Origin of the sequence: uncultured Alcanivorax sp. (assembly GCF_947258575.1) — a bacterium.
Lineage (GTDB): Bacteria > Pseudomonadota > Gammaproteobacteria > Pseudomonadales > Alcanivoracaceae > Alcanivorax.
On record NZ_CAMYIV010000012.1, the window covers coordinates 284891 to 340813 of the forward strand.

General features: G+C 58.2%; 55 protein-coding genes and 1 tRNA gene (1 of these 56 running past the window's edge). 30 read left to right on the forward strand and 26 right to left on the reverse strand.

Annotated features, from left to right (window positions below; all coding sequences use genetic code 11):
* The first annotated feature begins 11 nt into the window (after positions 1 to 11).
* The 4 genes from Q0Y02_RS14750 to Q0Y02_RS14765 all read left to right on the forward strand — a co-directional run bounded on the left by Q0Y02_RS14750 (position 12) and on the right by Q0Y02_RS14765 (position 5894).
* Entirely contained in the window at positions 12 to 1808 is a 1797-nt protein-coding gene (locus Q0Y02_RS14750) for an acyl-CoA dehydrogenase C-terminal domain-containing protein (protein WP_297770068.1), read from the forward strand.
* Between the two features lie 142 nt (positions 1809 to 1950).
* Positions 1951 to 3447, forward strand: coding sequence for a DUF945 family protein (locus Q0Y02_RS14755; protein WP_297770072.1), 1497 nt, complete (start codon positions 1951 to 1953; stop codon positions 3445 to 3447).
* A gap of 102 nt (positions 3448 to 3549) precedes the next feature.
* On the forward strand, positions 3550 to 3921 hold the full coding sequence (locus Q0Y02_RS14760; RefSeq protein ID WP_290510974.1) for a YbaN family protein: 372 nt from the start codon (positions 3550 to 3552) through the stop codon (positions 3919 to 3921).
* Between the two features lie 197 nt (positions 3922 to 4118).
* Positions 4119 to 5894, forward strand: a complete 1776-nt coding sequence (locus Q0Y02_RS14765; RefSeq protein WP_297770076.1) for an acyl-CoA dehydrogenase C-terminal domain-containing protein — start codon at positions 4119 to 4121, stop codon at positions 5892 to 5894.
* Between the two features lie 137 nt (positions 5895 to 6031).
* Here the strand turns inward: Q0Y02_RS14765 and Q0Y02_RS14770 are convergent, their stop codons facing one another.
* Together Q0Y02_RS14770 and Q0Y02_RS14775 are read right to left on the reverse strand one after the other, a co-directional pair.
* Positions 6032 to 6667, reverse strand: a complete 636-nt coding sequence (locus Q0Y02_RS14770) for an endonuclease (RefSeq protein WP_297770079.1) — start codon at positions 6665 to 6667, stop codon at positions 6032 to 6034.
* A 106-nt stretch (positions 6668 to 6773) separates the two neighbouring features.
* On the reverse strand, positions 6774 to 7385 hold the full coding sequence (locus tag Q0Y02_RS14775) for a TetR/AcrR family transcriptional regulator (protein ID WP_297770082.1): 612 nt from the start codon (positions 7383 to 7385) through the stop codon (positions 6774 to 6776).
* A 563-nt stretch (positions 7386 to 7948) separates the two neighbouring features.
* Between Q0Y02_RS14775 and Q0Y02_RS14780 the strand changes: the two genes are divergently transcribed.
* The 13 genes from Q0Y02_RS14780 (at position 7949) to Q0Y02_RS14840 (ending at position 19032) form a co-directional block, all read left to right on the forward strand.
* Positions 7949 to 8128 carry a Flp family type IVb pilin gene (locus Q0Y02_RS14780; protein ID WP_297770085.1) on the forward strand — a complete coding sequence of 60 codons (180 nt, stop codon included), beginning with the start codon at positions 7949 to 7951 and terminating at the stop codon, positions 8126 to 8128.
* A 61-nt stretch (positions 8129 to 8189) separates the two neighbouring features.
* Positions 8190 to 8690, forward strand: coding sequence for a prepilin peptidase (locus tag Q0Y02_RS14785; RefSeq protein ID WP_297770088.1), 501 nt, complete (start codon positions 8190 to 8192; stop codon positions 8688 to 8690).
* 43 nt (positions 8691 to 8733) lie between these two features.
* Positions 8734 to 9606: a Flp pilus assembly protein CpaB gene (gene cpaB, locus Q0Y02_RS14790; protein ID WP_297770091.1), complete on the forward strand. Its 873-nt coding sequence runs from the start codon at positions 8734 to 8736 to the stop codon at positions 9604 to 9606.
* A 26-nt stretch (positions 9607 to 9632) separates the two neighbouring features.
* Positions 9633 to 11090: a type II and III secretion system protein family protein gene (locus Q0Y02_RS14795; protein ID WP_297770094.1), complete on the forward strand. Its 1458-nt coding sequence runs from the start codon at positions 9633 to 9635 to the stop codon at positions 11088 to 11090.
* Positions 11083 to 11337 (forward strand): hypothetical protein, encoded by a 255-nt coding sequence (locus Q0Y02_RS14800; RefSeq protein WP_297770097.1) that lies wholly within the window; start codon positions 11083 to 11085, stop codon positions 11335 to 11337. Before Q0Y02_RS14795 ends, Q0Y02_RS14800 begins: the two co-directional genes overlap by 8 nt.
* Positions 11338 to 11382: 45 nt before the next feature.
* Positions 11383 to 12711, forward strand: coding sequence for a Tad domain-containing protein (locus Q0Y02_RS14805; RefSeq protein WP_297770100.1), 1329 nt, complete (start codon positions 11383 to 11385; stop codon positions 12709 to 12711).
* Positions 12704 to 13183: a TadE family protein gene (locus tag Q0Y02_RS14810; protein ID WP_297770102.1), complete on the forward strand. Its 480-nt coding sequence runs from the start codon at positions 12704 to 12706 to the stop codon at positions 13181 to 13183. The genes Q0Y02_RS14805 and Q0Y02_RS14810 overlap by 8 nt, the downstream gene beginning before the upstream one ends.
* Entirely contained in the window at positions 13173 to 13673 is a 501-nt protein-coding gene (locus Q0Y02_RS14815; protein ID WP_297770105.1) for a TadE family protein, read from the forward strand. Before Q0Y02_RS14810 ends, Q0Y02_RS14815 begins: the two co-directional genes overlap by 11 nt.
* A 21-nt stretch (positions 13674 to 13694) precedes the next feature.
* Positions 13695 to 14882, forward strand: a complete 1188-nt coding sequence (locus tag Q0Y02_RS14820; RefSeq protein WP_297770108.1) for an AAA family ATPase — start codon at positions 13695 to 13697, stop codon at positions 14880 to 14882.
* A gap of 14 nt (positions 14883 to 14896) precedes the next feature.
* Positions 14897 to 16198 carry a CpaF family protein gene (locus Q0Y02_RS14825; RefSeq protein WP_297770111.1) on the forward strand — a complete coding sequence of 434 codons (1302 nt, stop codon included), beginning with the start codon at positions 14897 to 14899 and terminating at the stop codon, positions 16196 to 16198.
* A 9-nt stretch (positions 16199 to 16207) separates the two neighbouring features.
* The gene (locus Q0Y02_RS14830; protein WP_290510988.1) at positions 16208 to 17197 is read left to right on the forward strand and encodes a type II secretion system F family protein; all 990 of its coding nucleotides are present in this window, start codon (positions 16208 to 16210) and stop codon (positions 17195 to 17197) included.
* 15 nt (positions 17198 to 17212) lie between these two features.
* On the forward strand, positions 17213 to 18166 hold the full coding sequence (locus Q0Y02_RS14835; protein WP_297770113.1) for a type II secretion system F family protein: 954 nt from the start codon (positions 17213 to 17215) through the stop codon (positions 18164 to 18166).
* Positions 18167 to 18177: 11 nt separating this feature from the next.
* Complete coding sequence (locus Q0Y02_RS14840; RefSeq protein ID WP_297770116.1) at positions 18178 to 19032, forward strand: tetratricopeptide repeat protein; 855 nt, start codon at positions 18178 to 18180, stop codon at positions 19030 to 19032.
* A 108-nt stretch (positions 19033 to 19140) separates the two neighbouring features.
* Here the strand turns inward: Q0Y02_RS14840 and Q0Y02_RS14845 are convergent, their stop codons facing one another.
* The gene (locus Q0Y02_RS14845) at positions 19141 to 19833 is read right to left on the reverse strand and encodes a 4'-phosphopantetheinyl transferase superfamily protein (RefSeq protein ID WP_297770119.1); all 693 of its coding nucleotides are present in this window, start codon (positions 19831 to 19833) and stop codon (positions 19141 to 19143) included.
* Between the two features lie 148 nt (positions 19834 to 19981).
* Between Q0Y02_RS14845 and Q0Y02_RS14850 the strand changes: the two genes are divergently transcribed.
* Entirely contained in the window at positions 19982 to 20917 is a 936-nt protein-coding gene (locus Q0Y02_RS14850; protein WP_297770121.1) for a DUF808 domain-containing protein, read from the forward strand.
* A gap of 51 nt (positions 20918 to 20968) precedes the next feature.
* On the opposite strand, the gene Q0Y02_RS14855 is transcribed toward Q0Y02_RS14850, so the two are convergent.
* The 6 genes from Q0Y02_RS14855 to rpsU form a co-directional block, all read right to left on the reverse strand.
* Positions 20969 to 21136 (reverse strand): hypothetical protein, encoded by a 168-nt coding sequence (locus Q0Y02_RS14855; protein ID WP_297770124.1) that lies wholly within the window; start codon positions 21134 to 21136, stop codon positions 20969 to 20971.
* A gap of 130 nt (positions 21137 to 21266) precedes the next feature.
* Positions 21267 to 21343, reverse strand: a tRNA-Ile gene (locus tag Q0Y02_RS14860).
* A 66-nt stretch (positions 21344 to 21409) separates the two neighbouring features.
* Complete coding sequence (gene rpoD, locus Q0Y02_RS14865; RefSeq protein ID WP_297770128.1) at positions 21410 to 23314, reverse strand: RNA polymerase sigma factor RpoD; 1905 nt, start codon at positions 23312 to 23314, stop codon at positions 21410 to 21412.
* A 184-nt stretch (positions 23315 to 23498) separates the two neighbouring features.
* Entirely contained in the window at positions 23499 to 25400 is a 1902-nt protein-coding gene (gene dnaG, locus Q0Y02_RS14870; RefSeq protein WP_297770131.1) for a DNA primase, read from the reverse strand.
* A 137-nt stretch (positions 25401 to 25537) separates the two neighbouring features.
* Entirely contained in the window at positions 25538 to 25984 is a 447-nt protein-coding gene (locus Q0Y02_RS14875; protein ID WP_297770133.1) for a GatB/YqeY domain-containing protein, read from the reverse strand.
* 13 nt (positions 25985 to 25997) lie between these two features.
* Positions 25998 to 26213 (reverse strand): 30S ribosomal protein S21, encoded by a 216-nt coding sequence (rpsU, locus tag Q0Y02_RS14880; protein WP_035244904.1) that lies wholly within the window; start codon positions 26211 to 26213, stop codon positions 25998 to 26000.
* Positions 26214 to 26373: 160 nt separating this feature from the next.
* On the opposite strand from rpsU, the gene tsaD reads away from it, so the two are divergent.
* A complete protein-coding gene (tsaD, locus tag Q0Y02_RS14885; protein WP_297770833.1) occupies positions 26374 to 27432 on the forward strand; it encodes a tRNA (adenosine(37)-N6)-threonylcarbamoyltransferase complex transferase subunit TsaD in 1059 nt (352 codons plus the stop codon).
* Between the two features lie 113 nt (positions 27433 to 27545).
* Here tsaD and plsY read toward each other — a convergent pair whose 3' ends face one another.
* The gene (gene plsY, locus Q0Y02_RS14890; RefSeq protein ID WP_297770136.1) at positions 27546 to 28160 is read right to left on the reverse strand and encodes a glycerol-3-phosphate 1-O-acyltransferase PlsY; all 615 of its coding nucleotides are present in this window, start codon (positions 28158 to 28160) and stop codon (positions 27546 to 27548) included.
* 176 nt (positions 28161 to 28336) lie between these two features.
* Here plsY and folB point away from each other — a divergent pair, with 176 nt between their 5' ends.
* Both folB and folK read left to right on the forward strand, forming a co-directional pair.
* Positions 28337 to 28699, forward strand: coding sequence for a dihydroneopterin aldolase (folB, locus tag Q0Y02_RS14895; protein WP_035244902.1), 363 nt, complete (start codon positions 28337 to 28339; stop codon positions 28697 to 28699).
* Positions 28692 to 29198: a 2-amino-4-hydroxy-6-hydroxymethyldihydropteridine diphosphokinase gene (folK, locus tag Q0Y02_RS14900; RefSeq protein ID WP_297770142.1), complete on the forward strand. Its 507-nt coding sequence runs from the start codon at positions 28692 to 28694 to the stop codon at positions 29196 to 29198. Before folB ends, folK begins: the two co-directional genes overlap by 8 nt.
* 193 nt (positions 29199 to 29391) lie before the next feature.
* Here folK and Q0Y02_RS14905 read toward each other — a convergent pair whose 3' ends face one another.
* From Q0Y02_RS14905 to Q0Y02_RS14920, 4 genes are read right to left on the reverse strand one after another with little or no spacing between them, the layout of a single operon-like run.
* Positions 29392 to 30336 (reverse strand): DUF4124 domain-containing protein, encoded by a 945-nt coding sequence (locus Q0Y02_RS14905; protein ID WP_297770145.1) that lies wholly within the window; start codon positions 30334 to 30336, stop codon positions 29392 to 29394.
* Positions 30309 to 30734 (reverse strand): DUF4124 domain-containing protein, encoded by a 426-nt coding sequence (locus Q0Y02_RS14910; RefSeq protein ID WP_297770148.1) that lies wholly within the window; start codon positions 30732 to 30734, stop codon positions 30309 to 30311. Before Q0Y02_RS14910 ends, Q0Y02_RS14905 begins: the two co-directional genes overlap by 28 nt.
* A 19-nt stretch (positions 30735 to 30753) precedes the next feature.
* Positions 30754 to 31491 carry a pteridine reductase gene (locus Q0Y02_RS14915; RefSeq protein WP_297770151.1) on the reverse strand — a complete coding sequence of 246 codons (738 nt, stop codon included), beginning with the start codon at positions 31489 to 31491 and terminating at the stop codon, positions 30754 to 30756.
* A complete protein-coding gene (locus Q0Y02_RS14920) occupies positions 31470 to 32708 on the reverse strand; it encodes a multifunctional CCA addition/repair protein (protein WP_297770154.1) in 1239 nt (412 codons plus the stop codon). Before Q0Y02_RS14920 ends, Q0Y02_RS14915 begins: the two co-directional genes overlap by 22 nt.
* A 416-nt stretch (positions 32709 to 33124) precedes the next feature.
* On the opposite strand from Q0Y02_RS14920, the gene Q0Y02_RS14925 reads away from it, so the two are divergent.
* Positions 33125 to 34042, forward strand: a complete 918-nt coding sequence (locus Q0Y02_RS14925; protein ID WP_297770160.1) for a DMT family transporter — start codon at positions 33125 to 33127, stop codon at positions 34040 to 34042.
* Between the two features lie 203 nt (positions 34043 to 34245).
* Here Q0Y02_RS14925 and Q0Y02_RS14930 read toward each other — a convergent pair whose 3' ends face one another.
* The 9 genes from Q0Y02_RS14930 to lptD all read right to left on the reverse strand — a co-directional run bounded on the left by Q0Y02_RS14930 (position 34246) and on the right by lptD (position 46170).
* Positions 34246 to 35763, reverse strand: a complete 1518-nt coding sequence (locus Q0Y02_RS14930) for a SpoVR family protein (protein ID WP_297770163.1) — start codon at positions 35761 to 35763, stop codon at positions 34246 to 34248.
* Positions 35760 to 37043, reverse strand: a complete 1284-nt coding sequence (locus Q0Y02_RS14935) for a YeaH/YhbH family protein (protein ID WP_297770165.1) — start codon at positions 37041 to 37043, stop codon at positions 35760 to 35762. The genes Q0Y02_RS14930 and Q0Y02_RS14935 overlap by 4 nt, the downstream gene beginning before the upstream one ends.
* A gap of 108 nt (positions 37044 to 37151) precedes the next feature.
* A complete protein-coding gene (locus tag Q0Y02_RS14940) occupies positions 37152 to 39074 on the reverse strand; it encodes a PrkA family serine protein kinase (protein WP_297770168.1) in 1923 nt (640 codons plus the stop codon).
* 386 nt (positions 39075 to 39460) lie between these two features.
* The gene (locus tag Q0Y02_RS14945; RefSeq protein ID WP_297770171.1) at positions 39461 to 40267 is read right to left on the reverse strand and encodes a symmetrical bis(5'-nucleosyl)-tetraphosphatase; all 807 of its coding nucleotides are present in this window, start codon (positions 40265 to 40267) and stop codon (positions 39461 to 39463) included.
* A 54-nt stretch (positions 40268 to 40321) separates the two neighbouring features.
* The gene (gene apaG / locus Q0Y02_RS14950) at positions 40322 to 40699 is read right to left on the reverse strand and encodes a Co2+/Mg2+ efflux protein ApaG (protein ID WP_297770174.1); all 378 of its coding nucleotides are present in this window, start codon (positions 40697 to 40699) and stop codon (positions 40322 to 40324) included.
* Positions 40700 to 40774: 75 nt separating this feature from the next.
* Positions 40775 to 41569: a 16S rRNA (adenine(1518)-N(6)/adenine(1519)-N(6))-dimethyltransferase RsmA gene (gene rsmA, locus Q0Y02_RS14955; RefSeq protein ID WP_297770176.1), complete on the reverse strand. Its 795-nt coding sequence runs from the start codon at positions 41567 to 41569 to the stop codon at positions 40775 to 40777.
* Positions 41566 to 42570, reverse strand: coding sequence for a 4-hydroxythreonine-4-phosphate dehydrogenase PdxA (gene pdxA, locus Q0Y02_RS14960; protein WP_366516928.1), 1005 nt, complete (start codon positions 42568 to 42570; stop codon positions 41566 to 41568). The genes rsmA and pdxA overlap by 4 nt, the downstream gene beginning before the upstream one ends.
* A complete protein-coding gene (locus Q0Y02_RS14965; RefSeq protein WP_297770179.1) occupies positions 42567 to 43895 on the reverse strand; it encodes a peptidylprolyl isomerase in 1329 nt (442 codons plus the stop codon). The genes pdxA and Q0Y02_RS14965 overlap by 4 nt, the downstream gene beginning before the upstream one ends.
* Positions 43888 to 46170: an LPS assembly protein LptD gene (lptD, locus tag Q0Y02_RS14970; protein WP_273008902.1), complete on the reverse strand. Its 2283-nt coding sequence runs from the start codon at positions 46168 to 46170 to the stop codon at positions 43888 to 43890. The genes Q0Y02_RS14965 and lptD overlap by 8 nt, the downstream gene beginning before the upstream one ends.
* A gap of 90 nt (positions 46171 to 46260) precedes the next feature.
* On the opposite strand from lptD, the gene Q0Y02_RS14975 reads away from it, so the two are divergent.
* The 6 genes from Q0Y02_RS14975 (at position 46261) to Q0Y02_RS15000 (ending at position 51429) form a co-directional block, all read left to right on the forward strand.
* Entirely contained in the window at positions 46261 to 47265 is a 1005-nt protein-coding gene (locus Q0Y02_RS14975) for a phosphotransferase (protein WP_297770185.1), read from the forward strand.
* The gene (murU, locus tag Q0Y02_RS14980; RefSeq protein WP_297770188.1) at positions 47262 to 47927 is read left to right on the forward strand and encodes an N-acetylmuramate alpha-1-phosphate uridylyltransferase MurU; all 666 of its coding nucleotides are present in this window, start codon (positions 47262 to 47264) and stop codon (positions 47925 to 47927) included. The genes Q0Y02_RS14975 and murU overlap by 4 nt, the downstream gene beginning before the upstream one ends.
* 117 nt (positions 47928 to 48044) lie before the next feature.
* Complete coding sequence (gene rpe, locus Q0Y02_RS14985) at positions 48045 to 48719, forward strand: ribulose-phosphate 3-epimerase (protein ID WP_297770191.1); 675 nt, start codon at positions 48045 to 48047, stop codon at positions 48717 to 48719.
* A 28-nt stretch (positions 48720 to 48747) separates the two neighbouring features.
* Positions 48748 to 49344 (forward strand): NlpC/P60 family protein, encoded by a 597-nt coding sequence (locus Q0Y02_RS14990; RefSeq protein WP_297770194.1) that lies wholly within the window; start codon positions 48748 to 48750, stop codon positions 49342 to 49344.
* 1332 nt (positions 49345 to 50676) lie between these two features.
* Positions 50677 to 50979, forward strand: coding sequence for a hypothetical protein (locus Q0Y02_RS14995; protein ID WP_297770197.1), 303 nt, complete (start codon positions 50677 to 50679; stop codon positions 50977 to 50979).
* A gap of 153 nt (positions 50980 to 51132) precedes the next feature.
* Complete coding sequence (locus Q0Y02_RS15000; protein ID WP_297770200.1) at positions 51133 to 51429, forward strand: hypothetical protein; 297 nt, start codon at positions 51133 to 51135, stop codon at positions 51427 to 51429.
* A 229-nt stretch (positions 51430 to 51658) separates the two neighbouring features.
* Here the strand turns inward: Q0Y02_RS15000 and Q0Y02_RS15005 are convergent, their stop codons facing one another.
* Both Q0Y02_RS15005 and Q0Y02_RS15010 read right to left on the reverse strand, forming a co-directional pair.
* On the reverse strand, positions 51659 to 52285 hold the full coding sequence (locus Q0Y02_RS15005; RefSeq protein WP_297770202.1) for an N-methyl-D-aspartate receptor NMDAR2C subunit: 627 nt from the start codon (positions 52283 to 52285) through the stop codon (positions 51659 to 51661).
* Positions 52282 to 52743, reverse strand: coding sequence for a helix-turn-helix domain-containing protein (locus Q0Y02_RS15010; protein WP_297770205.1), 462 nt, complete (start codon positions 52741 to 52743; stop codon positions 52282 to 52284). The genes Q0Y02_RS15005 and Q0Y02_RS15010 overlap by 4 nt, the downstream gene beginning before the upstream one ends.
* 158 nt (positions 52744 to 52901) lie before the next feature.
* Here Q0Y02_RS15010 and Q0Y02_RS15015 point away from each other — a divergent pair, with 158 nt between their 5' ends.
* The gene (locus tag Q0Y02_RS15015) at positions 52902 to 54011 is read left to right on the forward strand and encodes an NADH:flavin oxidoreductase (protein ID WP_297770207.1); all 1110 of its coding nucleotides are present in this window, start codon (positions 52902 to 52904) and stop codon (positions 54009 to 54011) included.
* A gap of 295 nt (positions 54012 to 54306) precedes the next feature.
* Here Q0Y02_RS15015 and Q0Y02_RS15020 read toward each other — a convergent pair whose 3' ends face one another.
* Positions 54307 to 55605, reverse strand: a complete 1299-nt coding sequence (locus tag Q0Y02_RS15020; protein ID WP_297770211.1) for an MFS transporter — start codon at positions 55603 to 55605, stop codon at positions 54307 to 54309.
* A gap of 284 nt (positions 55606 to 55889) precedes the next feature.
* Between Q0Y02_RS15020 and cyoA the strand changes: the two genes are divergently transcribed.
* Positions 55890 to 55923, forward strand: partial view of a ubiquinol oxidase subunit II gene (gene cyoA / locus Q0Y02_RS15025; RefSeq protein ID WP_297770215.1) — the 5' end (the start) only. It continues 953 nt past the right edge of the window; the window shows 34 of its 987 coding nt (coding positions 1–34); its start codon is at positions 55890 to 55892; its stop codon lies beyond the right edge, outside the window.

The window sequence follows — 55923 nt, forward strand, 5'->3', positions numbered from 1 at the left end:
GGAGATTTGAGATGCCGGATTACAAGGCTCCCCTGCGCGATATGCGCTTTGTACTGAATGAAGTCCTGGACATGGACGGCCACTACCAGGGGCTGGGTCTGGAAGAGATCAACAGCGAACTGCTGAATGCCTTCCTGGAAGAAGGCGCCAAGTTCTCCGAAAACGAGCTGGCTCCCCTGAACCGTTCCGGTGATGAGGAAGGCTGTGGTTTCGACAACGGTGTGGTAACCACGCCGAAAGGTTTCAAGGAAGCCTACGCCAAGTATGTGGAAGGCGGCTGGCCGGCCATGGGCGGCGACCCGGAATTCGGCGGTCAGGGCCTGCCCGGCTCCGCTGGCATCGCTATCTCTGAAATGACCGGTACCGCCAACTGGTCCTGGAGCATGTACCCGGGCCTGTCCCACGGTGCGGTGGCGACCATTGAAGAGCACGGTACCGACGAGCAGAAAAATGGCTACCTGCCAAAGCTGACCAGCGGTGAGTGGACCGGCACCATGTGCCTGACCGAACCTCACTGTGGTTCTGACCTGGGTATTCTGAAATCCAAGGCCGAGCCTAACGCGGACGGTTCCTACAGCATCACCGGCACCAAGATCTTCATCTCTGCTGGTGAGCATGACATGGCCGAGAACATCGTCCATATCGTACTGGCTCGCCTGCCTGATGCGCCCAAGGGCACCAAGGGTATTTCCCTGTTCATCGTTCCCAAGTTTCTCACCGACGGCAACGGCGCTGTGGGCGAGCGCAATGCGGTGACCTGTGGTTCCATCGAACACAAGATGGGCATCAAGGCATCCGCCACCTGCGTAATGAACTTCGACGGCGCTACCGGTTACCTGATCGGTCCGGAGAACAAAGGCCTGAACTGCATGTTCACCTTTATGAACTTTGCCCGTCTGGGTACCGCCATTCAGGGCGTTGCCCATGCCGAGCTGGGTTTCCAGGGTGGCCTGACCTACGCCAAGGATCGTCTGGCCATGCGCAGCCTGTCCGGCCCGAAAAACCCGGAAGGTCCCGCCGACCCGATCATCGTTCACCCGGACGTGCGTCGCATGCTGCTGACCTCCAAGGCATTCGCCGAGGGTGGTCGCGCACTGGTGTACCTGTGTGCCCAGCTGGGTGACAAGGTGAAGCTGGAGAAAGACGAGGCTGCTCGCAAGGAAGCCGACGATCTGATGGCCCTGCTGACGCCGATCGCCAAGGCGTTCGTCACCGAAGCCGGCCTGGAAGCGGCCAACCACGGTGTGCAGATCTACGGTGGCCACGGCTTTATCCGTGAATGGGGCATGGAACAGAACGTGCGTGATGCGCGTATCTCCACCCTGTACGAGGGCACCACCGGTATTCAGGCGCTGGATCTGCTGGGTCGTAAAGTCATGATGACCCAGGGGCAGGCCCTGCGTAACTTCACCAAGGTCGTGCACAAGTTCGGCGAAACCAACGCGGACAATGCCGACCTGAAGGAACTGCTGGAGCCGCTGGCTGCTTACAACAAGGAATGGGGTGAGCTGACCCAGGCCATCGGCATGCAGGCCATGCAGAATCCGGATTATGTGGGTGCCGCTTCCGTGGATTACCTGATGTACTCCGGCTACGTGACCCTGGCCTACCTGTGGGCCCGCATGGCAGCTGTGGCACACGCTGCGCTGGAATCCGGTGCCGGTGATGAGGACTTCTACAAGGCCAAGATCAGCACGGCCAAGTTCTACTTCAAGCGCATCCTGCCGCGTGCGGCCGGTCACAAGGGCGCCATTGAAGGTGGCCTGGACTGCCTGATGGAGCTGGACGCAGAACACTTCGCGTTCTGATCCGGCGTCAGTGTCAGAAAAAAGCCCGCCCTTGTACGGCGGGCTTTTTTTTGCCTGAAAACCGCGCAGGCTACGTAAATGTTGGTTTTTCGTTATAGTGTCGACACAAAAAAGACGTAACAGGGATGAGGGGGATATATCCATGAAGAAGGTTATTGCACTGATTGTGGTGCTGGTTGTGGCGTGGCTGGGGGCTACGTTTTATGTGGGCATGCGCGCCGAGACGCTGGTTCGCGAAGAAGTGGCCGGTCTGGAAGTGCTTCCGGGGCAGAGCGATATTGTTTTTGACGTGCTTCGTTATGATCGCGGGCTGTTCCGTTCCGAGGCGGTGACCTGCCTGATCGCTCAGGGCGAGCTGGCATCCAATCCGAACCTGGCGATGTTGTCCGGGCAAATCTGCTCCCTGAGCACCATTCACCACGGTCCTTTCGCCTGGACCGATGATGGCTTGTTCGTGGGTATTGCTGCCAGTGAGGAAGTGCTGGATCTGCGTGAGCTACCTCCGGAAATGGCGGCCATGGTGAATGAAATCTTCCAGGGCAAGCCGCCGGTGACCGGTTACAGTCGCTATGGCTTTAATGGTGGGCTGACCATGAAGGTGGCGGTGTCGCCAGTGAATCTGGAGGCCCCCATGGGCAAGGTGGTGCTCGAGGAGTTGCAGCTGGACGTGTTGCGTCCGACCGCTGACACCTACCCGGTCAACACCTACCTGTCCCTGCGGGGGCTGGATGTGTCCTCCCCGAAAATGGGTTTCGCGGTTGACTCACTCACGGGTTCCGTGGATATCGTTGCCATGTTGGGCGGTGAATTGCCGCTGGCAGATATCAACCTTGCCGGCAAGGAGTTGCGCTGGTCCCAGGGGGAGCAGCCGATGCTGGCGTTTGACCTGACCCTGCAGGGCAACAGCAAGGACCACGGTGATACGCTTAGCGGCGACAGCCGCTTATGGCTGGAGAATATCAGCGGGCCAATGGTGCCGCTGCCCATGGACAGCGCTTACCTGGGCATGGACTACGCCGGTCTGGACCGGCAGGCACTGGTCAAGGTGCACGCCCTTAACCGGGAAATGGATGAAATCCAGACCCGGGCACTGATGGGCGCCCTGTCCGGCAATGGCGAGCAGGATATGGAACAGCAGATGGCCCGTATCCAGACCCTGTTGGCAGAAATGACCCAGGTGGCTGCGGAGCAACTGCTGCACCCGGGTGATAGCAAGTTGTCACTGCAAATGCTGGTGGACCACCAGGGCGAGCGACAGCTCACCGTCGACAGCAAAGCCCGTTACCTGGGGCTGGATGGCAACAACCTGCCGGCCGACGAGCTAATGGCACTCAATGAAGCGCAGATCCAGCAGATGCTGGATGTGCAGGTGCGCGTGGACATGCACGAGTCACTGGTGCCGGCGCCCTACGTCGCCCGGCTGACAGCCTTGGCCGAGCAGGGCGTGGTAGAAAGGCAGGGCGAGCGCTGGAGCAGTGTGCTCAACGCCAATGGCGGCGCCCTGAGCCTTAATGGTCAGCCGGTGAGCCCAGAGGAGCTGCAGGAGCGCATGAAAGCGATTTCCGGGCCAGCTGCCGCTCCGCAGGCGGCTGAAGGCGAGGCGGCCCTGGACGATCCGCTGGCCTATCACGTCGACTGATCCGCAAAACCCGCCGTCCGGCGGGTTTTTTTATTCCCCGAAAATGGGGCATGCTGTAATGACTCTCTCGCGGGGCAATTGCCTGTTCTAAGGAGGGGAGACATGGAGACAGTCAGGGTGCTGTGCTGGCGCTCAACGGCAATCCTGTTCGTTCTGCTGGGCATGATCGGTGTGGTGGTCCCGGGTATGCCGACAGTGGTCTTTCTGTTGTTGGCCGCCTGGGCTGGCAGCCATGGCTGGCCGCGGCTTGAGCACTGGTTGTTGCACCATCCCCGCCATGGCAGCCACATCCGTCAGTGGCGCGAACAGCGTGCCATTCCCCGCCGTGCCAAGTGCGCCGCCTCCACCATGATGTTGATCAGCATTGCCTTGATCAGCCTGTCTGCCGCCCCGAATTACGTGAAAATCGGTGTGCCGCTGTTTCTCTGCGGGGTATTGCTGTGGATGTGGCGCCGACCGGAGCCGCTTGAATAGGCAGACGGATTTATTCGAATACGGCGAAAATGAAGCAAAATGTGCGCAAACTGCCCTTAATGTTCCCAATTTCACCCACAATACGTGATTCTTGCGTTAACGGTGGGGGCCATGAACGGCGGGTCACAAATAACCCTGTTACCTGACGCCTTGCCTGCCTAAAATTTGCGCCCTGCCAACTTTCGGGAGATGTGCAAATGGCGACCTATAAAGCGCCCCTCGAGGACATGCGTTTTGTTCTCAACGATGTGTTCAAAGCGGATCAGCTGTGGGCCTCCATGCCTGCCACCGCCGAGGTAACTCGCGACCTGTCCGACGCCATTCTGGAAGAAGCGGGCAAGATGACCGAAGGCTTGCTGTTCCCGCTGAACCGTAACGGTGACGAGCAGGGCTGCACCTGGAACGACGGTGAAGTGACCACCCCGGACGGCTTCAAGGATGCCTTCAAGACCTTTGCGGAAAACGGCTGGAGCGCGTTTTCCGGTAACCCGGAATTCGGTGGTCAGGGCATGCCCAAGTCCCTGGCGGTGCTGTTCGAGGAAATGATGCACAGCGCCTGCTCCTCCTTCGCCCTGTATCCTGCACTCACCAGCGGCGCCTGCCTGGCCGTTGATGCCCACGCCAGCCAGGAACTGAAAGAGCAGTATCTGCCTAAGCTCTACAGTGGTGAGTGGAGCGGCACCATGTGCCTGACCGAGCCTCACTCCGGTACCGATCTGGGTATTCTGCGTACCAAGGCCGAGCCCAACGACGACGGTTCCTTCAATATCACCGGCACCAAGATTTTCATCACCGGTGGTGAGCACGACATGACCAGCAACCATATTCACCTGGTGCTGGCGAAACTGCCGGATGCCCCGGCCGGCTCCAAGGGGATTTCCCTGTTCCTGGTGCCCAAGTTCCTGCCCGACGCAGACAACAACGCCGGCGAGCGCAACGGTGCCACCTGTGGCTCCATCGAACACAAGATGGGCATCAAGGGCTCTGCCACCTGTGTAATGAACTTCGACGACGCCAAGGGCTGGATCATCGGCGAGCCGAATCAGGGGCTGGCCTGCATGTTCACCATGATGAACTATGAGCGTCTGTCCATTGGCCTGCAGGGCCTGGGCCTGGGTGAAGTGAGCTACCAGAGCGCGGTGGACTATGCCCGCGAACGTCTGCAGGGCCGCAGCGCCACTGGCGCGAAAAACCCCAATGGTCCGGCGGACCCGATCATCGTTCACGGCGACGTGCGTCGCATGCTGATGAACATGCGCGCCATCAATGAAGGCGGCCGCGCCCTGGCCGCCTATGTCGGGATGCAACTGGATACCGCCAAGTTCAGCGAAGACGCGGACGCCAAGAAAAAGGCGGAAGATCGGGTGGCCCTGCTGACACCGGTGGCCAAGGCCTTCTTTACCGACCGGGGGCTGGACACCACTATCACCGGGCAGCAGGTCTTCGGTGGCCACGGTTATATCCGTGAGTGGGGCATGGAGCAGTTCGTGCGCGACTGCCGCATCTCCCAGATCTACGAAGGCACAAACGGCATCCAGGCTCTGGACCTGGCGGGCCGTAAAGTGGCGCGTAATGGCGGCAAGTCTGTTGAGGCGTTCCTGGCGGATGCCCAGGCCTGGGCCGAGGAAAACAGCGCAAACGGCCAGCTGGCTACCATCAGCAGTGAGCTGCAGGCGGCGCTGACCCTGCTCAAGGACGCCACCGACGAACTGCTGTCCCAGGCGGCCAGCAATCCGGACGCCATCAGCGCTGCCGCGGTGGAGTATCTGGACCTGTTCGGCTATGTGCTCTATGCCTGGCTGTGGGCGCAGATGCTGGCAGCCACCGATGGTCGTGACGACGATTTCGCCAAGGCCAAGCGCGTCACCTGCCAGTACTACTTCCAGCGCGTCCTGCCCAAGGCCCATGCCTTGTTTGCCCAGATCAAGAGTGGGGCGGATACCATGATGGGTCTTGACGGCGAGTTGTTCTAAATAGCTACGAGCTACGAGCTAAAAAAAACCGCGCCCGAGAGGGTGCGGTTTTTTTGTTTTGGGGCAGCGCGGAGTAAAAAGGCTGGTCGTTACCAGGGTGCTTTCTTCGCGTCGAAGCTAGAAGCTAGAAGCTGCCCTTACGGAAACTGCATATTCAACGGCGAGCTGCCTTGCAGTGATTCCGCGCGGTCCGGTTCGTCGATGAAGGGGTTGCGGTTGCCCTGTACCTGTTCGATCACGTTGTTGCGGCGGCGTTCCTCGTCATCCACCGGGTCATTCCGGTGCCAGCGCTGGTACATTTCCAGCGTGCCCAGCAGGGGGATGTCGTAGCGGTCGTACAGATACAGCATGGCCCTGGCCACATCTCCCTTGGCGGATTGCGGTGGCTCGAACACCTGGAAGGCTTGTTTGTAACCACACTCTGCATCAGTGGCCGTGGTGGTAGGCAGGTCGCCAAACAGGGTTCGCCGCCGGTCCAGTTCGGCACGTCGGGTTACCGGGAACAGGCTGTGGCGGTCCCGGGACACATCGACAAACTGCGGTTTGCTCTGACACAAGCGGCTGGTTCGGCAACCAAAGTGCTGGGCCAGTCGGCGTTCATCATAAATGTGTTCGATGGAGACCCGGTCACCGGGTTGGAAAACTTCCTGACAGTAAAGCGTCTTGCCACCGTTGGCATACACCTGCTTGAGGAACTGACGCTCAGGTGTATCCCCATGGCTGGTGGCTACGGGCAAGAAAAATGCCAATAGCACCAGTGAAAACTTATTCATATTGTGAGCCCCGTCACATGTCTGCTCTTGCCATCTTAGCCCCCAAAGCCAGAGTGACAGCTATTTACAATGTATACCGGGGTGACGAATGGTGCCAATGGCGGGACTAGTGGTTGTCTAACAAAAAAGTAACGCAGTCCTGGATATGTGCGCTGATCGCACTTTTCGCAGGCAGTTGCTCCGGTGTCAGCAGGGCGCAAAGCTGGAACTCTGCTTTCACCATGCCCAGAAGCTGGCGGGCAGTATGGGGGGTAGGTAGCCCGGCAGGAAGCTGGCCCTGCCGTTGCAAGTGGTCCAGATACCTCTCCAGCTCACTGAGCAACAATGCCGGGCCCGGCTGGTAGGCGCTTCGGCTCAGTTCTGGGAAGGCTGGCGCCTGAGTGATCAACAGCCGGTACAGCTCCAGGTTCACCGGCTCCAGCAAGGCAAATACAAAGTTCTTGGCCAACATCGTCAGCCCTTCCCGTGCAGACATGCCGATCACATCAATGGAACGGACTTCCTCGACCAGCTTGTCGGTGTGGTAGCGAATCACCGCGCCGAACAGGCCCTGCTTGTCACCAAAATAGTCATAGAGACTGCGCCGGGAGCCTCCGGCCCGGGCAATGATCATGTCCAGGGTGGTGCCTTCGTATCCATGCTGAAGAAAGGCATCGGTGGCAGCGTCCAGAATCGCCTGGCGACGTTTCTGGCCGCGCTGGCTGAGGGGCTGACTCATGATTACGGGCCTGTTGCGGTTTTATAAAGGGTACTGAACAGGACACTTTTGGGCAATTTATTGCCGCCATATCCGCTGTGGGCAAGAAAAAGCCGTGAATATGCTGTGAAAGCCTTCCTTCATAGCAATAAAGATAAAAATAAAAAAAGTTTGAAAGAAAAAAAGGATATATGGCGCCGGGGTTTTAATACGGCGAACGTTGTTCGAAATGAGATTTGGGTTCTTTGGTTACGATATGGCTTACAACGAAAGTACTAACTTAACATTCTAAATTTATCATTTAATTCAATGGTTTGCAGTGTTATTCCTGCTTTAACTCATATGGGGTATGGGGTATCTCATTGATTCAGTGGGGAAAAAGCCGAGCGAGGAACGGTGTTCAACTTTCCTGAAAAAAGCAGGTTACAGAAACATTAATTCTCCACACAGCAAATAAATACCTTTGTCCTTTGTGCAAGCGCCAAATGATGTATGTCCGCATTGTTTATGTGATCAGCTTTGCAAAGCTGACATATTTTACAGGCGGCTAACTAAAGGAAAGTTTGATGTCTGGAGGACAAGTCATGAAACAGCTGTTTATGCAATTCATCAAAGAAGAAGACGGGGCCACCATGGTGGAATACGCAATCCTGGTCGCTCTGATTTCCGTGGTCGCTATTGCAACGATTGTTCTTATCGGTCAGGAGGTGAACACATCCTTCGAAACCGTTAACACAGAACTGACCGCTGCAAACGCTGAATAACTGATATAGCTGATCCAGAAACTCTGCCCGCCGCAAGGCGGGCAGAGGAGGTGATCCGGAAATGGTGACTCTTGTTCTGACCTTATCCCTATTGATGCCGGCGGTGTATTACGACATCACCGAAAGGCGAATCCCGAATCGTCTTATCGCGATTTTTATTCTTGTTATTCCTGCCGTTCTATTTCTCGTGCAAGGTGCCTCCGTGTTGCCCTCGCACTTTGCTGCCGCAGGAATTGTTTTTCTCTCGGTTTTTGTTTTCTGGTTATTGGGCTGGCTGGGGGCTGGTGATGTGAAGTTGCTGGCGCTTGTTGCTCTGATAGCCGGGCTCTCCCTGGTTCCTGAATTATTACTGAATACAGCGCTGTGCGGCCTTGTATTGGCGGTACTGGCGATAGTTGCGAAAGGCGCATTTCGACAAACAGGAAAAAGATTGTTTGCAGTGGTACGAGGTGCCCCTGTCGGTGAAATAGAGCAGGACGGCAGTCAGGCAAAATTACCGTATGCGGTGGCCATCGCTGCCGGTGCGGTACTCACAGTTTCAGGTGTATCGCCGCTACCGTAATAACAGTGGGTGATACGGGAAGGGACGGAAAAGGAGATTCCTCATGCAGTTGCGACCGCTATTGATTCTTCTGGTGGCCATTATTCTGGGTGGGCTTACGGTCTACCTAGTGAACCAGTTTCTACAACGAGAAGTGAGCAGCCGAGCGGATATGCGAACCATCGCCACCGTGCCGGTGGTGGTGGCAGCAGCGGATCTGAACAGTGGAACCCGGCTGGATGAGGTGCTGCTTAATGTGGTGGATTGGCCGGAATCCAGTGTTCCTGAGGGTGCGTTTCGGACCAAGTCCGCACTGCTTCAAGACAAGCCTCCGCTTATTCTGACCCAGGCGATCAAGGGTGAGCCGATTCTGAAATACAAGCTTTCACCGTACGGTGCCCGAGGTGGCCTGCCTGCCAAAATCCCTGAAGACAAGCGTGCCTTGACGCTGTCGGTGAATGAGATAACCGGGGCCGGTGGTTTTGTGATGCCGGGCGATTATGTCGATGTGCTTCACACCACCACGTTCGGGCGTTCTGACAAAAATCCGGTGACGCGGGTGATTTTGCAAAATGCCAAAGTGCTGGGGATCGACCAGCGCTCCAGCGAAACCGATACCGAACCGAAAGTGGTCAACGCTATCACTATTCTGGTCGCCCCTTTTGATGGCCAGCGTATTGTTCTGGCTGCCAAAACGGGTGACCTGAATCTGTTGCTGAGAAACGAGTTCGACGCATCCATTGTCGAGACCGAATTGGTGACCTACAAGGATCTTCTGACAGAGGAGCCGGCTCGGGAAACCAAAGTGGTTCGCCGTGTTCGGCGTGCGCCTCCCAAACCACAGGTTGAAGTGATTCGTGGTCTGGAAGTGGAAAATCAGACGGTGAAGGAAGGTGAAGTTCGCCAGCAAACGCCTGCACCGGCCGGCGCGCAATAGGATTCCAGGGAGGAAGGAGAATGAAGATGCATACAGAAATTCGGTTATCAGGCTGGTCAATGTGTGTGTTAGCGACATTGATGATGGCGATGATATCAAGCGTGCATGCGGTAGAAGGTTACGAGCTGCAGTTCAGTGATGGTTTACAGAAAGAGGAGCTGTCGCTGTCTCTGGGAAAATCCCAAATGATCTACTCGCCGTCGCCATTGGATCAGGTTGTTATTGGTAATCCGGAAATCGCGGATATCAAGCTTCTGTCATCCCGGCATGTGCTGATTCTGGGGATGAAACCGGGCCATACCAACCTGGCGTTTCGCGACAAGAATCGAAATCTGGTCGCGCTGATGGATGTGATTGTCGGTTACGACATGGATCAGATGAAGCGCCGCATCTATGAATTGATGCCGGAAGAAGACGGCATCCAGATTCGCGGCGCCAATGATCAGGTAATACTCTCTGGCAAGGCATCCAGTGTGATGGCCATGGAGCAAGCCCTGTCTGTAGCGCGCAGCTTTGCCCCCAAGGAGAAGGTGGTCAATATGCTGGAAGTGGGTGGTGGCACCCAGGTGATGCTGGAAGTGCGTATCGCCGAGATCAAGAGGACGTCTCTCCAGGAGTTGGGTGTCAGCCTGCAGGCGTTTAACCAGGACGGGGTCAAGACACTGGCCACCGCCACGGGTATCGCGCCCAATAATATTCCCTTCCTGTCATCCGTCTTTACCGATCCAGCCTCCACTATCTTCGGTTATAACGGTATCAGTGTGCGGCTTGATGCACTGGAACGTGAAGGGCTTGCCAAAGTGCTGGCAAAACCCAATCTGACGGCCCTGTCCGGTCAGGAAGCCAGTTTCCTGGCCGGTGGAGAGGTGGCTATTCCGGTGGCTCAGGATGGTGATGAGGGCAATGTCACCATCACGGTGGAGTTCAAGGAATTTGGTGTCGGCCTCAAGTTCGTGCCCACAGTGCTGTCAGATGACAGCATCAACATCAAGTTGAATGCGGAAGTCTCCGCCATTGATCCTTCCAATGGCTTCCAGGCGTCCGGTTTCAATATTCCCGGGTTTGTCACAAGACGTACCGGCACCACGGTGGAGATGGCTGATGGGCAGGCGTTTGCCATTGCCGGCCTGATCCAGGATGACCTGAATAATGTGATCAGTCAGGTGCCTGGCCTGGGAAGCATCCCCGTGCTGGGGGCCTTGTTTCGTTCCACCGAGTTCAAGCGCAACGAAAGTGAGCTGGTGGTGATTGTGACGCCGAAACTGGTGACGCCGAAACGGGTCGATCAGTACGCATTGCCCACGGATGTTTTCGTTCCCCCCAGTGATATCGACCAGTACTTGATGGGCTTTCTTGAGCACAAGCCCACCCGGAATCGCAATGCCCGTGAGCAGGAAAATGATCCGTCTCAGGACACGTCAAGCCGTGGTGGTTTGCATGGAAAGTTCGGCCACCAGATCAGGGAGGTAGCTAACAATGAATAGGATACTGACAGTGCTAATGGTGATTTTTCTCAGCGGCTGCGCAAGAGAATCCCTGCGGCCGGATTATGGCTATAGCGTGGATCACAATAACCAGGTTCAGGTTATCAATCCGGATGCTCGCTACAAGGATCATCCTGTCATCAGCACCCATGGCGGGAAGCTGGATGCGGGATACGAACGCTTCCTGAAAGATGATGGAAAAGTGGAAGAAGGAAGGATCGTGGAGGATGTCTCCAGCTCCAACTGATGGAAAAGGACGAAAATGATGAAAAGGCAGCAGCGTGGCGCCTATATGGTGATGATGGCGATACTGATCGTGATACTGATCGGTGTTGCTGCTCTGGCCATTGATGTCGGGCGGGTTCTGATGATGCGAACCGATATGCAGAATGCGGCGGATGCTGCTGCCCTGGCTGCGGCTGCTGAGCTGAATTCTGATAACAATGCTCAGGACCGTGCCCGTGCTGCGGCACGCGATTTGCTCGAGCATGATGCACGTTTTGCCCGTGTTACCGAATTACTGGGAGCCACCGGGCTACCGGCAGGAGCCTTCGAGTTTTTCTGTGTCATCGGCAGTGAAACGGATGTTTCTCCATCCGATCCGGGCTTCAGTGACTTTTGCAGCGGTGCTGAAGTGGAGCCAGGCAAGTATGCGGCCACATCGGATGTGGATACGCATTATGTGAGAGTGACTCTTGATCCGGCACTGGCAGGAGATGGGGACCGATTTACCTCTGACCTGATTTTTTTACCGGTACTCGGCGCTCTGGGTATTGATACTGCGGATACGGCCACGGCAGTCACCAATGCGTTGGCAGGACGAAATTTCTTTACCTGTAATTACCCCCCAATGGCCATGTGCGATCCCTGGGAATCCGAGGGCTCTCATTTCAGTGATGAAATGGAAGTGGGTGCACATATCGAAATGCGCCAGCAGGGGTCCAACCAGTGGAGCAGTGGTAATTTCGGGTTCCTTCAGCCGCCGAACGCTGGGCCCGGAGCAAATGATGTGTCGCTGTTTATCGCTAACGAGGGTGACGTGGGCTGCCAGCCAGCAACGTTCACCACCCAGACTGGCTCAATGACGGCCAAGACCCGAGCCGGATGGAATACCCGGTTCGGTATTTATGACGGGCCCAACCCTTTCCAGAATTTTGACAGCGATTGGCCGCCGGCACCCAACGTGGTTCCGTATCCGCTGGACGCTAATTCAGATTCCATCGATAGCCGTATCGGTGATGGTGACTGGGATTTTGATGCCTACTGGGCAGCAAACCATGGCTCACCTGCACCAAATGGCTGGAGCAACGTCAGCCGCCCAACCCGCTATGAGGTGTATCAGCACGAGATTGCCAATGATATTCCTGCGGCTGGGCAGCCGGCAGACCCGGCAGGTCCGGAGTCTCGGCGAGTCATGAACATGGCGGTATTGAGCTGCGAAGCATTAGGTATTACGGGAGGTAAGAAAAGTGGCGTGATTTTTCCCAGAGACGGTTTTGCCAGGATGTTTCTGGTGAAGCCGGCGGAAGGTCCTCCTAACGTGACGTTCTATGGGGAATTCATCGGCTGGGCCCAGGATACGGATGATAATTACCATGTGCAGATTCAACTGTATGAATAAGTTGCCTGCACGTCAGGCAGGTGCAGCCATGGTGGAGTTTGCCATCCTGCTGCCGCTGATGATCGTGCTGGTGTTCGGTATTACCGAGATGGGCCGCGCTATCTACCAGCAAAACACCCTGAGCAAGGCAGTGGCGTCTGGCGCTCGTTATATGAGCCGTTCCGCACAAAGCGTGAATGCCGATTGCACGCAGGCAGGGCAGTGGGGTGCTTCCATCAATAATGCCGCAAATCTGGTGGCTTTTGGTAATCAGGCAGGAAACGGTAATGCCTTACTGCCAGACCTGAATGCGGGAGATGTGAGCTTCACACTGGAGCAGCGCATGGTCACCGGTGGTGATAACGCTTGCGTCATTATTGCCACAGCTTCAGTGGACTTCAGCGCCATCTTTGGCGACACCATCGTGCCTTTCCTGGATCTGGGGCCTATCACTCTCAGTGCCACCGTGGAGGAGCGTTACCATGGTGAATAAATGCCTATCAAGAAAGCGCGAGCGTGGGTCAACCATGGTGGAAATGGCGATCACGCTACCGCTTTTCCTGCTTCTTATCTTTGCCATCATCGAACTGGCGTTGGTGATTTTTACCTGGACGCGCGCCGTGGATGCCACCCGAGCAGGCGCCCGTTATGCCATCGTCAATGACGCGGTAACCGATATTGCCTCTCTGGACTGTTCCGCTGTGTCGGACGTGACGGTGACCTGTGATTCGGCCAACTGCGACGATTTGATGAATGAAATGAATTCGCTTTATCGAGATCTGCAGGCGGCCAATGTAACCGTGCGCTACGGCTGTTCTTCCACGGGGTTTTCCGGTAATCCGCGGCCAGTCAGAGAGGTCTCGGTTTCTATTGTTGGCCAGGAATACGAATTGGTTTTGCCGGGTGTGATCGGGTTGGACCCGAATCTTACGCTACCGGATTTTACCAGCACACGGGTCAGTGAAGACCTGAATACACCCTGAAGCAATTCAGAGGGAGCAAGGATGAGTACAGGATTGGTCATCGGACTGATATACCGCAATGAGACTACCAAGGCTCAGTTCGGCCAGATCGTCACAGGGCTGAAAGCCGGGTTTGTTGCATTGCCCTATACGCTTAACGGCAGCTTGGTGGTCAAAGTCCATGAGTCTGGCTGCCATGCTGTCATTGTCGAGGGTAATGATGAGGGCGAACAGGATCCTTCGCATATTGAGGCATTAATCAGCGAGCTTCCTGATATTCCCGTCTATGCCGCTTTCCGTGAACCCGGGGTTGATGTTATTCGTCGCCTGATGCGGGTTGGCGCCCGTGATGTCATTCCCATACCCCCCTCCGAAGAAGACTTGAAGAGAGAGCTATCCAGGTTGAAAACCGGACTGGGGCCGGATGTAGATGCGAGAAAAGGGAAGATTATTTCTGTTATCAACAGCAAATCTGGCAGTGGAGCCACAACCATTGCCGTGAATATTGCCTGTGACATTGCCGCCATGGATGAAGACTTGAAAGTGGCTCTGGTCGATCTGGATATTCAGTTCGGTAGCGTGTCTCTGTACCTGGATGTTAAGTGGCAGGCAAATGTCATGGACGCGCTGGGACAGGCATCGAGACTCGACAAGACCATGTTCAACGCCATGATGAGTCGCCATGATTCCGGTCTTTATGCGTTGCCTGCGCCAAACAAGATTACTCGACTTGATCGAGTCAGTTCCGCTGATGTCAAAAAATTCCTGGATGTAGTGAAGCAAACGTTTGATGTGGTGGTGCTGGATCTTCCCAAAGCGATTAACGACTGGAATGAGGAGATTCTCAAAGCCAGTGACAGTATCTATGTGGTGATCCAGCGAAGTCTGGCGGTGTTGCGTGATGCCCGTTTGCTGATGTCCTATTTTCACAGCGTGGGTATTGATGATGGTGATATCACCATTGTGGATAACCGTTATCGCTCGAAACACTCCACGGTGACCGATAAACAGATTCATGACACGTTGAAGATTGAAAATATGGTTCGTATTGCCAACGACTACGATGCCGTCATGGGATCACAGGATCATGGCATGCCATTGAGTAAGCACGCAAAACATAGCCGTATCAGTAAGGATATATATCAGATATCCGAAAAGATTGTGGAAGAACTTACCGGTGAAAAAAGAGAGCAAGCCGGCCTGCTGGGGCGGCTTATCGGGCGGCATTGAGAAAGGAGTTCACCATGTTTGCCAGTGAAAGAGGGATTGATGAAATGGATTTCAGTGCAGTGCAGAAGAAGGTGCACTCACTGTTAATGGAACGCCTGGATCTCCGTCAGATGGAAAAGATGGAGGAAAAGCTGGTGCGAAATCAGATCCGGCTTGCCCTGCGTGATCTGATTGATGAAAACGGGTTTGTGCTCAATGAGCATGAGCAGAGCGTACTGATCGAAAATGTGGAAAACGAAGTTCTGGGTATGGGGCCGCTTGAGCCTCTTCTTCACGACCCGTCCATCTCGGATATCCTGATCAATACCGCTGACACCTGTTATATCGAGCGCCATGGGGTGCTGGAAAAGGTCAATATCCGTTTTCAGAACAATGATCACTTGATGCGAATCATCCAGAAAATTGCCGGTGCGGTCGGGCGCCGGGTGGATGAATCCAGCCCCATGGTGGATGCCCGCCTGATGGATGGATCGCGGGTCAATGCCATCATTCCGCCGCTGGCGGTGGATGGGCCCCTGCTGTCTATTCGTAAATTCGCGGCAGACCCGTTGACGGTCACTGACTTGATGAATTTTCGATCGATTACCCAGCCTATTGCCGATTTTCTGAAAGCCGCGGTCAAGGCGAGAACCAACATCCTTATTTCCGGGGGTACTGGCTCCGGGAAAACCACGCTGCTGAATGTGGTGTCCGGTTTTATCCCTGCCAATGAACGAATCCTGACCATCGAGGATTCAGCCGAACTGCAGTTGCAGCAGCCCCATGTGGGAAGACTGGAAACGCGCCCGGCCAATATTGAAGGAAAAGGGGCGGTTGTTGCTCGCGATCTGGTGAGAAATGCCTTGAGAATGCGCCCCGATCGGATTGTGGTCGGTGAGGTGCGCGGCGAGGAAGCGCTGGATATGTTGCAGGCCATGAACACCGGTCATGACGGCTCACTCTCTACTATTCACGCCAATTCGGCCCGCGATGGCATTTCTCGTCTGGAGCACATGATCGGCATGGCGGGCGTCTCCATTTCTCCCAATGTCATCCGCCAGCAGATCGCTGCCGCCCTGGACCTTATTGTGCAGACCGAGCGACTTTCTGATGGTCGGCGTGCGGTGATTAGCGTCCAGGAAATTACCGGCATGGAGCAGAATGTGGTGAACATGCAGGAGATTTTCCAGTTCAAACGATTGGGTGTGGATGAGAACGGCAAAGTCCAGGGGGAGTTCCGGGCTACGGGCATTCGCCCCATGATGATGCAGCGGATCAAAGAGCGTGGTGTTGCGCTTGATGAAGGTGTTTTCGATCCTGATCGTGTTTACGAATAGGGGGCGGCCATGATTATCAATGAAATCACTATCATCATATCGCTGATTGCGTTTCTGGCCGTGGTGGGGCTGATTGAAGGCTTCTACATGCTTTACCGTTCCATGAATGTGGAACGCACCCAGGCGGTGAGCAAGCGGCTTCGTAATCTTTCGGCTTCCGGGCTCAGTAATGAAGAGGCGTTGTCTCTGTTGCGCCGGCGAACGTTCAGTGAGGTGCCGGCGTTAAACCGGATTCTGGCCATGTTTCCCCGTTCACATTCCCTGGATCGAATGCTGGTGCAATCCGGGGTGGATCTCACGGTCTCACGCTATCTGTTGATTCAACTTTCCCTGTTTGTGCTGACTTTTCTGATTCTCTGGCTTCTTCTCAAGGTGTTCTGGTTCCTGGCTTTGCCGATTGCCATGCTACTGGGATTCTATGTTCCCTATGCCTATGTAAAGGCGAAGAAGCGGGAGCGGGCCCGTAAGATTTCGGAACAATTACCGGAGGCCATGGATTTTCTTGCCCGCAGCATGCGAGCCGGGAATCCGTTCTCTGCGGCCATCAAGCAGGCCAGTAGGGAAATGGCAGAACCGATTGCCCCCGAGTTTGCCACCACCTTTGATGAGTTGAACTTCGGTATGGACCTGGAAGACACCCTGCGTCATCTGGCCCAGCGAAGCAGTAGTGAGGAAATGCGTTACTTCATCACCGCGGTGCTGATTCAGAAATCCACCGGTGGCAATCTGGCCGAGGTCCTTAATCGCCTTTCTGCGGTGATGCGCTCGCGGGCAAGAACCTTCCGGGAGATTCGAGTGCTTGCTGCAGAAATGAAGTTTTCTGCCAATATCCTTATTGCCTTGCCGTTTGTGGTAGCCGGGGCGCTGTTGCTACTGAACCCTACGTATCTTTACACGCTGGTGGAAACCACCATGGGTTACATCGTGATCGGTGCTCAACTGGGGCTGATGTTGCTGGGGTACATTGTCATTCACCGGATGATCAACTTCAGGGTCTGATCAAGGAGAGATGTCATGCTGGAAGGAATTAGCTTGTCAGTCCTGATAATGGGGTCCCTGTTTCTGTTGACGGTCATCATCGTGGCGTCAGTCGGTAACTGGTTGTTCAGTGGTAACGCCACCTTCGACCGGCGTTTGCGTGAAATTCAGGGGCTTGCTTCTGGTGAAAGAGGGCATGGAAAAGCCACGGAAGAGGGCCCTTTCACGGTTAAATGGTTACAACCGATGGCGCGCCTGGTGGTGCCGGACGACAAGTGGAAGCAGTCTCGGATTCGTGCCCGTCTGGTTCGCGCCGGTTACCGCAGCGCCCAGGCCATGGGGATCTATTATCTTGCCAAGTTTTTTCTCGCGGTGTTGCTGCCGGTACTGACTATCACGCCATTATTGATGTATCCAACCCTGGTGACCCAGCGACATTGGGCGGTGGCTGCGCTGGTCATATCGGCCCTGATTGGTTTTTTTATTCCCAACCTGGTGTTGCGGCACAAGGAAGAAGCAAGGCGGCAGCATCTGGCGGAAGTGTTCCCGGATGTGCTCGATCTGCTGGTGGTGTGCGTGGAAGCGGGCCTGAGTCTGGATGCGGCGATCAAGCGTGTCGGGGATGAATTTCATTTTGCCTCACGTGACATGAGTGATGAGTTGTTACTGGTGACGTTGGAGATTCGCGCCGGCAAGCCCCGTAATGAGGCGTTGAAAGCCCTGGCCGAGCGAACCGATCTGGAGGAGATGCAGGCCCTGGTATCCATCCTCATACAGGCCGAGCATTTTGGTACCAGCATCGCGGATGCGTTACGTGAGCATGCGGATGAAATGCGGGATATCCGCATCCAGACCGCCCGCGAGAAAGCGGCCAAGTTACCCGTCAAGCTGGCCATACCGATTCTACTGTTTATCTTTCCCGCCCTGTTCCTGGTGATCCTGGGCCCGGCGGCCATCCATATCTACACTGGTTTTCTCGACCGCATGTAAGGGGGCTGACCATGAAAGCACTACTAATACTTCTGGTGGCAGGCTGGTTGAGTGCCTGCGCGACCTCTTCCAGCCTGGACGACCAGGCTGATGAGATTCTCAGCCCGGATGAACAATTCGCCCAGGGGGAGTCCGCCCGTGCCAAAGGAGATTTTTCCGAGGCGCTGGCTAATTACGTGCCGCTGACCGAGCGTGAGGATGACTGGGCGATACGGGCCAAGCTTGCCATTGCCCGGTTAAGCCTGGATAGCGGCCGCAGTGAACCCGCCCTCAAAGCCTACGAGTTGATTCTTGAGGAGGCGCCGACGTTGGTGGAGGCCCAGGAGGGCAGGGGGCTTGCCTTGCTGGCTCGGGGAGAGTGGGAGAGTGCCCGCCGTCAGTTGCAGATCGCTCACCGCAATGATCCTTTACGCTGGCGTACCCTCAATGGCCTTGGGGTTGCCGACGACATGATCGGCTCCTATCAGTCTGCCGCCCGCTGGTATGGCATGGCGCTGGATGCCGGCGGGGATCGCCCCATGGTGATTAACAATGCCGGCTATTCGCTGATCATGGCGGGCCAGTATCGCGAGGCAGAAACCTTGCTGCAGCGGGCGGTGGCACGCTACCCCCGGGAGCAGCGCATGAGCCACAACCTGGCTATCGCCCAGGCCCGGCAAGGTCGCTATGATCGTGCCGTGGCGACGTGGCAGCGTTCCCAGAATCGGGCGGAAGCCCTGAGCAATGCCGGTTATGTGGCGCTGCTTAATGGCGATCAGGTGCGGGCTCGTGCCCTGTTTGAGGAGGCCAGTAGCGCCTCCACCAGTCACCGCCCCAAAATCGCCGCCAACCTGGCCAGTATTGCGAATAAAGGCAGTCAGCCATAATGTAACTGCCGCCTCGTTGTGAGAAGCGCATGCCGTTAACAATGAGGCATAAGCGACGAGGCTATCACGACTGTGGTCTGTCCGGGCGGCCGTAAAGGCAATGCCCGCTTAGCGTGGCAAGGCAATCCAGCTGAGTACGCCCTGTTGGCGTTCTCGCCAGCGAAAGGGTACCTCGGTACCGTGTTTCCACTGCTCTGTCAGCGTCGTCAGCAAGGTGAGTGAGCGCGGGTTGCGACGGGCGGCATCATGGAAGTAAAAACGCTTGCCGGTCAGGGGGTAGAGTGCCTTGAACAGGCTCTCTTTGGCAGAAAAGATCAGGGTGATGCGATTGGCCCGTTGTATCGGGCTGAGTCCTTTCAGGTGTTCCCTTTCTTCTCCGGTCAGCAATTCACGGCACAGCCGGTCTGCCCGCTCTGCGGTTAGCCACTGCTCGGTGTCCAGGCCCACCGCCAGCCAGTGCCGGGCGTCGGCCACCATCACCTCTGCAGAGCCCTTGCTGTGGGTAATGCTGCCCACGGTGCCGTCGGGCCACAGCGGCGCTCTATCGGCACCCATGCCCGGAATCCCCTCGAAACCCAGAATGCGTAGCGCTTCCCGTGCACACCAGCGCCCGGCCAGGTATTCGGTTTTGCGTTTGTTGACCGATGAGGTCAGCGAGGAGGGCAACGGGATATCGGCCCGCAAAAAACTGTCGTCGAGCAATTTTTCGATATGGTAGTGGCAGCCGACACGAACCAGCCCATCGGCAATTTCCTCGCGATGGATATTGGTAAGACACTGTGGGCGCTGATAGTCCGGCATGGTTTCTGGGCTGTCGATGGCTTTGGCTGCACTATAGCAAACTCGCGGCAAAAGAGGGGGCGAGTTCGCGGTGCGTCGGACGATAAGTGCCGGTAGAATCAGCGTTGGATGCGCACCCAGGCATAGTGATTATTCAAAGGAGAGTTTCATGGCCGGAACCAGCTTGCTGGCATTGCTCGATGATATTGCCACCATTCTCGATGATGTATCGGTAATGACCAAGGTGGCAGCAAAGAAAACCGCCGGTGTGCTGGGGGATGATCTGGCGCTGAATGCGCAGCAGGTGTCCGGCGTCAGGGCGGAGCGGGAGCTGCCGGTGGTCTGGGCGGTGGCCAAGGGGTCATTCGTCAACAAGCTGATTCTGGTGCCGGCCGCCTTGCTGATCAGTGTGTTTTTGCCCTGGCTGATTACACCGCTGCTAATGGTCGGTGGCGCCTACCTCTGTTATGAGGGCTGTGAAAAACTGCTTCACAAATTTCTGCATGGCCGGGATGCGAAGGAGGCAGAGCACCAGCAGCGCCTTCAGGCAGTCAGTGATGAGAACGTGGATCTGGTGGCATTCGAGAAGAGCAAGATCAAGGGGGCGATCCGCACGGATTTTATTCTCTCCGCGGAAATCATCGTGATTTCCCTGGGGGCGGTGCAAAGCGCCACTTTTGGCGTACAGGTGGCGGCTATCTGCGCCATTGCCGTATTGATGACGGTGGGCGTGTACTCGCTGGTAGCAGGTATCGTGAAGCTGGACGATGCGGGTCAGAACCTGATGCAGACGCCTGCGGACAGCACCGCTGCAGGGGCCCGTATTGCCTTTGGGCAAGCGATTCTGACGGTGGCGCCGTGGCTGATGAAGACTCTGTCTGTGGTGGGTACCGCCGCCATGTTCCTGGTGGGTGGCGGAATTCTGGTGCATGGTATCCCCGGCTCCCATGACTGGATTCACTCTTTGCAGGAAATGGCCGGCGCTGTGTCCTGGCTGGTGCCGCTGCTGATCAATCTGGTGGGCGGAGTTGTTGCGGGTGCTCTGGTGTTGACGGTAGTAACCAGCGTATCGAAATTCCGTGGAAAAGAAACGAGCGCTCACTGAATTCAGTGCGGTGATAGCTCATCAGCAGGGCAGGGGGATGCAAACCAGGCGTCAAGGCTCCAGCAGGAGCCCATGGGCCCTGGCCAGTTTCAGAGCTCGGATTTTCTGGTCTTGTTCGAGGGCGCTTTCGAGCTCCCGCAACGCATCTGTTTTGCCCTGGCGCTTCAGCTCATGCTTGATGGCATCCCAGGATTTTAGTGAGATTTTTTTGCCGTCCACGGTGGCTCCGAGTGCTGTCTGAGAACAACTTTCCTGCAGGGTAAAGCGGATCCATGGGCCGCGCCAGACTGCCATTAAGTGGCTGTCGTTAAGCGTCGCCAGGTGTAGATGAGAGGAATAACGAGGGAAATGGTGGGCCCACCAGGACTTGAACCTGGGACCAATCGATTATGAGTCGACTGCTCTAACCAGCTGAGCTATAGGCCCGAAAAACGGAAGGACAATAAAATGCCGGCCGCCGATTATTCGGGGGCCGGCAATTTTTTTCAAGCGTTAAAGGTCGCCATCCAGGAAGCTGCGCAGGTGTTCGCTGCGGCTGGGGTGGCGCAGCTTGCGCAGCGCCTTGGCTTCTATCTGACGGATACGCTCGCGGGTCACGTCGAACTGCTTGCCCACTTCCTCAAGGGTGTGGTCAGTGTTCATGTCGATACCGAAACGCATGCGCAGGACCTTGGCTTCACGGGCGGTCAGGTTGGCCAGGACTTCGCGGGTGGCTTCTTCCAGACCCAGGGACGTGGCGGAATCCACCGGGGACTCCATGTTGCCGTCCTCGATAAAGTCGCCCAGGCTGGAATCTTCATCGTCGCCGATGGGGGTTTCCATGGAGATCGGCTCTTTGGCGATCTTCAGTACCTTGCGGACCTTGTCTTCTGGCATTTCCAGGCGCACGCCCAGTTCTTCCGGGGTCGGTTCGCGGCCCATTTCCTGCAGCATCTGGCGCTGTACCCGGTTGATTTTGTTGATCGTCTCTATCATGTGCACCGGAATCCGGATGGTGCGCGCCTGGTCGGCGATAGAGCGGGTAATGGCCTGACGAATCCACCAGGTGGCATAGGTGGAGAACTTGTAGCCACGACGGTATTCGAACTTGTCCACGGCTTTCATCAGGCCGATGTTGCCTTCCTGAATCAGATCGAGGAACTGCAGGCCGCGGTTGGTGTATTTCTTGGCGATGGAAATTACCAGACGCAGGTTGGCTTCCACCATTTCCTTCTTGGCACGGCGAGCCTTGGCTTCACCGATGGAAATGCGGCGGTTGATTTCCTTGATGTCGCCAACGGGCAGACCAATGATTTCTTCGACGGTGGTGATCTTGCGCTGGGCGCGCTGGATGTCTTCTTTTACGACACTCAGCTTGTCGGCAATGGTCTTGCCCTTTTTGGTTTTCAGCTGCTGATCGACCCAGCCCATGTTGGTTTCATTGCCGGGGAACAGCTTGATGAAATCGCGACGATCCATGCCGCCACGGCGGATGGCGGAGGTCATGATCTGGCGCTCGAATTTACGCACCAGGTCCAGGTTGTTGCGCGCGCCGACCAGCATTTCGTCATAGATGCGCGGAACCAACTTGAACAGGGTGAAGTGTTCGGCCAGGGCTTCCAGGGCTTTGGCGGAGCTGGCATGGTCGCGACCGTTGCGCTTGAGGGCGCGCTCGGCTTTCTCATGCAGTTTTTTCAGCTCGGCAAAGCGCTCTGCTGCCAGTACCGGATCCAGGCCGCCTTCGTCTTCATCGTCATCGTCATCGTCGCCGTCTTTTTTGTCAGCGTCGTCGTCATCGCCGTTTTCTTTTGCTTTCTCTTTCGCTTCAGCGGCTTTCTTGGCCTTTTCTGCGAAGGTCGGTTCCTTGTTGGCATTGGTGGCGGCGGCGCCGTCATCATTGGGATCAAGGTAACCGGCGATGATGTCGGTGAGCTTGCGCTCTTCGTTTTCCACGCGGGCATATTCGTCGATCAGCATGTCCACGGCGCCGGGCCAGAAAGCCAGGGCGTGCAGGACTTCACGGGTGCCTTCCTCGATACGCTTGGCGATCTCGATTTCGCCTTCACGGGTCAGCAGTTCCACCGTGCCCATTTCGCGCATGTACATGCGCACAGGGTCGGTGGTGCGGCCGGGCTCGCTCTCTACAGAGGCGAGAACAGCGGCAGCTTCTTCGGCGGCAACTTCGTCGGTGCTGTCGGCACTTTCCTCGATCATCAACTGATCGGCATCGGCGGCTTTTTCCACCACGGTGATGCCCATGTCGTTGATCATCTGAATGATGTCTTCCACCTGATCGGTGTCGGTAATGGACTCCGGCAAGTGGTCATTCACTTCGGCGTAGGTCAGGTAACCCTGTTCCTTGCCGAGCGCGATCAACTGCTTCAGCTGGGATTGTTGCTGCTGCTTTTGAGTCGTCATGCAATAAAGCCCGTAACGTCGTGCTAGCTTGCCGTGGCTGACTAGCGGATTGTGGCGTGGGAAAACGGCGTATTATACCGGTATATGGGGATTTCGGCCAGTAAATGCAAGACTACGGGCCTGATGGCAGTGAATTGTTGCTAGTGTTGTTTCTCTATGAAAATCATATGTTTATGTGTTTTTTCTAGTTGAGGGGCTGGCGCGCATGCTGGCGAGCTTCGGCCAGGGCTCTGTGCAGCTCCTGCCACTGGGCGGTATCGGGGATGCCGGCCTGCTCGATTTCGTGAAGGGCGGCTTCCAGGCGGGCCACTTCCAGTTGGGACAGGGCATCCTGCCACAGGCGGGCTGCCATCTCTTTCTGCATGGGTGGTTTGAGGCTGGCCTTGAGCAGACGGGACAGGGTTTCGCCCTGTTCCAGTGCCATCAGCGCGCCCAGCAGGGCGGCGGGCCCATGATTCTGTCGGCACAGGCCGGCTACCTGTATCAGCAGGTCGATGTGGGGCAGGGGCAGTAGCTCCACGCCGTCGGGAAGAGGGTGCGCTTCCACCAGCTCCGGGTAATCCAGCAGTACCAATACCAGCCGTTCCGGCAGGGTCATGGGGCCCTTGCGACTGCCATCCTGATAACGGGCGGGGCGGCTGGGAGGCCGTGGCGAGTAGTGGTTGTCTGCCGGGTAGTAGTCGTCCGGTGGTGGCATTGATTCGCCGCCATCCATGGGCATGAAATCGTCATGCGGTTCCGGCTCGGGCCGGGAAGGGGCGGCGGGCGCCTGGGCCGGTTTGGGTGCCGGCTTCAATTGCGTCAGCGATTCCTTGTCCAGACGAGTCAGCTGCGATAGTTCCTGGGTAAGCAGTGCCCGGTAGACCGGGCCGGCAGGCTTGTCCAGATAGGGCAGAGCCAGTCGGGCCAGACGGGCACGGCCATCCACCGTGGCCAGATCCAGGCCTTCGGACAGATGTCGGAACAGGTAGGTGGAGAGCGCGTCGGCCTTTTCCGTGAGCGCCCGCAGGGCTTCCGGGCCCTGTTGTCGGACCAGGGTATCCGGGTCTTCGCCGTCCGGCAGGAACAGGAAGCGCACCTGTTTGCCGTCGTCCAGCGCGGGCAGTAGCGATTCCAGGGCGCGCCAGGCAGCGCGGACCCCGGCCTTGTCGCCGTCAAAGCAGAGCACGACTTCGTTGACCTGGCGAAACAGCTTGCGGGCGTGATCTTCGCTGGTGGAAGTGCCCAGGGTGGCGACCACATTGGGTACCCCGTGCTGGGCCAGGGCGATCACGTCCATGTAGCCCTCCACCACGTAGAGCCGGTCGCTGCGGTCGCGGCTCTGACGCCATTCCCACAGACCGTAGAGCTCCTGGCCCTTGTGGAAGACCGGGGTTTCCGGGCTGTTCAGGTATTTGGGTTTGCCGTCGCCGAGCACCCGTCCACCAAAGCCGATAGTGCGCCCGCGGGTGTCGCGGATCGGAAAGATAATGCGGTCGCGAAACTTGTCATAGGTGCGCCCGGTATCTTCACGGCGCACCAGCAGACCGGCAGTCAGGGCTTGCTCCAGGCCGGCTTCGGTGAGCGACAAACCGCCAATCAGGTTGTCGTAACCCGGTGGCGCAAAACCGACCCCGAAGCGTTTGGCAATCTCCCCGCTGAGTCCCCGCCCTTTGAGATAGGTGACGGCTTTTTGTCGTTCCGGTGCCTGGCGCAATTGCTGGCAGTAGAATTTTTCGGCCCGGCTGAGCAGGTCGTAGAGCGATTGCAGGCGGTCTTTTTTCTGCCGGTCGGCGGGGGTTTCCGGGCGGCTTTCCGGGACTTCCATGCCGGCGCGGCCAGCAAGCTGTTTCACCGCTTCCGGGAAGCTCTGGTGCTCGTATTCCATCAGGAAACCCACCGCATTGCCGGAAGCGCCGCAGCCAAAGCAGTAATAGAACTGCTTGTCCGGGGCGACCGTGAACGACGGGGTCTTTTCCTGATGGAAGGGGCAGCAGGCGCTGTAGTTGCGGCCGGTTTTTTTCAGGGGCACGCGGGAATCGATCAGCTCCACCAGGTCGGTGCGGGCTAACAGGTCCTGTACGAAATTTTCCGGGATGCGTGCCATGGGTCAGATTCTGCCAGATGGGAGGCTATTCAAACAGAAAGCGGTAACTGGCGGTAGTTCCGTTCGCCGTACGAAGTCAGTTTGGATTGAGAGGAAAAGAGTCGAATAAAACCGGTCAGGCTGGGTGACCGTGGGGATCAGTTCAGCTTGGCGCGAACCTTGCCACTGGCGGCGCCCATGTCGGCACGGCCCTGCAGTTGCGGCTTGAGGATGCCCATTACCTTGCCCATATCCTGCATGCCTGAGGCACCGGTCTGGGAGATGGCATCATCAATCAGAGCGTCGACTTCTGCGTCGCTCAGTTGGGTGGGGAGAAATTCCTGGAGTACTACGATTTCCGCTTCTTCGATTTCCGCCAGTTCCGGGCGGTTCGCATCGCGGTATTGAGTCGCAGAGTCCTTGCGCTGCTTGATCAGCTTGTCGAGCAACGCCAGTACACGGGCGTCATCGGGCTCGATGCGCTCGTCCACTTCGATTTGCTTGATCGCTGACAGCGCCATACGAAAAACGCCAAGACGTGCCTTTTCTTTGGCACGCATGGCGTCTTTCATGGCTGCAGTGAGCTGCTCTTTGAGCGCACTCATTCAGACGTCTACCTTAGTAGAGACGTTTGCGTGCAAGCTGCTCACGCTGCAGTTTCTTAAGGTGACGCTTGACGGCTGCGGCACGTTTGCGCTTACGCTCTTGAGTGGGCTTCTCATATTGCTCGCGACGACGCACTTCAGAGAGAACACCCGCTTTTTCACAGCCACGCTTGAAACGGCGCAGGGCCACATCAAACGGTTCGCCTTCTTTCACCTTCACCTGAGGCATGAAGAATCACCTTCCTAAAAGTCTTTGGGTTATATGGATTCGCCGCGGGCTCAGGTGGTCCCGGGTGCGGCGAGGGCGGGGATTCTACCTGAGTTAGGAATAAATGCAAATCCGGTCGTCCGGCGCTATCATGGCGCCCGTATTTCAAGGGGTGAGCATCATGCGTGTATTGGGTATTGAATCAAGCTGTGACGAGACCGGGGTTGCCATTTATGACACCGATGCCGGTCTGCTGGGGCAGGCCCTGTACAGTCAGGTGGAGATGCATGCCCGCTTTGGCGGCGTGGTGCCGGAACTGGCCAGCCGCGATCATGTGCAGCGGGTGCTGCCCCTTGTGAAACAGGTGATGGCGGAGGCTGATACCACTGCGGAGCAGCTGGATGGCATTGCCTATACCGCGGGCCCGGGTTTGGCCGGGGCGCTGCTGGTGGGAGCTGGCGTGGCCCGGGCGCTGGCCTTTGGTTGGGGGATCCCTGCCGTGGAAGTGCACCATATGGAAGGCCACCTGCTGGCACCGCTGCTGGAGCCGAATGCGCCGGCCTTTCCCTTTGTGGCCCTGCTGGTCAGTGGCGGCCATACCCTGTTGCTGGAAGCCCGCTCCCTGGGCGATTACGCCATTCTCGGTGAATCCGTGGATGACGCCGCTGGTGAGGCCTTTGACAAAGCCGCCAAGATGATGGGGCTGGGCTATCCTGGCGGCCCGCGTATTGCCGCCCTGGCGGAGCAAGGGACACCGGGGCGGTTCCGCTTCCCCCGGCCAATGACGGACCGCCCTGGTCTGAACATGAGCTTTTCCGGTCTGAAGACCTTTACGCTCAACACCATCAACGATCTGGGCGGCAAGGACGCCCTCAGCGAGCAGGACCAGGCAGATATCGCCCTGGCGTTCCAAGAAGCGTCGGTGGATACGCTGGTCATCAAGTGTCGTCGGGCGGTGGAGCAGACCGGGGACAAGCGGTTGGTGATGGCCGGTGGTGTCAGTGCCAACCGTGCCTTGCGGGCCAAGCTGGCCGAGCAAATGAACAAGCGTGGCGTCGAGGTGTTCTACCCCGCGCCCCAGTATTGCACCGACAACGGCGCCATGATCGCCTTTGCTGGCGCTCTGCGCCTGCAGGCCGGGGAACGCGCGGAGTTGCCCATCAAGGTTCGCCCGCGCTGGCCGCTGACGGAGCTGGAGAAGCTGCAAGCTTCAAGCTGCAAGCTGCAAGGCGCGGACTAAGTCGGGTTGGCTCTCAAAAGCTCTGCCCGCGCTCCTGGGGTGGTGCGCGGGTAGCGTGTCTCAGAAATTACCAGGGCCTGTCGCGTTGTAGCTTGTAGCTTGAGGCTTGCAGCTCAGTCCTTCTTCCGGAACCCCAGTTCTTCCCCGCGCAGCAGTTTTTGCAGGTTGCTGCGATGGCGCAGGATCATGACCAGTGACAGTGCCACCATGGGCCAGAAGGCCTGGGGCAGCCAGGCGAAGATGCAGGCCGGGGCGACCACGAAGGCGCTCAACGAGGCCAGGGAAGAAATGCGGGTGAGGGCGAAGACCAGCAGCCAGACGACACCCGCCACCAGGCCGCTGGGCCAGTGCAGGGCAAACAACAGACCGAAGGCCGTGGCTACACCCTTGCCGCCCTGGAAGTGGAAAAACACCGGAAACAGATGGCCGAGAAAGGCAAAGGTGCCCACCAGTGCGGCCACGAACGGGCCCATGCCCAGGTAGTGGGCTATCACTACCGGGATCACCCCTTTGAGTACGTCGCCCAGCAGCGTCAGCGCCGCAGCGGGCTTGCCGCCGATACGCAGCACATTGGTGGCGCCCGGGTTGTTGGAGCCCTCGGTGCGCGGGTCCGGATAGCCGAACAACCGGCACACCAGAATCGCACTGGAAATGGAGCCCATCAGATAGCCGGCCACGCACAATGGCAGCAGCCAATACCACACATCCTGTAATGTCCCTGCTTGCACCGGCTATAATCTCCCTTCACATCGCCGGGGTGGCGAATTCTGCATGCTTGGCAGGCGTTAATTGTACACATGGCGACACGCCTGCCTGCGTTGCAAGCGTAACATCTGATTACCCAAAAGGGATCTATGAAGATGTTAAGTCGCTTCCCCGTGAAATCTGCGCCAAGAGGGCGAGTATGGACATTGTTTATATCAATGATTTGAAAGTGGATACCGTGATCGGGATTTTCGACTGGGAGCGGCGTATTCGTCAGACTGTCAGCCTGGATCTGGAAATGGCGGCGGATATCCGCAAGGGTGCGGCGTCGGATCACATCGACGATGCGCTGGACTACAAGGCCATCGGCAAGCGTGTGATTGCGTTTATCGAGGGCAGTGAATTTCAGCTGGTGGAAACCCTGGCGGAAAACGTGGCTCAGCTGGTGATTGGTGAATTCAATGTTCCCTGGCTGAAACTGCGCCTCAGCAAGCCCGGCGCCCTGCGTGGGTCGCGGGATGTGGGCGTGATCATCGAAAGGGGTCAAAAACCCAATGGGTAATACGGATCAATCTGCCCGGGTGTACCTTAGCCTGGGCTCCAATATCGACCGGGAGCACAATATCCGTTCCGGTCTGCAGGCACTGGCTGCCGCCTTCGGTGAGTTGGCGGTCAGTCCGGTGTACGAAAGTGAAGCGGTGGGTTTTTCCGGCGATGCCTTCTACAACCTGGTGGTGGGAATCGACACTGCCTTGTCCGTGGGTGAGTTGGCCGCAGTCTTGCGCGATATGGAAAAAGACCATGGTCGGGTGCGTGGGGAAAAGAAATTTTCCAGCCGGACCCTGGATATCGACATTCTCACTTACAACGATCTCACCGGCGATATCGACGGGGTACAACTGCCCCGTGACGAAATCCTCAAGCACGCCTTTGTTCTCAAGCCTCTGGTGGATCTGGCTCCTGATGCAATTCACCCGGAAATCGGCAAGCCTTACCGGCAGTTGCTGGAAGAGTCGGATTTTGCCGGACAGGCATTGTGGGTGGTGGCGCTGGAAGCGTAGCTACGGGCTACGCTCGATTTCTACGAAGCCGCTGTAGGAGTACCTCTTGAGGTGCGAACCTTGCGGAGCAAGGAAATCGCCCGGAGGGCGATCAGGTGTGCCAGGCGTCGAAAGAGTGATCAGGTGGCGCTAGCTTCCTCGCTCAAGCTCGGATTCGTCCCTCAAGAGGAACTCCTACAGCTTGCCGCTGTATTCAATACCAATGCGGTGCCATGTCACTCTGCGCCCAGCGGAAAAAATCATACTCCAGCCGTGTCAGCCCACCCGGATAGATCTGGTCTATCCTTCTCAACGTGGGGCGGCGGTCGGTTTTTTCCAGTTCCTGAAGCAGTTGGCGCAATGTGCTGCGGCCCACGGGTTTGGACATCAGAAACGCCGTCGTCGCCCAGGCAACGGTGTAGGGAATGGCATCGAGTTCGTGGGCCATGCGCCGCCACTGGGTATCACCCAGGGACAGATACTGTCGCAGGGTGATCAGCCGCCCTTCATCCATCCATTGGCGGATGCGTGCCTGGGCGTCAGGCAGGGCACTGACTTTCAGGCGGCCATCGGGTTGCACTTGCAGAGTCTGAAAATACTGGGCCAGGCCCTCATGCAGCCACACCGGTGAAGCCGGGGACAGTTGGTAAAGGAGTACGTGGCTGCTTTCGTGGAGAATCGTCTGGGCCACGTCCTGATCATCGCCCCAGCGCCAGACGGCCACTTCATTGCGGGAAGGGATAAACACGCCGGCGTAATTGGCGTTGCTGGAGCCGATGCGGTCGACCATCCATTGACGGAAATCCGCCTGCTGTTCGAACAGATACAGATTGACCTGGGCGGTGCCATGCAGGTCGAGACCGAAATCGTTGCGGTAACGCCGGTAGATGTTGCGGATCGCCTGCAGGGTGGTGTCATGGATTCCGTCGGGCAGAGTGAAGTCCTGCCGCAGTACGGTAATTTCCAGTTCCTGCATGAGCGGGGACGTTCTTTGGGTGATTTTTTTACTGTCCACCTGCTCGGGCGGACGATCACCAAAGTGCAGCTTGCCGTTGTCATCGCGCCACTGAAAAATGTCCCCATGGGCAGCCAGTGATGTCACCAGTGCGATCAGGCAGAGGCCGCTGCGGATCAGGGCGTACAGTGTTGTTGTATCCATTGGCGAACGGCGTCCTGGTCGGCTTTTACCTTATCCATGGTGGGGTGGGTGACATTGCCGTCGTCATCCCGGTAGACGAAACGGCCCTGCAGTCGCTTCAATTTTGCCCTGGCGTTTCGGCATTTCTTGTCCTGAGCATCTTGTTGTTTTTGCTCTCTGGCTGCCTGTTCCTGCGCCCTGGCCTGTTCGCTTTCGCGTAGTCGCAGGGTGCGTTGATTGATTTCGCGGACCCGCTCGCCCTGGCCGATCTTGGGCGGCGCCTTGATATCCAGTTTCTCGTGCTGTTCCTGTGGCGGCTGATCGCCAAAGTGCCAGTTACCGTCGGCATCCTGCCAGCGGTACACCTCGGCACTGGCGAGCAGTGGCAGCAATGCCAGTAGTGTAATGAGTCCTTTCATTCTGTCCCCCCGAACACGTTTAACTTCCCTGTAATGTGAGAGAGCGCCCTCCGTCCACGGCCAAAATCTGGCCGGTAACAAACGGCGCCTGTGTGCCCAGCCACAAGACGGTCTGGGCAATATCCTGCGGTGTGCCGCAGCGTTTCAGTGCGGTGGCATCCTGAATCTCTTGCTGATTCATCTGCCCGGCCTCCGGCCACAGGATGGGACCCGGTGATACGCCGTTGACGCGGATATCCGGCCCCAGTTCGCGGGCCAGGCTGCGGGTCATCATCGCCAGTCCGGCCTTGGCCATGCAATACAGGGTATGGTTTTGTAGCGGTTTTTCCGCGTAGACATCCACAATATTGATAATGCTGCCCTGCTGCTGCCGCAGGGCGTAGGCCAGTGTCTGGCTGAGAATAAAGGGAGCGCGCAGGTTGCTGTGAACCAGCCTGTCCCAGTCGGCATCATCGGCCTGATCGACGGGGGTCGGATAGAAGCTGGAGGCATTGTTGACCAGCAGATCCATGCGGCCGAAGCAGGCCAGGGCATCCTGGGCCAGTTGCCGCACCTGGTCGGGTTGATCCAGATCCGCCTGAAGCGTGGCCGCGCTATCCGGGCGCGAGCGATTGAGGCTGTCCGCCAGAGCCAGAGCCTCTTGTGCGCTGTTGCGGTAATGAATAATCACCCGCATGCCATTGGCATGCAGGGTGCGAACGATTTCTGCGCCGATGCGGCGAGCGCTACCGGTAATCAGGGCGACGGGGTCTGCCATGTTTTTTTAAACTCCGAGATTGCATGAATGCGAGCTTTTTCAATGGCCTCGCCCAGTGCCGGCCCTTCGATGCCGCTCTGGCGCAGTGCGGCAACATCAATATTGCTGGCAGCCTGCGCCGTACCACGCAAGTAATCCACTTGAGGGTAGGGGCGATCTTCCAGGCCGGTACGACCGCGAGCATCGGCTTCGCAGGAGAGAAGAAAATCCTCCAGCCGTTCAGGTCGGCGTATTACGTCCAGCGTTTTCAGCAGCTTCCAGACCGTGGCGGGTTTCAGCTCCAGGGCCCGGTGGCAGTGGGTATGGTATTCCGCCACCAGGGCCGCCAGGGTGGCGGCGTCCTTGGGGACGCGCCAGCGCTTTGACACGGTTTTCGCCAGCCGGGCGCTACGAATTTCGTGGGCGATATGCCGGGGCCATTCTTCCTCGGGCGTTTTGCCCTTACCCAGATCATGACAAAGCACAGCGTAACGGGCCGTCAACGGCAGGTTCAGTCGACTGGCCTGTTCCAGACACAGCCATTGATGCACCAGCGTATCCACCTCCGGATGGTGCTGCTCCGGTTGCGGAACCCCATCCAGAGCAGCCAGTTCCGGAAACAACACCCGCAGGGCGCCACAGGCATGCAACACCTGAAAGAAGACCTGGGGATCGCGCTCCATCAGCGCCCGGCTGGTTTCCTTCCAGACCCGTTCCGGCACCAGATAATCCAGCTCGCCGCTGTCAGCCAGCTGCCGCATGAGTGCCAGGGTGTCATCGGCTACCCGAAAACCCAGCCAGTGGTAGCGGGCAGCAAACCGCGCCACCCGTAATACTCGCAAGGGGTCTTCTGCAAAGGCGGGGGAGACATGGCGAAGCAGGCGGGCCTTCAGGTCAATCCGGCCGTTGAAGGGATCAAACACCTGGCCGCCTTCCTCCTGGGCCATGGCGTTGATGGTCAGGTCACGGCGCACCAGATCGTCGTCCAGGCTGACATCGGGGGCGGCATGGAAGGTAAAGCCGCCATAACCGTGACCGGATTTGCGTTCCGTGCGGGCCAGGGCGTATTCCTCCTGGGTTTTCGGGTGCAGAAAGACGGGAAAATCCTGTCCCACCGGGCGAAACCCTTTGGCCTGCATCTCGTCGGGTGTGGCACCGACGACGACCCAGTCTCTTTCTGTCACCGGCAGTCCCAGTAATGCATCCCGCACGGCACCACCCACCAGATAAATTTTCATCTTGTGCGCTCTCGTTATCTTGGACAGAATGGTCGCATGCTTTCTATCGTACTGAAACTACACATGCTGGTCGCAGACCGCTGTGCACGCAAATGGCGTGCGCAGGGATTGCGGCTGTGTGACTGATAGTTTCAGTTCTGCAAAAAGGCCGCAGTGTCCCTGACCTGCGGCCTTTTTTGTGTTTTTGGAAAGGTGGCAGGTCGTTAATCAGTTGCAAGTTGAAAGTTCAAAGTTGAAAAGCGCGGGAAAGGCAGCTGCTAATCATTGACCTCCTCAGCCCCGCCGTAAAGGGAAAGAGTGTGGAGCATGGTTTTCTCGCTTTGCGGCGCGGCTGAGGAGGTTGTCGGTTGGCACCAGCACCTGCCGCGCCTTTCAACTTTGAACTTTCAACTTGCTCCTCAACCAAGGAGAACGACATGCCAACCCTGGCAGCGTATTTGATCGTAGTGGCGGTGTGGGCAACCACGCCGTTGGGGATTAAATGGAGTGGTGATGCCATGGCACCGCTGGCGGCAGCTGGCGTGCGTATGGCCATTGCTGCGCTGCTGGGTTTGCTGTGGTTGTGCTGGAAGCGTCAGAGCCTGCCGCTGCATGGTCGCGCTGTGCTCAGTTATACCGTTGCCTTGCCGGGTATTTTTGGGGCCATGGCGTGTAGCTACATGGCGGCCACACATCTGCCTTCCGGTCTGATTTCGGTGATTTTCGGTCTGGCCCCATTACTCTCCGGCCTGATGATGCAATCTTTGCCTGGCAGCGTGCGACTGAATGGCTGGCACTGGAGCGCCTGCCTGCTGGGTTTGTTCGGCTTGGCGCTGGTGTTTGACGAAAACCTGGCGGGCCTGCTGGCCGGCGCGGACCTGGGTGAGCGTGGTACCGGGCTGTTGTGGATGTTGTCTGCGGTGACCCTGTTTGCCGGGGGCGGCATTGCCGTGCAGCGGGTGGGCGCCGGTCTGCAGCCCATGCAACAGACCGTCGGCGGCCTGATATTGTCATTGCCGTGCTACGCAGTGGCCATGCTCATTGCTGGCCAGTCGTTTGCCTTTAGCGGCGACCTGCGTGGGCTGTCCGCCATTATCTACCTGGCCGTGTTTGGCTCTCTGCTGGGTTTTTATTGTTATTTCCAGATCCTGTCACGGCTGCCTGCCGCCACGGTGGCGTTGGTCACACTGATTACACCCGTGTTGGCGCTGGCGCTGGGCAATCTGCTCAATGGCGAGAGCCTGGGCAGTATGGTGCTGATCGGTGCCGGGGTGATTGTGCTGGCGCTGTCCCTGTTTGTGTTGGGGGATCATCAGGTAAGGCGGCAGCTCAAGCGGTTTCAAGTGGAAAGTTGAAAGTGGTAACGCGGCTCGAACGTTTGTGGACGTTATGAGGAGGCGGCATTTGTAGGGTGCACTGAGCCCAAGCGAACTGCACCGCTGCGGCCCCGGGTTGGTGCAGTTCGCTTGGGCTCAGTGCACCCTACACATTCTGGTTGTTACGCGTTTCTCTGATGGCTGCGACCTTTGCCGTTCAGTCTTGCGGCACAGGCTATTGGTTACGAAGAAACGGTAGGGGCCGGCTCCGGGGGCATGCTGTGATGGCTGACCACGCTGCCGTTTTCCACGCTTTCCAGGTGTACGTCGAACTGCCACAGCCGGTGCAGGTGGCGCAGGACTTCCCGGGCGCTGTCATCATCCAGAGGTCGGCTGCTGCTACGCTGGTGACGCAGGGTCAGGGCTCGGTCGCCATGAATGTTGGCGCGCACGATCTGGATGTTGGGCTCCTGAATGCTCAGGTTGTACTGCTCGGCCAGGGCGTCGCGGACCTTGCGGTAACCCTGTTCATTATGAATCGCTGCCACTTCCACGTAATCGTTGTGATCGTCATCGTCGATCTGGAAAAACTTGAAGTAACGGATCAGTTTCGGTGACAGAAATTGCTGAATGAAGCTCTCATCCTTGAAGCTCTCCATGGCAAATTTCACCGTCTCGACCCAGTTGGAGCCGGCGATTTCCGGAAACCACTCCCGGTCCTCGTCATCCGGGTTTTCGCAAATGCGGCGGATATCCTGGAACATGTTGAAGCCCAGCGCATAGGGATTCATGCCGCTGTAGAAGGGGGCCGTAAAGGGGGGCTGGTAGATCACCTGACTGTGATTCTGCAGGAATTCCAGCATGAAGCCATCGGTGACCAGACCCTTGTCGTAGAGATCGTTGAGCAGGGTGTAGTGCCACAGGCATGCCCAACCCTCGTTCATTACCTTGGTCTGGCGTTGCGGGTAGAAGTACTGGGCCATCTTGCGCACGATGCGGATGATTTCCCGTTGCCAGGGTTTCAGAAGAGGGGCATTTTTCTCGATGAAATAAAGCAGGTTTTCCTGTGGTTCAGCCGGGAAGGTGCCGTCCTCCTCGCGACGTTGGGTGGCCGGCTGTAATTGCGGAAAGGTGCGCCATAACTCCGAGACCTGCTTCTGCAGCGACTCTTCCCGTTCGCGCTGGCGGCGTTTTTCCTCCACGGCGGAAATGGGGGAGGGGCGTTTGTAGCGATCTACCCCGTAATTCATCAGGGCATGGCAGGAGTCCAGGGTTTCCTCCACGGCAGTGACACCGTGGCGCATTTCGCACTCGGCAATGTAGTTCCGCGCGAATACCAGGTAATCGATGATGGAGGAGGCATCGGTCCAGGTCTTGAACAGGTAATTGTTCTTGAAGAAGGAATTGTGCCCATAGCTGGCGTGGGCGATCACCAGGGCCTGCATGGCGATGCTGTTCTCTTCCATCAGGTAGGCAATGCAAGGGTCGGAGTTGATGACGATTTCATAAGCCAGCCCCATCTGCCCGCGCCGATAGCGGCCCTCCACTTCGACAAACTGTTTGCCGAAGGACCAGTGGTTGTAGCCCACCGGCATGCCCACCGAGGAATAGGCGTCCATCATTTGCTCGGAGGAAATCACCTCGATCTGGTTGGGGTAGGTGTCGAGGCCATATTTGTTATGGGCAATATCGGCAATCGCCTCGTCATAGCGCGCCAGCAGTTCGAAATCCCAGTCGGACCCTTGAGATAAAAAGCTCATGCGTCCTCCATGCGTTTCTTGAACAGGTGACGGAAAACCGGGTAGATCTCGCCGGGCTCGTCAATCTGTGCCATGGAAAACGCAGTGGGGTGTTTTTCCATGATGCTTTGATAGTGGTCCCAGAGGGCCTGGTGGGCACGGGGCATAACTTCCACGTAGGAGAAGTACTGCAACTTGGGTAGCAGTTCTTCTTCAATCAACTTGGCGCAGGCCGGGGAGTCATCATTCCAGTTGTCGCCATCGGAGGCCTGGGCGGCATAGATATTCCACTCCGCCACCGGGTAGCGTTCGTTGATGATGTCGCGGGTGAGTTTCAATGCACTGGAGACAATGGTGCCGCCGGTCTCCCGGGAATAGAAAAACTCTTCCTCATCCACTTCCTTGGCACTGGTGTGGTGGCGGATAAAAACCACCTCGATTTTTTCATAATTGCGCTGCAGGAACAGATACAGCAACAGGAAGAAACGTTTGGCCAGATCCTTCATGTCCTGATTCATGGAGCCGGATACATCCATGATGCAGAACATCACCGCCCGGCTCACCGGCACGGGCACTTTCACATGATGATTGAAGCGCAGGTCTACGGTATCCAGAAACGGAATGCGATCCAGGCGTCGTTCCAGCTTGGCAATCTGCTCGTCCAGTTCCTGCAGGCGAGCCTGGCGTTGCGGGGACTGGTCCTTTTGTAGCAGTTCCTCTCGTTCCGCTTTGAAATCACGAATGCGTCGCCGGGTGGCGGCGGTGAGTGCCCGGCGCCGCATGGAGGCCTGGCGCATGGAGCGGACAATATTGATCTTGGCGGGCATGCCCTGGCTGACAATGCCGCCATGTTTGGTCTGGAAGGTCTGGGCGCCTTCCAGGTGTCGCTTTATCAGGTTGGGAAGCTCCAGGTCCTCGAACAGGAAGTTGAGGAATTCCTGCTTGTCGATTTCAAAGGCGAAGGCATCATCGCCTTCCCCCTGGTCACTGGCCTGACCATCCCCGCTGCCTTGTCCGCCTCCGCCTTCCGGTCGCATGATCCGGTCGCCCGGGTGAAACTCCTTGTTGCCGGGGTGCACGATACTGCGTTGCCCGCCGGGGCCATGATGAAAAATGGGCTCGGACAGGTCCTTGCGAGGAATATTGATACGCTCGCCCTGTTCCATATCCTGAATGGAGCGGCGGTTCACCGCATCATTGACGGCTTCGCGGATGTGCTTGCGATAACGACGCAAAAAACGCTGGCGGTTGACCGTGCTCTTGCGCTTGTCGTTCAGGCGGCGATCAATGATGTAGCTCATTGCTTCCTCCGGCTATGTGCCCCTTGCGTAGGAGCTATGCTTGCATGGCGAATCATGGGTATTCGCAAGCAGGTTCGCCATGCAAGCATAGCTCCTACGGGGAGTTTGCTACTGCGCCTTGCGAACTCGCAGGTACCATTCGGATAGCAGGCGTACCTGTTTTTCCGTATAGCCTCGGGAGACCATGCGCTGCACGAAGTTGCTGTGCTTGCGCTGATCGTCTTCGCTGCCCTTGGCGTTGAAGGAAATCACCGGCAGCAGGTCTTCGGTGTTGGAGAACATTTTCTTCTCGATCACGTCGCGAAGTTTCTGGTAGCTGAGCCAGCTGGGGTTCTTGCCATTGTTGTTGGCGCGGGCGCGCAGGACGAAGTTGACCACTTCGTTGCGGAAATCCTTCGGGTTGGAGATGCCCGCGGGCTTTTCGATTTTCTCCAGATCCTCGTTGAGAGCCTGACGGTCGAAAATCTCACCGGTGTCCGGGTCGCGGAATTCCTGATCCTGAATCCAGAAGTCCGCGTAGGTGACATAGCGGTCGAAGATGTTCTGGCCATACTCGGAATAGGACTCCAGGTAGGCGGTCTGTATTTCCTTGCCGATAAATTCCACGTAGCGCGGTACCAGGTACTCCTTGATGAAGCGGCGGTATTGCTCCTGTTGCTCCTGGGGAAACTGCTCTTGATCAATGCGTTGCTCGAGCACATGGATCAGATGCACCGGGTTGGCTGCCACTTCGGTGTGGTCGTAGTTGAAGACCTTGGACAGGATCTTGAAAGCGAAGCGAGTGGAGAGGCCGTTCATGCCTTCGTCGACGCCGGCCATGTCATGATATTCCTGCATGGACTTGGCATGGGGATCCACGTCTTTCAGGTTCTCGCCGTCATAGACCCGCATCTTGGAATAAATGCTGGAGTTTTCCGGTTCCTTGAGGCGGGTCAGGGAAGAGAACTGCGCCAGCATGTGCAAGGTGTCTGGTGCGCAATGGGCGTCACGCAGGCTGGAATTGCGCAGCAGTTTTTCATAGATCTGCATTTCTTCGGTGACACGCAGACAGTAGGGCACCTTGACGATATAGACCCGGTCGATAAAGGCTTCGTTGTTCTTGTTGTTCTTGAAGGTGTGCCACTCCGCTTCGTTGGAGTGGGCCAGCACGATGCCGTCGAAGGGAATCGCACCCATGTGTTCGGTGCCGTTGTAATTGCCTTCCTGGGTGGCGGTCAGCAGGGGATGCAGCACCTTGATCGGTGCCTTGAACATTTCCACGAATTCCAGAATGCCCTGATTGGCCCGACACAGACCGCCGGAGAAGGAATAGGCGTCCGGGTCGTCCTGGGCGAAATCTTCCAGTTTGCGGATATCCACCTTGCCCACCAGGGCAGAAATATCCTGGTTGTTTTCATCACCCGGCTCGGTCTTGGCCACGGCGACCTGGTCGAGAATGGACGGGTAACGTTTCACCACCCGGAACTGGCTGATGTCGCCGCCGAATTCATGCAGTCGTTTTACCGCCCAGGGCGACATGATGGTGCGGATATAGCGGCGCGGGATGCCGTATTCCTCTTCCAGAATCGGGGCATCTTCTTCCGGGTCGAACAGGGCCAGGGGAGAGTCGTTAACCGGGGAACCCTTGATGGCGTAGAAAGGCACTCTTTGCATCAGCGCCTTGAGCTTTTCCGCCAGGGAGGATTTGCCGCCGCCCACCGGGCCGAGCAGGTAAAGAATCTGTTTCTTTTCTTCCAGGCCCTGAGCGGCATGGCGGAAGTAGCTGACGATATTCTCGATCACCTCTTCCAGGCCGTAGAACTCGTCGAAGGCAGGGTAGCGACGGATGACCTTGTTGGAGAAGATGCGTGACAGGCGTGGGTCCTTGGCGGTGTCGACCATTTCTGGCTCGCCGATGGCCATCAGCATGCGCTCGGGGGCCGTGGCGTAGGCGCTGGGGTCGCGTTTGCACAGGTCCAGGTATTCTTCCAGCGACATTTCTTCCTGCTGTGTGCTGTCAAACCGGGCCTGGTAGTGGCTGATAATGCTCATGCCTGCTTCCTCCTGGCGAAACCAACAATGGTCACAACAAAACTACATGCGGTACGTGTCCTTGATAGATGCCTTGATCACTTTGATTGATTATTAAAAAAAGTCGCGTAAATAAAAAATGAAAGTGGGTATTCATGACTGCAGGTCTGACCGTGCAGTCACATCTTTAGCATGTAGCCAAACGGCAGATGAAGTCAAAGCGGAAGGAAATGTTTTTTGGCAGAAAAAGGATGAAGTGTGGCGAATGTCTGACAGGCCGGAGGCGAGCCGTAAAGGGCGGCAAGTGGTAAGCAAAACACCGTTCGAACACTCGTAGGTAGCTGGCAGATTGCCATGGATTTGCGCAGGGTGTTACAGCGAGGGAAAGCGCCTGCATGCGCTGAGAGTCAGCAGTGGCAGGCGATGCGGGTCAGATCGTCCAGGCGCAGGGCGGTGAGGCTGCCGCCCCAGACGCAGCCGGTATCCAGGGCGTCTACGTTTGCCACGTCAGTGTGGCCTTCCAGTGCCGCCCAGTGGCCGAACAGGATGCGGGTGTCAGTGGCCTGACGATGGGGGTGCAGGAACCAGGGCATGAAACCTTCCGGAGGGGCATCGGCTTCGCCCTTGCTGCCCAGATCCAGAGCTCCGGCCAGGTCCACAAAACGCATGCGGGTGAAATGGTTGGTGATGACCCGCCAGCGTTCCGCGTCTTGCAGGGCGTTGTCCCAGCCCGCCGGCTGGTTACCGTACATGTTGGCGAAATACTCGCCCACCTGAGGGCCGCGCAGTACCTGCTCCACTTCCCGGGCCCGTTGCCGTGCTTCGGGCAGTGTCCACAGTGGCGGAATGCCGGCATGGGTCATCACCGCCTGATGTTCAGGGATATCCACCAATAGCGGGCAGTTCTGCAGCCAGCCCAACAGGGCGTCGCGGTCCGGTGCCTCGAGGATATCCGTGAGGGTGTCCTTACGGCGGCTGTCGGTGCTGCCCTGGGCCACTGCCAGCAGGTGCAGGTCGTGGTTGCCCAGTACGGCGTGCACATTCTCGCGCAGCTCATAAACCCGGCGCAGGGTGCCCAGGGAATCCGGGCCGCGGTTGACCAGGTCGCCGGCGAGGAACAGCCGGTCGCGATCCGCATTGAAATTGATTTGTTCCAGCAGGCAATTGAAGGGCTTCAGGCAGCCCTGCAAGTCACCGATGGCGTAATCGCTCAATGGGCACCTCCAGTCCCGGTTGGCCTGGTCCTGTTGGCGTGTTGCAGGCCGGAATCAATGCAGCGCATGCGGTACCGCAAGAGTAAACATCGGGACTTGTGCGTCGAAGTGTGTGCCATCTTCTGCAATCATCTGGTAACTGCCGCGCATACTGCCGACTTCGGTTTCCAGGATGGCGCCGCTGGTGTAGGAAAAGGCCTGGCCCGGGGCGATGTGGGGCTGTTCGCCGATGACGCCTTCGCCATGGACTTCCTGCACGCGCTCTTCGCCATCGGTGATCACCCAGTGACGGGTCAACAGGCGGGCGCTGACGGTACCCTCATTGCGAATGGTGATGTGGTAGGCAAACACCCAGCGCTGGTTGTCCACGTCGCTCTGATCGGCGAGAAATTCGGTTTCCACCGAGACCTGAATATTATGGCGCGGGCTCATGGTTGCTCCGTTGATGTGATTCTCGCTGAATGGGTTCGGTTACCTGGCTGGCTCTGGCGCGGCTGCTTGGCCCGGCTAGGCGGTGCCCGCCTCTGGCCGGGTGATATTGGCCAGGGCCACATAGTCTGCCACGGAGAGCTGGTCCGGGCGCAGGCCGGCGTCAATGCCCGCCTGCTCGAACTGCTCCAGGGTGACCTGTGATTTTAGACTATTGCGGATGGCCTTGCGTCGTTGAGTGAAGGCCTGGGCCACCAGCCGCCGCAGATGCTCTTCGTCGTCCGCCGGGTGGGGCAGGCTGGCATGGGGCATCAGCCGGACCACGGCGGAATCCACCTTGGGCGGCGGGCTGAAGGCCTCCGGGGGGACAAAGAACAGGTAATCCGCCTGACAGTGGTACTGCACCATGATCGACAGGCGCCCCCAGTCACGGGTGCCGGGGCGGGCGGTGAGCCGGTCTACCACTTCCTTCTGCAACATGAAGGTCATGTCGCTGATGGCGTTCGCCTGGCTGAGCAGGTGGAAGATCAGCGGCGTGGAGATGTTGTAGGGCAGGTTGCCGATCACCCGCAGCGGCTTGTCCGTCGGTTTCAGGGTGCGGAAATCGAAGCGCAGGGCGTCGCTTTCATGGATGGTCAGGCGTTCCGGGCTGTTTTCCTGACGCAGCAGGGCGATCAGGTCCCGGTCCAGCTCCACCACGTGCAGATGCGGCAGCTTTTCCAGCAGCGGGTAGGTGAGCGCGCCGCGCCCGGGACCGATTTCCACCAGGGTGTCGTCTTTCTGCAGCCCCAGGGTACGCACCATCAGGTCTACCAGATTGCGGTCATGCAGAAAGTGCTGGCCGAAACGTTTGCGGGTGCGGTGTTCTGTCATGTGGCGGCAAGCTCCAGAGCGAGTCGGGTGGCGGCGATCAGGCTGCCGGCCTTGGCCTGGCCGGTGCCGGCCAGATCGAAGGCGGTGCCATGGTCCACGGAAGTGCGGATAAAGGGCAGCCCCAGGGTGATATTGATGGCTTCGCCAAAGCCGGCGTACTTGAGCACCGGCAGGCCCTGGTCGTGGTACATGGCCAGCACCGCATCGTGCTGCGCCAGCAGGTCCGGCTGAAAGGCCGTATCCGCCGGCACCGGGCCGGTGAGCGCCATGCCCTGATCGCGCAGGGCGTCCAGGGTGGGGATGATCACATCCAGTTCTTCGCGGCCCAGGTGGCCGCCTTCGCCGGCATGGGGGTTAAGCCCCAGCACCAGAATGCGCGGCGCCTCAATGCGGTACTTGCCGATCAGGTCGTCGCGCAGAATGGTCAGGGTGCGGGTCAGGCTGTCTGCCGTTACCGCCCGTGACACCTGACTGAGCGGCAGATGGGTGGTGACCAGGGCCACCCGCAGTTCGCGGGCGGTGAGCATCATCACTACCTGGTCCACCCCGGCCTGTTCGGCGAGAAACTCGGTATGGCCGGTAAAGGCCGGGTCGGCGCCCTCACAGATCACGTTTTTGGCCACAGGAGCGGTCACCATGGCGGCAAAGGTGCCATCCAGGCAGCCCTGTGCCGCGCGGCTGAGCATGGTGAGGGTGCCGCTGGCGGTGGCCGGATCGGGCTGCCCGGCGGTCACCGACGACCCGGCCGGGGTGTGCCACACCGGCAGGGTGCCCGGTGTCAGCGGTTGCCCTGGCTGCCAGTCGGAGAGCGTAATGGCCAGGTCGAGTTGCCTGGCTCGCTGGGTAAGGACGTCGCGATCAGCGATGACAACAAGCCGGGCGTCCGGGAAGGATGCCGGCAGGGTCAGTACCAGATCAGGGCCGATGCCTGCGGGATCCCCGCAGGTGATGGCGATGGGACGTTCTGGCGTCAGACGTCCGACGTCAGACGTCAGACTCATAAGCGAATATCCACGTAGGATTCGCTGCGCTGCTCTTGCAGCCAGGTTTCCAGCTCTTCCTCGAAACGGCGCTTCTGCAGGGCCTGGGTGGCCTGCATGCGACGGAATTCTTCGCTCATGTCCGCGTCGCGGGTGTCGTCCACGCGCAGGAAGTGAAAGCCGAACTGGCTTTCGAACACCGGCGACAGCTCGCCCACCGGGGTGTTGAGCATCATGTCCTCGAATTCCGGCACCATCTCGCCCTGGGTGATCCAGCCCAGCTCGCCACCGTTACGGGCACTACCCGGATCGTCGGAATGCTCCGCTGCCACGGCGGCAAACGCTTGCTGGCCAGAGGCAATGCTGTCGTGCAGGCGCATGGCTTCTGAGCGAGCCTCCTGGGGGCTGGTCAATGCATCGGCCTTGATCAGTACGTGACGGACCTGGTACTGGGTGACCACTTTTTCGATGCCGCCCTTGCGGTCCATCATCTTGATGATATGGAAGCCGGCCCCGGAGCGTAGCGGCTGGGAAATCTCGCCCTTGTTCATGTCGATGGCGGTTTCTGCGAACAGGCTGGGCCATTGGGCCGCCGGGCGCCAACCCAGGTCACCGCCTTCCAGGGCCTTGGGGCCGTCGGATTCCGACGTGGCCAGCTGCTGGAAGTCACTGCCCTGCTTCAGGCGTTCCACGATGCTCTCGGCTTTCTGTTTGGCGTCCTGGACTTGCTCCGGGCTGGCGCCGGCGGGTAGCCGCACCAGAATATGGCCAAGACGGAAGTCGGCTTCGAACATCTTCTTGCCCATTTCCGAATTCAGGAAACGGTCCACTTCCCGGTCGGTGATGCGAATGCGCGAGGCAACGCTGCGTTGTTGAAGGCGGGAAATCAGCATGTCCTGGCGGATCTGCTCACGGAACTGGGCCCAGTCGTAACCGTCCTGGCGCAGGGCGGCGGCGAAATCTTCCAGGGTCATGCCGTTCTGGCGGGCAATGCCGGCCAGTGCCTGATTGAGGGTGGCGTCGTCGACCTTGATGCCGCCCCGGTCGGCCAGTTGCAGCTGCATGCGCTCAAGGATCATGCGGTCGAGCACCTGCTCACGCATCACCGCCGGGGGCGGCAGTGGCTGGCCCTTTTCCTGGAATTGCAGGGCAATGGTGTTGATGCGCTCGTCCAGCTCGCTGGCCATGATGGCGCCGTCGTTGACCACGGCCACGATGCGGTCGAGCATCTGCACCTTGGCGTGGGACCAGGCCGGCAACATCAGCACGGCCATGGCCAGCAGGCCAAGCAGGGTGTGTCTGGCGTGCAGCGTGCGTCGTGCAGCGTGCAGCGTTCTATCAATCATACTGTCTCCTGTATCCCGGAATACTGCGCTCCAGCAGGGCATCCACCTGGCCGCCGAAGCCGCCCAGGCCAACCATCTGAATTTGTATCCAGATGGTGCTGTCGGCTTCGAGATCGCCATCGCCATCATCATCCACCAGTTCCCGCTGACTCAGCAGGCGCAGTTTCCAGCAGCAATTGCGGTATTCGGCCCCGGCTATGGTTTCCAGGGTGCGCTTGTTTTCCAGGTCGTACATCCAGCGGCCTACCATGCGCCAGTGGCGATGAATTGGCAGGATGCCGCTGAGTTCCGATTCGCGGATGTCGTCTTCGGGGCGGTCGTGATAGCCCACATTGACCACCCGGCGTTCCCGGTCGTTGTAACCGATCTGGAAGCTGGAGCGTTCCCGCTCGTTTTCTTCCAGATCCCATTGGGCTTCAGTGTAGAGGTACCAGTCGCGGGCAAAGTTCCATCGGGCGTCACCCACCAGTGGCGTCTGGTCATCGGTGGGGTCTTCCACGGTCTGCTCGGTGACCACCTTGCGGTCTTCGAAGTAGAAACCCTGGGCCAGGCGCAGCCGAAGTTGTTCGCGGCCGGTGGCATCATGGAGGAAACGGCTGGTCAGGCCCAGCGCCAGTTTTTCCTCGTCACCAATGCGGTCGTAGCCGATAAAGCGGTTTTCCCGGAACAGCGAGTTGTAGGAGAAGGTCAGCTCGCGGCTGTCGAAGTTGGGCAGGAAGTCCTGATTCTTGAACGCCACCTTGTTGACGAACAGGCGCGGTTCCAGAGTCTGGGTGAAGTCTTCACCAAACCAGCGGCTGGGGCGCTCGAAGAACAGGCCGGAATCCACACTGGCCCCCCAGGTGGTGATATCCGGATTGTCTTCCGCGTTGGCGTCCACACTGTCCAGCTCATAGCGGGTGTGATACAGCCGGGCGCGGGGTTCCAGATAGCCCCAGGGTTGCTGCAGGCGCAGGTTCAGGGCCGGGGCCGCGTGGGCGCGCAGGCCGGTGGCCTTGCCGCTGTCATCGGACCCGCTGCGCTCGAAAGAGGTGATATCAGACAGCCACAGCCCTTTCAGGGGGCCATACAGGGTCGGGTCACCGGTGAGCTGCAACTGTGGCAGACGGCGGTAGGGCAGATCCTGATCCGCCAGGGTCGGGTCGATGGTCTGCCAGGACTGCATGCGCCCCAGTACCTGCCAGGTGCGGCCGTAATAGCGGGCTTCCGCCAGCCGGGGCAGGTGGGTCTGGGAGCTGATTTCCAGGCCGGTGTCCAGGTCCTTGAAATAGAAGTCGTCCGACACGTAATTGAAGTCGGTCTTCAGATTCCAGCGGTTGATATTGCCGTTATGGGTCCAACGGGCCACCTGCCGGTCTTCGTCATCGAACTTGCGGTCGTTGAACAGCACCCCGTAGCTGATGTCGCCTTCGCCCCAGGGCGTCAGGTAGCGGAATTCGGAGTCCACCCCTTCGCCACGGCCATCGATAAAGCGGGGGCCGATGGTGGCATCCAGCTGTGGGTGGATGTTCACGTAGATCGGCTGGGTAATGTCCAGGCCGCCGCTGCTGTCACCGATAGCAATGGTGGGGAACAGCAGGCCGGTCTTGCGGCGGTCGTCAATGGGGAAGGTCATCCAGGGCAGCCAGAAGATCGGCATGCTCTTCACCTTCAGCACCACATTATTGGCTTCGCCCCAGCCCTTTTCCCGGTCCAGGAAAATACGTTCCCCTTCCAGAGACCAGCCATTGGAGCCCGGCGCACAGGTGGTGTAGGTGCCACGGGTAATGGTGGTGGTGGTTTCGTTGAGGAAAATATAGTCGGCGCTGCCGCGGGCGGCGGTATTGAACAGGGAATAGCGCACACCCAGCAGGCTGCCTTCCTTGCGGCGGGTCTGGCCGCTCATGCTGGAGGCAATAAAGGTGGCCTGGTCGCTTTCCAGGCGCATGCCGTTTTCCAGCTGGAACTTGCCGGTGGCCTGGTCCAGTTGCGCGCTGTCAGTGGTAATGCGGCTGCCGGGCTGTTCGATCAGCACGTCGCCGTCCAGCTCGATCAGGCCATTCTGCGACATGGTGGAGTGGTCGGCGGTGACCACGGTGTCGCTGCCTGCCACGGGGATGCCCACGGCCGGGTTATAGTAGATGCCGCCACACCATTCCGGGATGCTGCGCTGTTGCACGGCAGGGAACGTGGCCATTTCTTCGCGGTCAACCCAGTTAAGGTCGTTGTCCGCGGTGCTGGTGCCTGCCAGTAGCAGCAGGCCGGGGATAAGAATTCGTTGTACGGGCAGTGGCATCGGCTGCTCAGAACAGGTAAAAAGGCCGTTTTGTACAGCGGCGGCAATTCCGCCCTGTAAAAGCGGCAGTGTAATCGAACAAGGAAGGCAATGCAGCCTGATAAAAGTAAATCCGACAATAAGGCCGACCCCCGCAAGGTCGCCCTGGACCAGTGGGTAAGTACTTACCTCGGTGCCGGTGTGGCGGGTGAGCCGGCTTCCGCGGATGCCAGTTTCCGTCGTTATTTTCGCTATCAGCATGGTGGCCGCAGCCTGATCGCCATGGATGCGCCGCCGGCCCAGGAAGATTGTCGCCCCTTTATCGACGTGGCCCAGCGTCTTCAGCGTGCCGGCCTGCATGTGCCGGAAATCGTCCATCAGGATCTGGACCAGGGCTTTCTGCTGCTCACCGATATGGGCAATGAAACCTGGCTGACCGCCCTGAACGAGAACAATGCGGATGCCTGGTACAGCGCCGCCATCGATACCCTGATTACCCAGCAGTTGCATACCGATGTGAGCGGCCTGCCAGTCTATGACGAAGCCCTGCTGCAAAGGGAGCTGGAGCTGTTCCCCCAGTGGTACCTGTTTCGCCACCGGGAAAAGGTGGTCACCGGCGAGCTGCGCCAGCGCCTGGACCGTGTGTTCGCTGTGCTGATCGAATCGGCCCTGGCCCAGCCGCAGGTCTTTGTGCACCGGGACTACATGCCCCGCAACCTGATGGTGTCCGACCCCAACCCCGGCGTGCTGGATTTCCAGGACGCGGTGGCCGGCCCCATCAGCTATGACGTGATCAGCCTGTTCAAGGATGCCTTTATCAGCTGGCCGGAAGAGCGGGTGCTGGGCTGGCTGCGCCAGTATTTCGACAAGGCCACCGCCGCAGGCCTGCCGGTGCCGGCGGACTTCGATACCTTTCTGCGCCACTGCGACCTGATGGGCGCCCAGCGCCACCTCAAGGTGATCGGTATCTTTGCCCGCATCTGCCACCGGGACGGCAAACCCAAATATCTGGGCGATGTAGCCCGATTCTTCGCCTACCTGCGCACCGTCATCGCCCGCCGCCCGGAGCTGGCGGACCTGGAGTGGATCCTGGATCAGCTCGAGGACAACGAGTGAAAGCCATGATCCTGGCCGCCGGCTACGGCAAGCGCATGCGGCCCCTCACCGACCATACCCCCAAGCCGTTACTGCAGGCCGGGGGCAAGGCGCTGATCGAATACCATATCGAGAAATTGCGTGATGCCGGCATCGACTCCCTGGTAATCAACACCGGCTGGTTGGGCGACAGACTGGCCGCCACCCTGGGCGACGGTCGGCGCTTTGGCATCCCCATCGCCTATTCCCATGAAGGCACTCCGCTGGAAACTGCCGGCGGCATTCGCCGGGCGCTACCGCTGTTGGGCGATGCGCCCTTTGTGCTGGTGAATGGCGATATCTGGACCGACTTCGACCTGTCCCGGCTGGTGGCAGACCGTCCCGACCCGGTGCATCTGGTGCTGGCGGATAACCCGGACCACCACCCGGGCGGGGATTTTCATCTGACAGAAGGGGGCCGGGTGCGCGATAATGGCGAACCCAGGCTGACCTATGCGGGCATGGGGCGGTTCGATCCGGCCCTGTTCCGGGATCTGCCCGATGGCGAAGCGAAACTGGCGCCGCTGCTGCGCGCCGCCATGGCAGACGATGCCGTCAGCGGCGAGCACCACATCGGCCAGTGGTGGGATATCGGCACCCCCGAGCGCCTGAACGAACTGGATCGATTGCTGACCCGACGCTGAAACGGTTTTTTGTGGGAGCGGTCGTTCGACAGCGATTTCGGCCCCGGCACATTTTCGCGGTCGAACGACCGCTCCCACAGTGACACTGTCGCGACAAACGAATTTTGAGGAATTGTCATGCCCAAGCAGGATTATCTGATCGCCCCCTCCATTCTCGCGGCCAACTTCGCCCGTCTCGGGGAAGAGTGCGATAACGTGCTGGCCGCCGGGGCGGACGTGATCCACTTCGACGTGATGGACAACCACTACGTGCCCAACCTGACCATCGGCCCCATGGTCTGCAAGGCCCTGCGCGACCACGGCATCACCGCCCCCATCGACGTGCACCTGATGGTCAGCCCGGTGGATGAACTGATCAGCATGTTCGCCGAAGCCGGCGCCAGCTACATTACCTTCCACCCGGAAGCCAGCCAGCACGTGGATCGCTCCCTGCAGCTGATCAAGAGCTACGGCTGCAAGGCCGGCCTGGTCCTCAACCCGGCCACCCGCCCGGATTGCCTGGAATACGTGATGGACAAGCTGGACATGATCCTGCTGATGAGCGTGAACCCGGGCTACGGCGGTCAGAAGTTTATCCCCTCCACGCTGGACAAAACCCGCGCCGTGCGCCAGATGATCGACGCCAGCGGCTATGATATCCGCCTGGAAGTGGATGGCGGCGTTTCCGAAAAGAACATCCGCGAAGTCGCCGCCGCCGGCGCCGACACCTTCGTGGCCGGCTCCGCCATCTTCGGCAAGGACGACTACGCCGCGGTCATCCAGCAAATGCGCGAGGAGCTGGCGCAGGCCTGAGGGCCTACGCCGCTCAGGAGGGAACCGAATGGCCACACCGCTGCCTTATCCCTCCATGCGCCACACCCTTCCTTTGTTAAGTTGTTTGCTGCTCCTGCTGGCCGGCTGTGCCGGCAGGGCACCTGTTGACGCGCCTCCCGCCTCGCAAGCGCCCGGTGCGCCCGCCGATGCGGCGTATGCCGGCACAGCACCGGATCTCCAGTCCCAGCAGGAACTGGATGCGCTGGTGGCAGAAGTGATGTCCGAAGCGCCGCCCCTGCGCGTTTCCCTGCAAGCCCAGCACGAAGACTGGAAAGGCGTTCCCTACCGCTACGGCGGCCTGAGCCCCCGCGGTGTGGATTGCTCCGGCTTTGTCTATCTCACCTTCCTGTCCCGCCTGGGTATGCAGGTACCGCGCACCACCACCGAACTGCTGAAAAGCGGCGAAAAAGTCCGCCGTGATGAGATCCGCGTGGGCGACCTGGTGTTCTTCCGCACCGGCCCCGGCAACCGCCATGTAGGCATCTACATGGGCAACGGCGATTTCCTTCATGCGTCCTCCAGCAAGGGCGTGATGACTTCGTCCCTCAGTAATCCCTACTGGCGCCAGCGTTACTGGCAGGCCCGTCGTCTGGCAGGCCTGTAATACGCTCCATCTCTTGCGCGCCTAGCGTTACCGCACCTACCCCTCTACCGAACGAGTAGGGTGCACTGAGCCTAAGGCGAACTGCACCATTTCCCACCCAAGCGGTGCAGTTCGCCCCAGGCTCAGTGCACCCTACGCAAACCGCAATTCATCCGTTGTACCCGAAGCGTCCCGCTTATTGTCGGCCTGATATGTGGCCACTCCTCCGCCCGTTTTTCACCCGCGCGCAAGTTTAATTTGTAGGATATGGCTTACATATTTTTGTAAGTTGCTGAGATAAAGTGAATTTTCGGGTTTTGGGGTGCGAGAAAAGTCCGAACTAAATTTCCTGTTCAACACGCAAATGCAAGAAAAGTCAGGTGAGAGTGGATGCTGCTCTGGCGGTAACCCACTGAGTCAATTCGGTTTTAGCGTGATTTGAGCAAAGAGTTGGGTCGGGGATATATTGCAAAGTGATATATCGCATCTGCAATTGAATACACTGTTAGGTTGTCATGAGATACAAGTGCCAAAATTGTGGTGAACTTTTCTCTCCCCGTAATGCGGGATGCGAGGATTGGAGGGAAAAGAAGTTGTCTTTTATATGCCCTCATTGTGGTGTGTATCTAAAAAGGCCTGAGAATATTATCAAAGAAAAGGGGTGGAAGGGTGCGGCTCCTACACTGATAAAATATGGTTTGGTAGCATTTGTCTTGCATTTTTTAGCTATATATCTAGGTGCTAACCATCCGTCGGTACTTGTCATTGTTGGAGGGATTGCCTTGATTGCTTTGTTCCTTTACGCATGGAGAACGCCTGAAGAAGTGAGGCTGGTTGAGGTTCTTGTGCCGCAACCTAACAAGAAGCTCCAGTTAGACCGCTGACGCGGCGGCTGAGCATGGCGTTATAAGTTGCGGGATCTAAAAGCATGGTGAAATTCCTTACCATCGGAAAGCTTAATGCGATCAGCGTCTACTGCGCTTGGGCAATGTTATTGGCCTGTGGCTTGTATTTCGCCTTTACGATGGTGGCTGAGTCTGGAGATAAAGGTGTATTGGTCAGGCTGTTCTACGGGTTTTTGGTTTTCGCAGCAGTGCACGTTGTTCTCGCATTCTTCGTCCGCTGCCCTCATTGTGGCCGGTGCCTCACCATCCAGACCTTTAAAAAGCCACATCCTGACTCAAGTGGTAATTGGGCATCCGTGGTTGCAAAGTGGTTCAGTGGCTCCATCGTGTGCATTCATTGCGGGAACAGAGTTAATACCAAGAACTTATAACAATCGGCTGCACAGAGACCGGTTTTTCGCCGCTTCGCGGCTCCAAACCGGCGCGTGAGCCGGGCGTTAGGTGTTAAATGGCATTAGACATATACCAAAAAATCGAGAACGACTTTGGCGAAAGAGCCAACGAAGTCCACGAAGAGTTGAAAGTTCTTGATGCCAAAACAAAGGGCATGATTGGCAATAGAATCATACGGGCTATTGTTTATCTATCTAATGGTGATGTTTCAACTTTTCACGAGAAAGTAAAGCTCGCTCAAGTAGATTGGCGTGATGTATTAATGCAAGCAGAGTACAGCTACCCTGAGAATGAGCGATTAAGAGACTTTGATAAAACATTTTATGAACTTGGCTTACTTAAAGGCAGAAACACCTAACAAGGCCAAGCAACATCGTTCGCTGCGCTCTCTGGACAGCCTTGGGCTTGCGCCTTTTGTGCATGGCTTCGCCATTGTTGCGCAAAATTTACAATCACAAGTCTGCCGTTGTTGGCGACGTTATGTTTGAAAGGGGGCTGAATGGCGAAAAGGATGACGAAAGCAGAGACGCAAGGTATAGCAGCCTTGATTGTGATTGCTCTTCCTATTTATGGGGCAATGAAGCTGGGAGAGTCTGTTGGTTGGGTTTCAATTGTAGCTATTGTGGCTTCAGTTGTCGGGGTGATCATTTTTGTCCGGGCCGTTCAGAAAAAACAGCGAAGAGAGTCCTTGATGGCGAAGTATAAGGATGAAGATCTTGTTTTGGCGCTTATGAATCGTTCCTTTTGGCAGGGGCAAACTGCTGAACAGCTTGTGGATTCGTTGGGTCGGCCACACTCCGTGGACTAAAAAGCCCTTAAAACCAAGAAGAAAGAAGTCTGGAAGTATAATCACCAAGGTGGTAACCGATACGGTCTTCGAATCACACTTGATAACGATCAAGTTGTAGGGTGGGACCAAAAAACATAACCACGATTAATGGGGTCAGCTCTTGCATCGTGCACTTGATTGAAATATTTAAGACCTGATCCCGATTTTTAGAAATCGCGCCGCGAGCGACACTCCTACGGATAGGGCGTTAATCTCGCAGATTCTTCAGTGCGCGACAGAGGTTTTCTCTGGCTGGCAACTCCAGCTTCTCCCTTAGCTCAGCGGTGTGATAAATCACCCCTTGATCCAGAAAACTCTCCAACACAGCGCTACGCCCTTTCCGAAACGCCGCCTCCGGCACAAAGTCATATTCCTTCCGAATCCACCCTTCATACCGGTCGTACAATTCCGCATCTGCCCCAAGAATACTCAGGTCGATATCCTGCAGCAGGGCCATGTCCGGGTCTGTGGGAGGGTGCGGGTGGATGGTGGCCAGGATGAGTTCGTGTACTCGGGCGCGCTGTTGATCCGTGAGGTAGCTGCCAGCAAAGTGCTGGGCAAACCAGTCTGCACTGCGAGCTTCGTTATCACTGGCGCGGGGATCGTAGATTACATCATGGGCCCACAAGGCCAGTTCCAGGCTAAGCGGATCTGCGGCGAGGTGTCGGTAATGGTCCAGCCATCCCAGGCAGGCGGCGACGTGGTCCAGGGTGTGGTAGTGGCGGTGGGGCTCGCTGTAGTGGTTGACCAGTTGTTGCCAGGTGGGCTCCGGGTCAGGCAGTAGCGGGGCGACGGCGGTGCGCCATCGTTGGTGCAGGGCGGACCCGGTGGTCATCCCGCTTCCTCCAGCGGCTTCCCATCTTCATCCACAAACCGCACATCCCGCACGGTGAGGGTCTGACCCTGCTGGTTCTGGACGGTAACCGGCGCCAGCGGCTCTCCGGTCTGGCGGTCCACCAGCTGCATGGTGTCTTTCTCGCCGTTCCAGCGTTCGCTCCACTGGCGCAGGGCGGTGACTACCGTAAACAGGTCGCGGCCCTTGTCGGTGAGGCGGTATTCGTAGCGCTTGCCGTGCTCGCCCACGTCCACACGCACCATTACCCCGTTGTCCACCAGCCGGGTCAGGCGGTTGCAGAGGATGTTCTTGGCGATGCCCAGGTTGTGCTGGAAATCCACAAAGCGGCGGGTGCCCAGCATGGCCTGCTTGACCACCAGCAGGGACCACCAGTCACCGACCTCATTGAGGGCGCAGGCTACCGAGCAGCCCATTTCATCGAAGCGTTTGCGTGTCATGGGTGGCATTGTACGCCAGAAAGGTTGCATAACGAAACCAAATAAGGTTTTATTACGCAACCAAATTGAGGGCCGCCGATTGGTGGCCTCGCTGATTCTGTTGTTTTTTATCGCGCTCGCTTGAGCGCCAGAGTGAAACAAAATTCGGGAGAGTAACAATGAGTGGTTCCCTGGACAGTCTGCTGCGCCCTTTTGCGCACAAATCCCTGAACCTGCGTAACCGGGTGGCCATGGCCCCCATGACCCGCACCTTCTCGCCGGGCTATGTGCCCAATGACGAGGTGGTGGGTTACTACCGCCGTCGGGCGGAAGGCGAGGTGGGCCTGATCATCACCGAGGGCACCTTTGTGGGCCACAAGGCGGCCAACGGCTATGAGCGGGTGCCGGCGATCTACGGTGATGTGGCCATGGCGGGCTGGAAGAAGGTGGTGGATGCGGTCCACGAGGCCGGTGGCCAGATTATCCCGCAGCTCTGGCACGTGGGCTCGGTGCGCAAGCCCGGGATTGGTCCGGACAAGGACGTGCCCGGGCATTCGCCGTCCGGCCTGTTCAAGCCGGGCAAGGAAAATGGCCACGCCATGACCCATGAGGACATCCAGGACGTGGTGCAGGCGTTTGCTGACTCCGCCAGGGCCGCCAAAGCGGTGGGCTTTGACGGGGTAGAGATTCATGGTGCCCACGGCTATCTGCTGGACCAGTTCTTCTGGGAAGGCACCAACCAGCGCGATGACGAGTACGGTGGCTCCATCGAGAACCGCGCCCGCTTCGGCGTGGAGATCGTCAAGGCGGTCCGTGAAGCGGTAGGTGAGGAGTTCGCCATTGTGCTGCGCTTTTCCCAATGGAAGCAGCAGGATTACGACGCCAAGCTGGCCCAGAATCCGGAAGAGCTGGAACGCTTCCTGATGCCGTTCGTGGACGCCGGCGTGGATATTTTCCATGCGTCTACCCGTCGTTTCTGGCTGCCGGAGTTCGAGGGTTCCGACCTGAACCTGGCCGGCTGGACCAAGAAGATTACCGGGAAGCCCACCATTTCTGTGGGTAGCGTGGGGCTGGATGGGGATTTCCTGAACAGCCCGGAAGGCATGGGCGGCACCGCCAACCCGGCGGCGCTGGATGAGCTGACCCGACGCATGGACAACGACGAGTTCGACATGATTGCGGTGGGCCGGGCGCTGCTGCAGGACCCGAACTGGCTGCTGAAGGTGAAGGAAGGGCGTGAGGAAGAGATCGCGCCGTTTACCAAGAAAGCGTTGGGGAGCTTGAGTTAAGAGCTACAAGCTACAAGCTACAAGCTGCAACGCGGATCCGGGTTTGTCGGGTCTGATAGGAAAGAGGCCGCGTCCAGATGTTGGATGCGGCCTTTTTGCGTTCTACGGAGCCGCTGTAGGAGCGCCTCTTGAGGCGCGAACCGAGCGACAGCGAGGAAGAGATTATCAGCTGGTTCGGGTCTCTCTATCGGGAGCCCTGTTCCGTTCTGACGACCCTGATCGTCCTCCGGACGATTCCGCGTTTGCACGCGGTTCGCGGCTCAAGCGCCGCTCCTACGGCGGCCTTGTCGAGAGCTTAGTCCTCGCTTTGGTCCACCAGGGTCTGGTTCACCGCCAACGCCAGCAGGGTGCAGATGACGCCGGAGAGCAGGTAGACGGTGACCGACAGCAGGCCGAACTTGGCGGACAGGCCCAGGGCCACCAGGGGGGCGAAGGCGGCGCCGAACAGCCAGGCGAAGTCGGAGGTGAGGGCGGCACCGGTGTAGCGGAAGCGGCGCTCGAAGTTGGCGGTGACGGTGCCGGAGGCCTGGCCGTAGGAAATCCCCAGCAGGGCAAAGCCGAGCAGGATGAAGGTGTCCTGCATGGCCGGGCTGCCCCCCATCAATAGCGGGGTGAGCAGGCTGAAGACGCCGATCACCGCCGCCAGGGCGCCCACGGTGGTGCGCTTGCCGATGCGCGCGGCGATCCAGCCGGAGCCGATGGTGGCGATAATGCCCACGATGCCGCCGACGATCTGCACGGTCAGCACCTGGCCGGTGGTCTGGCTGCCCTGCAGGGCGATCCAGGACAGCGGGAAGATGGTCACCAGGTGGAACAGGGCATAGCTGGCCAGGGCGGCGAAGGAGCCGATAAAGATGTTGTAGCCCTGCTTGCGCACCATCTCGGTGGTGCCGATGGGCTCCAGCTCGCTTTCTTCCAGGGCTTCGGTGTATTCCTCGGTGAGCACCAGACGCAGGCGGGCGAACAGGGCGACCACGTTGATGGCGAAGGCTACGAAGAACGGGTAACGCCAGCCCCAGCCCAGGAAATCCGGGGCGCTCAGGCTGTTATAGAGAAACAGGAACAGGGCGCTGGCAATGACGAAGCCCAGCGGGGCGCCCAGCTGCCCGATCATGGCGTACCAGCTACGCTTTTCCTTTGGTGCGTTCAGGGCCAGCAGCGAGGGCAGACCATCCCAGGAGCCGCCGAAAGCCACCCCCTGCATGATGCGGAACAGGGCCAGCAGGGTAATGGCGTAGCCACCCAGCTTCTCGTACCCGGGCAGGAAGGCGATGCCGGCGGTGGCGGTGCCCAGCAGGAACAGGGCGGCGGTGAGTTTGATGCCGCGACCCCAATGACGCTGGATGGTCATGAACAGGGCGGTACCGAAGGGCCGGGCCACAAACGCCAGGGCAAACAGGGAGAAGGAATAGAGCATGCCCTGTAGCGGGTCGGCGAAGGGGAAGAATACCTGCGGGAAGATCAGTACCGAGGCGATGCCGTAGACAAAGAAGTCGAAGTATTCGGAAGTCCGGCCGATGACCACTCCGACGGCGATTTCATTGGGCGCCACCGGGGCATGACTGGAACCGTGGGACTGCTGGGGTTGGGACATGTTGTGCGCTCGAATTTCGTGTTGGGGAGTTGCAAGCTACAAGCTTCAAGCTGCAAGGCGCGGTGATGGCTTCGCGGCTCTGCTCGGCCGTGCCCGCGTATTGCCCTAGGCGCGGGCACAGAATTGCTACACCGAATCAGTCTGATCGCGTTGCAGCTTGAAGCTTGTAGCTTGTAGCTCATTCCCCTAGCACTTTAAGGCCATGGGACAAAATGTCCAATACCCGCTTCCCATTGCCTTGGCTAGAGTTCCCCTATCCCATAAGCCAACCAGAATAGCCGCCAATGCAAATATTCAAATACTTGCGTGGAGTGTCGC

Bases quoted from the DNA above. Each gene is read 5' to 3' on its own strand.
- Q0Y02_RS14760 (WP_290510974.1), top strand. From the start codon at position 3,550: ATGGAGACAGTCAGGGTGCTGTGCTGGCGCTCAACGGCAATCCTGTTC.
- folK (WP_297770142.1), top strand. From the start codon at position 28,692: ATGGGTAATACGGATCAATCTGCCCGGGTGTACCTTAGCCTGGGCTCC.
- Q0Y02_RS14875 (WP_297770133.1), bottom strand. From the start codon at position 25,984: ATGAGTGCGCTCAAAGAGCAGCTCACTGCAGCCATGAAAGACGCCATG.
- Q0Y02_RS14825 (WP_297770111.1), top strand. From the start codon at position 14,897: ATGTTTGCCAGTGAAAGAGGGATTGATGAAATGGATTTCAGTGCAGTG.
- Q0Y02_RS14800 (WP_297770097.1), top strand. From the start codon at position 11,083: ATGAATAGGATACTGACAGTGCTAATGGTGATTTTTCTCAGCGGCTGC.
- apaG (WP_297770174.1), bottom strand. From the start codon at position 40,699: ATGAGCCCGCGCCATAATATTCAGGTCTCGGTGGAAACCGAATTTCTC.
- rpoD (WP_297770128.1), bottom strand. From the start codon at position 23,314: ATGACGACTCAAAAGCAGCAGCAACAATCCCAGCTGAAGCAGTTGATC.
- Q0Y02_RS14905 (WP_297770145.1), bottom strand. From the start codon at position 30,336: ATGGATACAACAACACTGTACGCCCTGATCCGCAGCGGCCTCTGCCTG.
- Q0Y02_RS14765 (WP_297770076.1), top strand. From the start codon at position 4,119: ATGGCGACCTATAAAGCGCCCCTCGAGGACATGCGTTTTGTTCTCAAC.
- Q0Y02_RS14830 (WP_290510988.1), top strand. From the start codon at position 16,208: ATGATTATCAATGAAATCACTATCATCATATCGCTGATTGCGTTTCTG.
- Q0Y02_RS14935 (WP_297770165.1), bottom strand. From the start codon at position 37,043: ATGAGCTACATCATTGATCGCCGCCTGAACGACAAGCGCAAGAGCACG.
- lptD (WP_273008902.1), bottom strand. From the start codon at position 46,170: ATGCCACTGCCCGTACAACGAATTCTTATCCCCGGCCTGCTGCTACTG.
- Q0Y02_RS14995 (WP_297770197.1), top strand. From the start codon at position 50,677: ATGGCATTAGACATATACCAAAAAATCGAGAACGACTTTGGCGAAAGA.
- Q0Y02_RS14965 (WP_297770179.1), bottom strand. From the start codon at position 43,895: ATGATTGATAGAACGCTGCACGCTGCACGACGCACGCTGCACGCCAGA.
- pdxA (WP_366516928.1), bottom strand. From the start codon at position 42,570: ATGAGTCTGACGTCTGACGTCGGACGTCTGACGCCAGAACGTCCCATC.
- rpe (WP_297770191.1), top strand. From the start codon at position 48,045: ATGCCCAAGCAGGATTATCTGATCGCCCCCTCCATTCTCGCGGCCAAC.
- dnaG (WP_297770131.1), bottom strand. From the start codon at position 25,400: ATGGCACGCATCCCGGAAAATTTCGTACAGGACCTGTTAGCCCGCACC.
- folB (WP_035244902.1), top strand. From the start codon at position 28,337: ATGGACATTGTTTATATCAATGATTTGAAAGTGGATACCGTGATCGGG.
- Q0Y02_RS14820 (WP_297770108.1), top strand. From the start codon at position 13,695: ATGAGTACAGGATTGGTCATCGGACTGATATACCGCAATGAGACTACC.
- Q0Y02_RS14925 (WP_297770160.1), top strand. From the start codon at position 33,125: ATGCCAACCCTGGCAGCGTATTTGATCGTAGTGGCGGTGTGGGCAACC.
- Q0Y02_RS14840 (WP_297770116.1), top strand. From the start codon at position 18,178: ATGAAAGCACTACTAATACTTCTGGTGGCAGGCTGGTTGAGTGCCTGC.
- Q0Y02_RS14780 (WP_297770085.1), top strand. From the start codon at position 7,949: ATGAAACAGCTGTTTATGCAATTCATCAAAGAAGAAGACGGGGCCACC.
- Q0Y02_RS14750 (WP_297770068.1), top strand. From the start codon at position 12: ATGCCGGATTACAAGGCTCCCCTGCGCGATATGCGCTTTGTACTGAAT.
- Q0Y02_RS14910 (WP_297770148.1), bottom strand. From the start codon at position 30,734: ATGAAAGGACTCATTACACTACTGGCATTGCTGCCACTGCTCGCCAGT.
- Q0Y02_RS14795 (WP_297770094.1), top strand. From the start codon at position 9,633: ATGCATACAGAAATTCGGTTATCAGGCTGGTCAATGTGTGTGTTAGCG.
- Q0Y02_RS14755 (WP_297770072.1), top strand. From the start codon at position 1,951: ATGAAGAAGGTTATTGCACTGATTGTGGTGCTGGTTGTGGCGTGGCTG.
- Q0Y02_RS14775 (WP_297770082.1), bottom strand. From the start codon at position 7,385: ATGAGTCAGCCCCTCAGCCAGCGCGGCCAGAAACGTCGCCAGGCGATT.
- Q0Y02_RS14835 (WP_297770113.1), top strand. From the start codon at position 17,213: ATGCTGGAAGGAATTAGCTTGTCAGTCCTGATAATGGGGTCCCTGTTT.
- Q0Y02_RS14915 (WP_297770151.1), bottom strand. From the start codon at position 31,491: ATGGCAGACCCCGTCGCCCTGATTACCGGTAGCGCTCGCCGCATCGGC.
- Q0Y02_RS14975 (WP_297770185.1), top strand. From the start codon at position 46,261: ATGCAGCCTGATAAAAGTAAATCCGACAATAAGGCCGACCCCCGCAAG.
- Q0Y02_RS14815 (WP_297770105.1), top strand. From the start codon at position 13,173: ATGGTGAATAAATGCCTATCAAGAAAGCGCGAGCGTGGGTCAACCATG.
- Q0Y02_RS15010 (WP_297770205.1), bottom strand. From the start codon at position 52,743: ATGACACGCAAACGCTTCGATGAAATGGGCTGCTCGGTAGCCTGCGCC.
- Q0Y02_RS14805 (WP_297770100.1), top strand. From the start codon at position 11,383: ATGGTGATGATGGCGATACTGATCGTGATACTGATCGGTGTTGCTGCT.
- Q0Y02_RS15015 (WP_297770207.1), top strand. From the start codon at position 52,902: ATGAGTGGTTCCCTGGACAGTCTGCTGCGCCCTTTTGCGCACAAATCC.
- Q0Y02_RS14940 (WP_297770168.1), bottom strand. From the start codon at position 39,074: ATGAGCATTATCAGCCACTACCAGGCCCGGTTTGACAGCACACAGCAG.
- Q0Y02_RS14770 (WP_297770079.1), bottom strand. From the start codon at position 6,667: ATGAATAAGTTTTCACTGGTGCTATTGGCATTTTTCTTGCCCGTAGCC.
- Q0Y02_RS14990 (WP_297770194.1), top strand. From the start codon at position 48,748: ATGGCCACACCGCTGCCTTATCCCTCCATGCGCCACACCCTTCCTTTG.
- rpsU (WP_035244904.1), bottom strand. From the start codon at position 26,213: ATGCCTCAGGTGAAGGTGAAAGAAGGCGAACCGTTTGATGTGGCCCTG.
- Q0Y02_RS14920 (WP_297770154.1), bottom strand. From the start codon at position 32,708: ATGAAAATTTATCTGGTGGGTGGTGCCGTGCGGGATGCATTACTGGGA.
- Q0Y02_RS14930 (WP_297770163.1), bottom strand. From the start codon at position 35,763: ATGAGCTTTTTATCTCAAGGGTCCGACTGGGATTTCGAACTGCTGGCG.
- Q0Y02_RS14785 (WP_297770088.1), top strand. From the start codon at position 8,190: ATGGTGACTCTTGTTCTGACCTTATCCCTATTGATGCCGGCGGTGTAT.
- Q0Y02_RS15005 (WP_297770202.1), bottom strand. From the start codon at position 52,285: ATGACCACCGGGTCCGCCCTGCACCAACGATGGCGCACCGCCGTCGCC.
- tsaD (WP_297770833.1), top strand. From the start codon at position 26,374: ATGCGTGTATTGGGTATTGAATCAAGCTGTGACGAGACCGGGGTTGCC.
- Q0Y02_RS14810 (WP_297770102.1), top strand. From the start codon at position 12,704: ATGAATAAGTTGCCTGCACGTCAGGCAGGTGCAGCCATGGTGGAGTTT.
- Q0Y02_RS14845 (WP_297770119.1), bottom strand. From the start codon at position 19,833: ATGCCGGACTATCAGCGCCCACAGTGTCTTACCAATATCCATCGCGAG.
- rsmA (WP_297770176.1), bottom strand. From the start codon at position 41,569: ATGACAGAACACCGCACCCGCAAACGTTTCGGCCAGCACTTTCTGCAT.
- Q0Y02_RS15020 (WP_297770211.1), bottom strand. From the start codon at position 55,605: ATGTCCCAACCCCAGCAGTCCCACGGTTCCAGTCATGCCCCGGTGGCG.
- Q0Y02_RS14850 (WP_297770121.1), top strand. From the start codon at position 19,982: ATGGCCGGAACCAGCTTGCTGGCATTGCTCGATGATATTGCCACCATT.
- cpaB (WP_297770091.1), top strand. From the start codon at position 8,734: ATGCAGTTGCGACCGCTATTGATTCTTCTGGTGGCCATTATTCTGGGT.
- Q0Y02_RS15000 (WP_297770200.1), top strand. From the start codon at position 51,133: ATGACGAAAGCAGAGACGCAAGGTATAGCAGCCTTGATTGTGATTGCT.